General features: G+C 70.0%; 55 protein-coding genes (2 of these 55 cut by a window edge). 48 read left to right on the top strand and 7 right to left on the bottom strand.

The genetic code is table 11. The features are described from left to right. The 21 genes from EFL95_RS14035 to EFL95_RS13935 form a co-directional block, all read left to right on the top strand. On the top strand, positions 1-631 hold the 3' end of the coding sequence (locus EFL95_RS14035) for a homoserine dehydrogenase (protein ID WP_123234537.1). It extends 677 nt beyond the left edge of the window; the window shows 631 of its 1308 coding nt (coding positions 678-1308); its start codon lies off the left edge, out of view; the stop codon is at positions 629-631. Further along, a complete protein-coding gene (gene thrC, locus EFL95_RS14030) occupies positions 628-1692 on the top strand; it encodes a threonine synthase (RefSeq protein WP_123234536.1) in 1065 nt (354 codons plus the stop codon). The genes EFL95_RS14035 and thrC overlap by 4 nt, the downstream gene beginning before the upstream one ends. Next, positions 1692-2609, top strand: a complete 918-nt coding sequence (gene thrB / locus EFL95_RS14025) for a homoserine kinase (RefSeq protein WP_123234535.1) — start codon at positions 1692-1694, stop codon at positions 2607-2609. Before thrC ends, thrB begins: the two co-directional genes overlap by 1 nt. Before the next feature lie 122 nt (positions 2610-2731). Continuing rightward, positions 2732-4456, top strand: a complete 1725-nt coding sequence (gene rho, locus EFL95_RS14020; protein ID WP_123234534.1) for a transcription termination factor Rho — start codon at positions 2732-2734, stop codon at positions 4454-4456. A 103-nt stretch (positions 4457-4559) separates the two neighbouring features. Next, positions 4560-4931 carry a response regulator transcription factor gene (locus EFL95_RS14015; protein ID WP_123234533.1) on the top strand — a complete coding sequence of 124 codons (372 nt, stop codon included), beginning with the start codon at positions 4560-4562 and terminating at the stop codon, positions 4929-4931. Positions 4932-5039: 108 nt separating this feature from the next. After that, entirely contained in the window at positions 5040-5258 is a 219-nt protein-coding gene (rpmE, locus tag EFL95_RS14010) for a 50S ribosomal protein L31 (RefSeq protein ID WP_123234532.1), read from the top strand. Between the two features lie 79 nt (positions 5259-5337). Further along, complete coding sequence (gene prfA / locus EFL95_RS14005) at positions 5338-6411, top strand: peptide chain release factor 1 (protein WP_123234531.1); 1074 nt, start codon at positions 5338-5340, stop codon at positions 6409-6411. A gap of 14 nt (positions 6412-6425) precedes the next feature. Continuing rightward, a complete protein-coding gene (prmC, locus tag EFL95_RS14000) occupies positions 6426-7292 on the top strand; it encodes a peptide chain release factor N(5)-glutamine methyltransferase (protein ID WP_123234530.1) in 867 nt (288 codons plus the stop codon). A gap of 5 nt (positions 7293-7297) precedes the next feature. Continuing rightward, positions 7298-7987: an L-threonylcarbamoyladenylate synthase gene (locus tag EFL95_RS13995; protein ID WP_123234529.1), complete on the top strand. Its 690-nt coding sequence runs from the start codon at positions 7298-7300 to the stop codon at positions 7985-7987. Further along, positions 7980-9149 carry a glycosyltransferase family 4 protein gene (locus EFL95_RS13990; RefSeq protein WP_123234528.1) on the top strand — a complete coding sequence of 390 codons (1170 nt, stop codon included), beginning with the start codon at positions 7980-7982 and terminating at the stop codon, positions 9147-9149. The genes EFL95_RS13995 and EFL95_RS13990 overlap by 8 nt, the downstream gene beginning before the upstream one ends. Positions 9150-9425: 276 nt before the next feature. Further along, positions 9426-9644: a hypothetical protein gene (locus EFL95_RS13985; protein WP_148045054.1), complete on the top strand. Its 219-nt coding sequence runs from the start codon at positions 9426-9428 to the stop codon at positions 9642-9644. Between the two features lie 21 nt (positions 9645-9665). After that, complete coding sequence (locus EFL95_RS13980) at positions 9666-10109, top strand: hypothetical protein (protein WP_123234526.1); 444 nt, start codon at positions 9666-9668, stop codon at positions 10107-10109. Further along, a complete protein-coding gene (atpB, locus tag EFL95_RS13975) occupies positions 10106-10906 on the top strand; it encodes a F0F1 ATP synthase subunit A (RefSeq protein WP_123234525.1) in 801 nt (266 codons plus the stop codon). Before EFL95_RS13980 ends, atpB begins: the two co-directional genes overlap by 4 nt. A gap of 69 nt (positions 10907-10975) precedes the next feature. Further along, positions 10976-11239, top strand: a complete 264-nt coding sequence (locus EFL95_RS13970) for a F0F1 ATP synthase subunit C (RefSeq protein WP_123234524.1) — start codon at positions 10976-10978, stop codon at positions 11237-11239. A gap of 38 nt (positions 11240-11277) precedes the next feature. Further along, positions 11278-11796 carry a F0F1 ATP synthase subunit B gene (locus tag EFL95_RS13965; RefSeq protein WP_123234523.1) on the top strand — a complete coding sequence of 173 codons (519 nt, stop codon included), beginning with the start codon at positions 11278-11280 and terminating at the stop codon, positions 11794-11796. Further along, a complete protein-coding gene (locus EFL95_RS13960) occupies positions 11796-12605 on the top strand; it encodes a F0F1 ATP synthase subunit delta (protein WP_123234522.1) in 810 nt (269 codons plus the stop codon). Before EFL95_RS13965 ends, EFL95_RS13960 begins: the two co-directional genes overlap by 1 nt. A gap of 58 nt (positions 12606-12663) precedes the next feature. Beyond that, positions 12664-14307, top strand: coding sequence for a F0F1 ATP synthase subunit alpha (gene atpA / locus EFL95_RS13955; protein WP_123234521.1), 1644 nt, complete (start codon positions 12664-12666; stop codon positions 14305-14307). Between the two features lie 7 nt (positions 14308-14314). After that, positions 14315-15235: a F0F1 ATP synthase subunit gamma gene (locus EFL95_RS13950; RefSeq protein WP_123234520.1), complete on the top strand. Its 921-nt coding sequence runs from the start codon at positions 14315-14317 to the stop codon at positions 15233-15235. A 7-nt stretch (positions 15236-15242) separates the two neighbouring features. After that, positions 15243-16697, top strand: coding sequence for a F0F1 ATP synthase subunit beta (atpD, locus tag EFL95_RS13945; protein ID WP_123234519.1), 1455 nt, complete (start codon positions 15243-15245; stop codon positions 16695-16697). Position 16698: 1 nt separating this feature from the next. Then, positions 16699-17025 (top strand): F0F1 ATP synthase subunit epsilon, encoded by a 327-nt coding sequence (locus EFL95_RS13940; protein ID WP_123234518.1) that lies wholly within the window; start codon positions 16699-16701, stop codon positions 17023-17025. Between the two features lie 5 nt (positions 17026-17030). Continuing rightward, complete coding sequence (locus EFL95_RS13935; RefSeq protein WP_123234517.1) at positions 17031-17483, top strand: DUF2550 domain-containing protein; 453 nt, start codon at positions 17031-17033, stop codon at positions 17481-17483. A gap of 3 nt (positions 17484-17486) precedes the next feature. On the opposite strand, the gene EFL95_RS13930 is transcribed toward EFL95_RS13935, so the two are convergent. After that, on the bottom strand, positions 17487-18059 hold the full coding sequence (locus EFL95_RS13930; RefSeq protein WP_123234516.1) for a cob(I)yrinic acid a,c-diamide adenosyltransferase: 573 nt from the start codon (positions 18057-18059) through the stop codon (positions 17487-17489). 25 nt (positions 18060-18084) lie between these two features. On the opposite strand from EFL95_RS13930, the gene murA reads away from it, so the two are divergent. The 3 genes from murA to EFL95_RS13915 all read left to right on the top strand — a co-directional run bounded on the left by murA (position 18085) and on the right by EFL95_RS13915 (position 23035). Beyond that, positions 18085-19383 carry a UDP-N-acetylglucosamine 1-carboxyvinyltransferase gene (gene murA / locus EFL95_RS13925; RefSeq protein ID WP_246004951.1) on the top strand — a complete coding sequence of 433 codons (1299 nt, stop codon included), beginning with the start codon at positions 18085-18087 and terminating at the stop codon, positions 19381-19383. Positions 19384-19465: 82 nt separating this feature from the next. Further along, positions 19466-21469: a protein meaA gene (locus EFL95_RS13920; protein WP_123234515.1), complete on the top strand. Its 2004-nt coding sequence runs from the start codon at positions 19466-19468 to the stop codon at positions 21467-21469. Positions 21470-21586: 117 nt separating this feature from the next. Continuing rightward, complete coding sequence (locus tag EFL95_RS13915) at positions 21587-23035, top strand: PAS domain-containing sensor histidine kinase (protein ID WP_123234514.1); 1449 nt, start codon at positions 21587-21589, stop codon at positions 23033-23035. Positions 23036-23063: 28 nt separating this feature from the next. Here EFL95_RS13915 and nucS read toward each other — a convergent pair whose 3' ends face one another. Next, entirely contained in the window at positions 23064-23747 is a 684-nt protein-coding gene (gene nucS / locus EFL95_RS13910; RefSeq protein ID WP_123234513.1) for an endonuclease NucS, read from the bottom strand. An 18-nt stretch (positions 23748-23765) separates the two neighbouring features. After that, complete coding sequence (locus tag EFL95_RS13905) at positions 23766-24293, bottom strand: ester cyclase (protein WP_123234512.1); 528 nt, start codon at positions 24291-24293, stop codon at positions 23766-23768. A gap of 24 nt (positions 24294-24317) precedes the next feature. Between EFL95_RS13905 and EFL95_RS13900 the strand changes: the two genes are divergently transcribed. Further along, positions 24318-25154 (top strand): oxygenase MpaB family protein, encoded by an 837-nt coding sequence (locus EFL95_RS13900; RefSeq protein ID WP_123234511.1) that lies wholly within the window; start codon positions 24318-24320, stop codon positions 25152-25154. A 58-nt stretch (positions 25155-25212) separates the two neighbouring features. Next, positions 25213-26433 (top strand): 3-hydroxyacyl-CoA dehydrogenase family protein, encoded by a 1221-nt coding sequence (locus tag EFL95_RS13895; protein WP_123234510.1) that lies wholly within the window; start codon positions 25213-25215, stop codon positions 26431-26433. Between the two features lie 83 nt (positions 26434-26516). On the opposite strand, the gene EFL95_RS13890 is transcribed toward EFL95_RS13895, so the two are convergent. Further along, the gene (locus tag EFL95_RS13890) at positions 26517-27950 is read right to left on the bottom strand and encodes an MFS transporter (protein ID WP_123234509.1); all 1434 of its coding nucleotides are present in this window, start codon (positions 27948-27950) and stop codon (positions 26517-26519) included. Positions 27951-28053: 103 nt separating this feature from the next. Between EFL95_RS13890 and EFL95_RS13885 the strand changes: the two genes are divergently transcribed. Then, positions 28054-28863: an endo alpha-1,4 polygalactosaminidase gene (locus EFL95_RS13885; protein ID WP_221176389.1), complete on the top strand. Its 810-nt coding sequence runs from the start codon at positions 28054-28056 to the stop codon at positions 28861-28863. Then, the gene (locus tag EFL95_RS13880) at positions 28854-29648 is read left to right on the top strand and encodes an alpha/beta fold hydrolase (protein WP_123234507.1); all 795 of its coding nucleotides are present in this window, start codon (positions 28854-28856) and stop codon (positions 29646-29648) included. Before EFL95_RS13885 ends, EFL95_RS13880 begins: the two co-directional genes overlap by 10 nt. A gap of 3 nt (positions 29649-29651) precedes the next feature. Here the strand turns inward: EFL95_RS13880 and EFL95_RS13875 are convergent, their stop codons facing one another. The 3 genes from EFL95_RS13875 to mce form a co-directional block, all read right to left on the bottom strand. Then, positions 29652-30974 (bottom strand): coiled-coil domain-containing protein, encoded by a 1323-nt coding sequence (locus EFL95_RS13875; RefSeq protein ID WP_123234506.1) that lies wholly within the window; start codon positions 30972-30974, stop codon positions 29652-29654. A 163-nt stretch (positions 30975-31137) separates the two neighbouring features. Further along, positions 31138-32475, bottom strand: a complete 1338-nt coding sequence (gene ccrA, locus EFL95_RS13870) for a crotonyl-CoA carboxylase/reductase (protein ID WP_123234505.1) — start codon at positions 32473-32475, stop codon at positions 31138-31140. 196 nt (positions 32476-32671) lie between these two features. Continuing rightward, positions 32672-33133, bottom strand: a complete 462-nt coding sequence (gene mce / locus EFL95_RS13865) for a methylmalonyl-CoA epimerase (protein ID WP_123234504.1) — start codon at positions 33131-33133, stop codon at positions 32672-32674. Between the two features lie 146 nt (positions 33134-33279). On the opposite strand from mce, the gene EFL95_RS13860 reads away from it, so the two are divergent. The 20 genes from EFL95_RS13860 to EFL95_RS13770 all read left to right on the top strand — a co-directional run. Next, the gene (locus tag EFL95_RS13860; protein WP_123234503.1) at positions 33280-34464 is read left to right on the top strand and encodes an acetyl-CoA C-acetyltransferase; all 1185 of its coding nucleotides are present in this window, start codon (positions 33280-33282) and stop codon (positions 34462-34464) included. Next, positions 34465-35427: a methylmalonyl Co-A mutase-associated GTPase MeaB gene (gene meaB, locus EFL95_RS13855; protein WP_123234502.1), complete on the top strand. Its 963-nt coding sequence runs from the start codon at positions 34465-34467 to the stop codon at positions 35425-35427. It abuts the gene before it with no gap. Between the two features lie 10 nt (positions 35428-35437). Next, positions 35438-36244, top strand: a complete 807-nt coding sequence (locus tag EFL95_RS13850; RefSeq protein WP_123234501.1) for an SDR family NAD(P)-dependent oxidoreductase — start codon at positions 35438-35440, stop codon at positions 36242-36244. Next, on the top strand, positions 36241-36726 hold the full coding sequence (locus EFL95_RS13845; RefSeq protein ID WP_221176388.1) for a VOC family protein: 486 nt from the start codon (positions 36241-36243) through the stop codon (positions 36724-36726). Before EFL95_RS13850 ends, EFL95_RS13845 begins: the two co-directional genes overlap by 4 nt. Before the next feature lie 48 nt (positions 36727-36774). Next, complete coding sequence (locus EFL95_RS19260; protein WP_148045053.1) at positions 36775-36954, top strand: hypothetical protein; 180 nt, start codon at positions 36775-36777, stop codon at positions 36952-36954. Between the two features lie 13 nt (positions 36955-36967). Beyond that, complete coding sequence (locus tag EFL95_RS13840; protein ID WP_123234499.1) at positions 36968-37492, top strand: PH domain-containing protein; 525 nt, start codon at positions 36968-36970, stop codon at positions 37490-37492. After that, positions 37492-37977 (top strand): MarR family winged helix-turn-helix transcriptional regulator, encoded by a 486-nt coding sequence (locus EFL95_RS13835; protein WP_123234498.1) that lies wholly within the window; start codon positions 37492-37494, stop codon positions 37975-37977. Before EFL95_RS13840 ends, EFL95_RS13835 begins: the two co-directional genes overlap by 1 nt. Positions 37978-38032: 55 nt before the next feature. Continuing rightward, positions 38033-39733 carry a coenzyme B12-dependent isobutyryl-CoA mutase large subunit gene (gene icmA, locus EFL95_RS13830; RefSeq protein WP_123234985.1) on the top strand — a complete coding sequence of 567 codons (1701 nt, stop codon included), beginning with the start codon at positions 38033-38035 and terminating at the stop codon, positions 39731-39733. Positions 39734-39752: 19 nt separating this feature from the next. Then, a complete protein-coding gene (locus EFL95_RS13825; protein ID WP_123234497.1) occupies positions 39753-40670 on the top strand; it encodes a tetratricopeptide repeat protein in 918 nt (305 codons plus the stop codon). A gap of 204 nt (positions 40671-40874) precedes the next feature. Beyond that, positions 40875-42434, top strand: coding sequence for an MFS transporter (locus EFL95_RS13820; RefSeq protein WP_123234496.1), 1560 nt, complete (start codon positions 40875-40877; stop codon positions 42432-42434). Then, the gene (locus tag EFL95_RS13815; RefSeq protein WP_281272216.1) at positions 42435-44597 is read left to right on the top strand and encodes a molybdopterin oxidoreductase family protein; all 2163 of its coding nucleotides are present in this window, start codon (positions 42435-42437) and stop codon (positions 44595-44597) included. It abuts the gene before it with no gap. Beyond that, a complete protein-coding gene (locus tag EFL95_RS13810; RefSeq protein WP_148045052.1) occupies positions 44594-46141 on the top strand; it encodes an FAD-dependent oxidoreductase in 1548 nt (515 codons plus the stop codon). The genes EFL95_RS13815 and EFL95_RS13810 overlap by 4 nt, the downstream gene beginning before the upstream one ends. A gap of 10 nt (positions 46142-46151) precedes the next feature. Then, positions 46152-48734 carry a nitrite reductase large subunit NirB gene (nirB, locus tag EFL95_RS13805; protein ID WP_123234494.1) on the top strand — a complete coding sequence of 861 codons (2583 nt, stop codon included), beginning with the start codon at positions 46152-46154 and terminating at the stop codon, positions 48732-48734. Continuing rightward, on the top strand, positions 48731-49114 hold the full coding sequence (gene nirD, locus EFL95_RS13800; protein ID WP_123234493.1) for a nitrite reductase small subunit NirD: 384 nt from the start codon (positions 48731-48733) through the stop codon (positions 49112-49114). Before nirB ends, nirD begins: the two co-directional genes overlap by 4 nt. A 10-nt stretch (positions 49115-49124) precedes the next feature. Further along, the gene (locus EFL95_RS13795) at positions 49125-50246 is read left to right on the top strand and encodes a uroporphyrinogen-III synthase (protein WP_123234492.1); all 1122 of its coding nucleotides are present in this window, start codon (positions 49125-49127) and stop codon (positions 50244-50246) included. 280 nt (positions 50247-50526) lie between these two features. Next, on the top strand, positions 50527-51750 hold the full coding sequence (locus EFL95_RS13790; RefSeq protein WP_221176387.1) for a substrate-binding domain-containing protein: 1224 nt from the start codon (positions 50527-50529) through the stop codon (positions 51748-51750). Between the two features lie 184 nt (positions 51751-51934). After that, positions 51935-53881 carry an Ig-like domain-containing protein gene (locus EFL95_RS13785; RefSeq protein WP_123234490.1) on the top strand — a complete coding sequence of 649 codons (1947 nt, stop codon included), beginning with the start codon at positions 51935-51937 and terminating at the stop codon, positions 53879-53881. A gap of 137 nt (positions 53882-54018) precedes the next feature. Further along, a complete protein-coding gene (locus tag EFL95_RS13780; protein WP_123234489.1) occupies positions 54019-55155 on the top strand; it encodes a hypothetical protein in 1137 nt (378 codons plus the stop codon). Between the two features lie 23 nt (positions 55156-55178). Next, positions 55179-56243, top strand: a complete 1065-nt coding sequence (locus EFL95_RS13775) for a hypothetical protein (protein WP_123234488.1) — start codon at positions 55179-55181, stop codon at positions 56241-56243. 145 nt (positions 56244-56388) lie between these two features. Next, a protein-coding gene (locus tag EFL95_RS13770) for an Ig-like domain repeat protein (protein WP_148045051.1) crosses the window boundary here: on the top strand, positions 56389-57212 show its start. Its footprint extends 850 nt past the window's final position; the window shows 824 of its 1674 coding nt (coding positions 1-824); its start codon is at positions 56389-56391; its stop codon lies beyond the right edge, outside the window.

Below are 57212 nucleotides of genomic sequence, written 5' to 3'. Positions count from 1 at the left end.
GTACCGCGAGGGAATCGCCGAGGTCACCGCAAGCGACGTCGCGTCGGCCCGCGAGATGGGCAGCGTCGTGAAGCTGCTGGCGATCTGCTCGCTGGTGGAGGGCCCGGACGGTCCCGCGGTCTCGGCCCGGGTGCACCCCGCGATGATCCCGCTCAGCCACCCGCTCGCCAGCGTCCGCGGCGCCTACAACGCGGTCTTCGTCGAGAGCGAGGCCGCCGGACAGCTGATGTTCTACGGCCCGGGCGCCGGTGGCGCCCCGACCGCGAGCGCGGTGCTCGGGGATCTGGTGACGGTCAGCCGGAACCGGCTCGGCGATGTCCGTGGTGCGGGGGAGTCTGCCTATGCGGACCTGCCGATCTTGCAGATGGGCAGCACCGAGACCCGCTACCACGTGCAGATCGACGTCGACGACAAGGCCGGCGTGCTGGCCGCGGTCGCCCAGGCGTTCGCCGAGCACGACGTGTCGATCCAGACCGTCCGCCAGGAGGGTCGGGGCGACGACGCCCAGCTCGTGGTCGTCTCGCACGCCGCGAGCGACGCCGACCTGTCCGCCACCGTGGAGTCGATCCGCCGGATGGCGTTCGTCCGTGACGTGTCCAGCGTCATGCGCGTAGAAGGAGCCAGCGAGTGACCCACCAGTGGCGTGGCGTGATCGAGGAGTACCGCGACCGTCTCGACATCCCGGCGAACACCCCGACCATCACCCTGGGTGAGGGCGGGACGCCGATGGTGCACTCGGACTGGCTCTCGGGCCTGACCGGAGCCGAGGTCTGGCTCAAGGTCGAGGGCAACAACCCGACCGGATCCTTCAAGGACCGCGGCATGACCGTCGCGCTGTCCGTCGCCGTCGGCGAGGGCGCCAAGGCTGTCGTGTGCGCCTCCACCGGCAACACCTCGGCCTCGATGGCCGCGTACGCCGCCAAGGCCGGCATCAAGCCGCTGGTACTGGTGCCGCAGGGCAAGATCGCGGCCGGCAAGCTCGCCCAGGCGATCCTGCACGGTGCCCAGGTGATCATGGTCCGCGGCAACTTCGACGACTGCCTGCGCATCTCCCGGGCGCTGGCCGAGGACTTCCCGGTCGCGCTGGTGAACTCGGTCAACCCGATGCGCCTGGAGGGCCAGAAGACCGCCTCCTTCGAGATCGTCGACTTCCTCGGCGCCGCCCCGGACGTGCACGTGCTGCCGACCGGCAACGCCGGCAACATCTCGGCGTACTGGAAGGGCTACAAGGAGTACGTGGAGTCGGGGGACGCCGCGAGCACCCCGGTCATGCGTGGGTGGCAGGCGTCCGGTGCCGCCCCGCTCGTGCTGGGCGCTCCCGTTCCGGATCCGGAGACGGTCGCCTCGGCGATCCGGATCGGCAACCCGGCCTCGTGGGACCTCGCGATGGCCGCAGCCGAGGAGTCCGGCGGCATGTTCCGCAAGGCGACCGACGAGCAGATCCTCGCCGCCCAGCGCGAGCTCGCCGCCCGTGACGGCGTCTTCGTCGAGCCGGCCTCGGCCGCCGGGGTCGCCGGCATCCTGATCGAGCACGACGAGGGCGCAGACCTGCATGGCAAGACCGTGGTCGTCACGGTCACCGGGCACGGCCTCAAGGACATCGACACCGCGCTGTCCGGCTTCACCGACCTGGTCGACACCGTGGTGGACGCGGACGTCAGCGCGGCGGCGAGGGCCGCAGGGCTCGACTGATGGCCGAGTTCCTCGACGTGCCGGTGACCATCCAGGTCCCGGCCACCAGCGCCAACCTCGGCCCCGGCTTCGACTGCCTCGGCCTGGCGCTCGACCTCCACGACCTGCTGACCGGCGAGGTGACCGACGGCGGCCTCGAGGTCGAGGTGGTCGGAGAAGGCGAGACCTCCCTGCCGCGGGACGACCGGCACCTGGTCGTGCGCGCGATGAAGGCCGCCTTCCAGGTCCTCGGCGTCGAGGCCCCGGGCCTGCGACTGCGCTTCGAGAACCGGATCCCGCAGAGCCGTGGTCTGGGCTCCAGCTCGGCGGCGATCGTCGGCGGGCTGGCGCTGGCCCGCGCGCTGGTGGTCGGCGGCGAGCGCTTCGACGACGACTCCCTGCTCTTCCTCGCCAACCAGATCGAGGGCCACCCCGACAACGTCGCCCCAGCCGTCGTCGGCGGGTTCGTGGTCGCGGGTCAGGAGGTCGCTGACGGGCAGCCCGCTGAGGTCTGGGCGATCTCGGCTCCGATCGCCCGGTCGATCAGCGCGGTGGCCTTCGTGCCGCCGACCGGCGTGTCCACCGAGGCGGCCCGCGGTCTGCTGCCCGAGCAGGTGCCGCACGCCGTCGCCGCCGCCAACACCGGCAGGGCCGCGATGCTGGTCGCGGCGCTTGCCGGAGCCCCGGACCAGCTGCTGCGCGGCACTGAGGACTTCCTGCACCAGAGCTACCGCAGCAGCGCCATGCCGGAGTCGTTCGCGCTGGTCAACGAACTGCGCGCCGACGGGCTGGCCGCCTTCATCTCGGGCGCGGGGCCGACGGTCCTCGTGCTGGTCGCTGACGGCGCGGACCTCTCCGGCCGGTGCCCGGACGGGTGGACCTGCCACGCCCTGGCGGTCGACCACGCGGGTGTCCGGGTTGTCGCACCTGCGGGCTGACGCGGTGCTACTGTGACAGCGCGTCCAGTGAGAACACCCTGACGCAACTCTCCTGATCTGCGGACCTCTCGCGTCTGCATGCATGCAGCTCTCAACCGCAACTCTGCGAAGGAACTCTCCTGATGACGGAAACCACCGAGACCGCCGGCAAGTCCAAGGGCGGGCTCAACAGCATGCTGCTTCCTGAGCTCAAGCAGGTGGCGGGCGGGCTGGGCATCAAGGCCACCGGCATGAAGAAGGCCGACCTGGTCGCGGCGATCAAGGCCGCCCAAGGTGGTGGCCAAGGTGGTGGCCAGGGTGGAGGCGCGCCCAAGCGCGAGAAGGCCGACAAGGCCGAGAGGTCCGAGCCGAAGACCCAGCCGAAGACCGAGCAGGCAGAGAAGTCCGAGCCCCAGGGCGAGGCCGAGCCGAAGGCTGACGCGGACTCGCGCAACCAGAACCAGGGCGGTCGCAACAACCAGGGCGGCCAGAACCAGGGCGGACAGAACCAGCAGGGTCAGCAGAACCAGCAGGGTCAGCAGAACCAGAACGCCGACGGCGAGGAGGGCGGCAGCCGTCGCAACCGGCGCCGTCGTGGTCGGGACCGTGCGACCCAGCAGCAGGGCGGCGGCGGGCAGGGCAACCAGCAGAACCAGGGCGGCGGCCGCAGCCACCGCAACGAGCCGGACCTGCAGATCCTCGAGGACGACGTGCTGGCGCCGTGCGCGGGCATCCTGGACGTGCTCGACAACTACGCCTTCGTCCGCACCAGCGGCTACCTGCCCGGCCCGGACGACGTCTACGTCTCGCTCTCGACCGTGCGCAAGTACGGCCTGCGTCGCGGTGATGCGGTCACCGGCCAGGTGCGCCAGCCGCGCGAGGGCGACCGCAAGGAGAAGTTCAACCCGCTGGTGAAGCTGGACTCCGTCAACGGCGGAGACCCGGAGGCGGCCCGCACCCGGATCGAGTTCAGCAAGCTCACCCCGCTCTACCCGTCCGAGCGCCTGCGGATGGAGACCACCTCGACCAACATGATCGGCCGCGTGATCGACATCGCCGCGCCGATCGGCAAGGGTCAGCGCGGCCTGATCGTGTCCCCGGCGAAGGCCGGCAAGACGATGATCATGCAGTCCATCGCGAACTCGATCACCACGAACAACCCCGAGTGCCACCTGATGGTCGTGCTCGTCGACGAGCGCCCCGAGGAGGTCACCGACTTCGAGCGCTCGGTCAACGGTGAGGTGATCAGCTCGACCTTCGACCGGCCGGCCGCCGACCACACCATCGTCGCGGAGCTGGCCATCGAGCGGGCCAAGCGCCTGGTCGAGCTCGGCCACGACGTGGTGGTGCTCCTCGACGGCATCACCCGCCTGGGTCGCGCCTACAACCTGGCCGCGCCCGCCAGCGGCCGGATCCTGTCCGGCGGGGTCGACTCCGCCGCGCTCTACCCGCCGAAGAAGTTCTTCGGAGCCGCCCGCAACATCGAGGACGGCGGCTCGCTGACCATCCTCGCCACCGCGCTCATCGAGAGCGGCTCGAAGATGGACGAGGTGATCTTCGAGGAGTTCAAGGGCACCGGGAACATGGAGCTGCGGCTGCGCCGGGACTTCGCGGACAAGCGGATCTTCCCGGCCATCGACGCCGTCCAGTCCGGCACCCGCCGCGAGGAGCAGCTGATGAGCGAGGAGGAGCTCGCGATCGTCTGGAAGCTGCGCCGGGTGCTCTCCGGCCTCGACGGCCAGCAGGCCCTGGAGCTGCTCCTGGAGCGGCTGAAGAAGTCGCAGAACAACCTGGAGTTCCTGATGCAGGTCCAGAAGACCACGCCGACCCCGAACGGGAACGGCAACGGCAACGGCGAGAATTCCTAGAAGTTCCGGACGCGTGCTCTGATCTCGTTATGCTGAACGCCAGTCGTCGCTGGATGCTGATCGGCTGGGGGAAGGGTTCGGGCATGAATTCGAGGGGGTCTCAATGGCGCGCATCGTGATCGCCGACGACGACGCAGACATCAGGGAGCTGGTGGTCTTCAAGCTGCGTCACGCCGGGCACGAAGTGCTCCCGGTCGCCGACGGGGCGGCCGCGGTCGAGGCGTGCCTCGCCGACAAGCCGGACCTGGTCATCCTCGACGTGATGATGCCGGGGATGAGCGGCCTGGAGGCGGCGCGCTCGCTGCGGGCGGAACCGGCCATGACCGGCGTCCCGATCATCATGCTGACCGCGCGCGCCCAGGAGTCCGACATCGAGCAGGGCTTCGAGGCCGGCGCCGACGACTACGTGGTGAAGCCGTTCAGCCCGCGTGAGCTGGCGCTGCGCGTCGCCGCTGTGTTGGGTGAAGAGGCATAGGAATAGCCGATTCGCCTGGGGCGTTCTCAGGTGGCAGAATCTATCGCTGGCTCTGGTTCACGTTCGCGCCGCGAACGACCCAGCGGCCGTTAAACCGAAAGAGGAACCATGAAGAAGGACATCCACCCGGCGTACGTGGTCACCGAGGTGACCTGTACCTGCGGCAACCGCTTCACGACCCGCAGCACCGCCGAGAGCGGCTCGCTGCACGCGGACGTGTGCTCGAACTGCCACCCGTTCTACACCGGCAAGCAGAAGATCCTCGACACCGGCGGCCGCGTGGCCCGCTTCGAGGCCCGCTACGCCAAGAAGGCCGACAAGAAGTAGCTTTCCGGAACGCCGGTTTCGCACCAGAGGTGCGAAACCGGCGTTTCTCGTATCTCCGGGCCGGAAGAAGGAATCGCACGTGTTCGAAGCAGTCGAATCGCTGATCGCGGAGCACGCGGAGCTCGAGCAGCAGCTCGCAGACCCCGCGGTGCACTCCGACCAGTCGCGCGCCCGGAAGCTGAACCAGCGGTACGCCGAGCTCTCGGCCATCGTCCGGACCTACCGGGAGTGGCAGCAGCTCGGGGACGACGCCGAGGCTGCCCGCGAGCTCGCGGGTGAGGACGAGGCGTTCCTCGAGGAGGCCTCGCAGATGGACGCCCGCCGGGTGGTCGTCACCGAGCGCCTGCGTCAGCTGCTGGTCCCGCGCGACCCGAGCGACAGCAAGGACGCGCTGCTCGAGGTGAAGTCCGGCGAGGGCGGTGAGGAGTCGGCCCTGTTCGCCGGCGACCTGCTGCGGATGTACACCCGGTACGCCGAGCAGCGCGGCTGGAGCACCGAGGTCCTGGATGCGAACGAGTCCGACCTGGGCGGCTACAAGTCGGTCACGGTCGCGGTGAAGGCCAAGGGCACGCCGGCGCCGGGCGAGGCGCCGTACGCGCTGCTGAAGTTCGAGGGCGGCGTCCACCGCGTCCAGCGCGTGCCGGTGACGGAGTCGCAGGGGCGGGTGCACACCTCGGCCGCGGGCGTCCTGGTGATGCCGGAGGCCGAGCAGGTCGACGTGACCATCAACGAGAACGACCTGCGCATCGACGTCTTCCGGTCCTCGGGGCCCGGCGGGCAGAGCGTCAACACCACGGACTCGGCCGTGCGGATCACGCACCTGCCGACCGGGATCGTGGTCAGCTGCCAGAACGAGAAGTCGCAACTGCAGAACAAGGAGTCGGCGATGCGCATCCTGCGCGCGCGCCTGCTCGCCGCGGCGGAGGAGGCCGCGGATGCTGAAGCATCCAGCGCCCGCCGCTCGCAGGTCCGCACGGTGGACCGCTCCGAGCGGATCCGCACCTACAACTACCCGGAGAACCGGATCTCCGACCACCGGACCGGCTACAAGGCCTACAACCTGGACCAGGTGCTCGACGGAGCGCTGGAGCCGGTGATCGAGTCCTGCGTCCAGGCCGACATGGCCGAGCGGCTCGCCGCCATCGGCGACTGACGAGAGCTGGTTCGTTGAGCTTGTCGAAACCTGGTGACCTGATCGCGGACGCGACGACGCGCCTGACGGCCGCCGGCGTCCCCAGCCCGCTCAACGACGCCGAGCTGCTGCTGGCGCACGTGCTCGGCATCGGGCGGGGCGGTCTGCCTCTGGTCGGGGACGTCGCCGCGGATGCCTCGGCCGCGTACGCCGCACTCGTCGAGCGTCGCGCCGGCCGGGAGCCGCTGCAGCACATCCTCGGCTCGGCCGGGTTCCGGTACGCCGACATCGTGGTCGGCCCGGGGGTCTTCACGCCGCGCCCGGAGACCGAGCTGCTCGCCGGCTGGGCGGTCGAGCAGGCGCAGGCCCTGACCGACCGGACGCCCGTGGTCGTGGACCTGTGCACCGGCTCCGGCGCGATCGCGCTCAGCGTGGCGACCGAGGTCCCGGGCGCCCGGGTGCATGCGGTCGAGCTCGATCCGGGTGCCGTCGCGTGGGCCGAGCGCAACCTCGCCGGCACCGGGGTGGAGCTTCGCGAGGGCGACATGGCCGACGCCTTCACCGACCTCGACGGCACCGTCGACGTGGTGGTCTGCAACCCGCCGTACATCCCGCTCACCGAGTTCGAGGGGGTCGACGAGGAGGCCCGGACCCACGACCCGGCGCTCGCGCTGTTCTCGGGTGAGGACGGGCTGGAGGCGATGCGGGTGCTCGAGCGGGTCGCGGCCCGGTTGCTGCGTCCCGGAGGGGTGGTGGGCGCCGAGCACGCCGACCTCCAGGGCGAGACGGCCCCAGCAGTTTTCTCGGCGAGCGGCCGCTGGGCCGACGTACGAGATCACCGGGACCTGGCAGGTCGTCCGCGCTACCTGACCGCGCGGCTGGCGCGGACTCTGTCAGGATGACGCACGTGTCCACCCGCTACCACGTCTCCGACGAGGCCATGCTCGAGGCCGGTCTGACGGCCGCGACCACCGCGATCCGCGCGGGTGAGCTGGTCGTGCTGCCGACCGACACCGTGTACGGCCTGGGTGCCGACGCCTTCGACCCGGCCGCCGTGAGCCGGCTGCTCGACGCCAAGGGCCGCGGCCGGGAGATGCCGCCGCCGGTGCTGGTCGGTTCGCCGGCCACCCTGGACGCGCTCGCCCGGGACCTGCCGAGCTGGGCCCGGGTGCTGGTCGACAAGTACTGGCCGGGGCCGCTCACGGTCGTGGTGCGCCAGCAGACCTCGCTGCAGTGGGACCTGGGGGAGACGCGGGGAACGGTCGCGGTCCGGATGCCGGCCGACAAGACGGCGCTGGAGCTGCTCGCCCGCACCGGCCCGCTGGCGGTGTCCTCGGCGAACCTGACCGGGCGACCGGCGGCCACCGATGCCGACCAGGCCGCCGAGATGCTCGCCGACGCCGTCACCGTGATCCTCGACGGCGGGCCGACCGCCGACGACCGGCCCTCGACGATCGTGGACTGCACCGGCGCCCAGCCGCGGATCCTGCGGATCGGCGCGATCGGCGTCGATGAGCTGCGGGACGCGCTCGCGGAGGCCGAGGTCGCCGTCGCCGGCCCTGACGAGCCGGAGGACGCAGGGAGCTCAGGTGCGTGAGTACCTCCTCGTCTTCCTGACGGCGGCGGTGGTCAGCTACCTGCTCTGCGTGTTCGCCCGCGAGCTCGCGATGCGGGTCAACGCGGTCGCCCAGGTCCGGGACCGGGACGTGCACGCGGTGCCGATCCCGTACTTCGGCGGGGTGGCGATGCTCGGCGGGCTCTGGGCCGGCCTGCTGGTGGCCCACCACCTGCCGTTCCTCTCGCTGTCGCAGCCGCAGGTGTTCACCGATGCCCGGGTGGTGCTGATCGGCGGCACCATCATCTGCGCGGTCGGGGTGGTCGACGACATCCTCGAGCTGGACGCGCTGACCAAGCTCGGCGGTCAGGTCGTCGCGGCCGGCTACCTGGTGCTCAACGGGGTGCAGCTTTACTCGATCCGGGTGCCCGGCCAGACCGGCCAGCTCACCCTGGACCCGACCCAGGCGATGCTCATCTCGATCGTGCTGATCGTCGGGACCGTCAACGCCATCAACTTCGTCGACGGACTGGACGGGCTGGCCGGCGGGATGGTCTGCATCGGCGCCATCGCGTTCTTCGTCTTCTCCTACCGGCTCGCCGACGTGAACAACCTGACGCTCGCGATCACCGGCGCCCTCCTCTGCGCGTGTGTGGCCGGGGCGTGCGTCGGCTTCCTGCCGCACAACTTCTACCCGGCCCGGATCTTCATGGGGGACTCCGGCTCGATGCTGCTCGGCCTGCTGCTCTCCGGTTCCGCGCTCACGCTGACCGGGCAGTTCGCCGGGGTCCAGCTGACCGGGGGGATCACCACGACCCTGGCGATCCTGCTGCCGATCCTGCTGCCGGTCTCGATCCTGGTGGTGCCGTTCGTGGACCTGCTGCTCGCCGTGGTCCGCCGCACCCGGCGCGGCCAGATGTTCTACCAGCCCGACAAGGAGCACCTGCACCACCGGCTGCTCGAGTTCGGGCACAGCCAGCGCCGGGCCGTCCTGATCATGTGGATGTGGTCGGGCCTGATCGGTGTCGGGGCAGTGGTGATCAGCCTCTACACCGGTCCGGTCAGCGTGATCGCGGTCGGCCTCGCCGGTGCGCTGACGTTGCTGCTGACCTTCGTCGTCCCGCAGCTGTCCGGCCCCGTCGAGCGGGCCGGGGAGAAGGCCGGGGAGAAGGCCGGGGAGAAGGCTCCCGAGCGCCTCGTCTGACCCAACGGGGACCCCAATTTCCTGTCGGGTAACCGCTCGTGCTAGTTTTCACAAGCACTCACCAACCGCCGCCACGACGACCAAGAAGGCCGCCATGACGACCACCTCGCGAATCCCCGTTCCCGGGTCGAATTTCGCGCCCGTGGGGCCTTCCGGCGGCTGTGATAGTTTCCGAGAGTTGCCGCCTGCTGAGGCCTGGCTCCCCGCCGGTTGCGCGCCGGTTGGCGCCCCCTCCACGAACATGTGGCCGAAGACCCCTGGAACGGACCGGACTGGATGCCCGATGACGCGAGTGCGAACGGCCTGCGCGGCCGCGACCTCATCGGTCTCGGGGGTGTTCTCCTCGGTGCCGTCGTCGCGGGCCTGGTCCTCGGCCTGCTCGCGGACGACGCGTTCGACTCCGCGCCCGTCGGTGTCCTGGTCGGGATCGCACTCGGCATCGTCCTCGGCTGCACGGCTTTCGCGCTGCGCGTGCGCAGCGCCCTCCGCGGCTGAGCGCACCGGAGGAGGCGAGTGATGATGACCGACGAGCTGTCGACCACCCCCGCAACCCCGGCCGCCGACGTCCCTGAGCGCGCGACGCTCGGTCGCGTGCTGCGCGACCAGCGCAAGACCCTGTGGGTCGCCGGAGCCCTCGCGCTCTTCGGACTCTGGTTCGGCCAGTACGGCAACTGGACCCTCGCGGGCTGCATCGCCGGCGGCGTCCTCCTCGGCCTGGTCAACCTCATCCACACCGAGTACTGGCTGCTCCGGATCATCACCTCCGGAGCCGAGCCGACCCGCGGACAGATGACCCGGGCGACGATCGTCCGCCTGACGGTCCTCGCGATCGTGGCGATCGGCATCGCAGTAGCCTTCTGGCCGGCTGGTATCGGGCTGTTGCTCGGACTCGCGATCTTCCGGCTGATCTCCCTGGTGATGACCGCGATCCCGCTTCTGAAGGAGCTGAAGAACCAGTGACCGCACTCGTGCCCCTCGAGATCCACATCACGCCGGGTGAGCACCCGACGCGGAACTGGTTCGGGCTCACCGTCAACCTCGACACGGTGACCAGCACGCTCATCGCCGGCGCGATCGTGCTGCTGCTCGGCTTCCTGGTGCGACGGGCGCTGACGCGCAAGACGGAGGACCACGTCCCCACCAAGCTGCAGCTCATCTGGGAGAGCGTCGTCGGCGAGGTCAACAAGCAGGTCGAGGACAACCTCGGCAAGGTGCACCCGTACGTCGCGCCGCTGGCCATCTCGCTGTTCTTCTTCATCCTGGTCGCGAACTGGCTCGAGCTGATCCCGAGCGAGCTCAACGAGCACGCGCACCTGCTGCCCGCCCCGACCGCGGACACCAACCTGACCTACGCGATGGGCATCTTCGCCGTCGGCAGCGTCTGGGTCTACGGGATCCGCACCAAGGGCGTGAAGGGCTACTTCAGCCACTTCGTGCAGCCGTACCCGGTGCTGCTGCCCCTGAACATCCTCGAAGAGCTGGTCAAGCCGGTCACCCTGGCGCTCCGACTCTTCGGCAACATCTTCGCCGGCGGCATCATGCTGGCGCTGATCGCTGCCATCCCGTGGTACGCCGGAATGCCGATCGCGAACATCGCCTGGAAGATGTTCGACCTGGTCATCGGCGGTCTGCAGGCGTTCATCTTCGCCCTGCTGACGGTTCTCTACTTCGCGATGGCCGGTGCGGGCCACGGCGACGACCACGACGAGCACGACGCGCACGAGCACGACAGCAAGACCCCCGAACTCGCGGTCTGAGCACCCGCTCAGCCGTACCAGCTGTACAACAAAGACGTCGAGCGATCGACGTGTAACTCAAGGAGAGACATGGCAGTCAAGACCACTGAGCAGGCCATCACCCTCGCGGGCGCCTTCGTCGGCGGCGGCCTCGCCCTCGCCGGCGGTGCCATCGGTGCCGGTATCGGTGACGGCCTCGCCGGTTCGTCCTACATCGAGGGCGTCGCCCGTCAGCCGGAGGCCCAGGGCCGCCTGCAGACCATCTTCTTCCTGACCGTCGGTCTGGTCGAGGCGATGTTCTTCATCAACCTGGCCTTCATGGCGCTGTTCGTCTTCGTGCTCGGCGGCAAGTGACCTTCTGTACCGTCCGCAGAGCGACAGGATGTGAGTAGATGACACCGCTCGAGAGCAACTTCCTGGTACCCAACGGGACCTTCATCGTCGAGCTGATCGCGTTCGTGGTCATGTTCGCGATCATCGCCCGGTACATCATCCCGCCGATCAACAAGGCGATGACGGCCCGGCAGGACGCGATCCGCCAGCAGTTCGCGGACCTCGACGAGGCCAAGGCCAAGGCCCACTCGGCCGAGGACGAGTTCAAGGCGCAGATCGCCGACGCCCGGCAGGAGGCCGCCCGCATCCGCGAGGAGGCCCGCGAGCAGGGTGCTGCGATCGTGTCGGAGATGCGCGAGCAGGCCCAGGCCGAGGCTGCGCGCATCGTCGAGCACGCCCACACGCAGATCGAGGCCGACCGCCAGGCGGCCGTCACCTCGCTGCGCAACGAGGTCGGCTCGATGGCGACCGAGCTCGCCAGCCGCATCGTCGGTGAGTCGCTGGAGGACCAGGCTCGCCAGAGCCGCGTCGTCGAGCGCTTCCTCGACGAGCTCGACGCGGGCGCCGGGGTCAGCTGATGCTGGGTTCCTCCGGAGCATCCGTCGCTCGGATGAACGACGAGCTGAGCGCCGTCATCGGCGGTGGTGCCGACGGCGCCGCCCTCGGCGACGGCCTGCTCGCCGCGGCTGCGGTGCTGCGCGACCAGGTCGCCCTGCGCCGCGCGGTGACGGATCCCTCGACCGAGTCCGAGGCCAAGTCCGGCCTGGCCCGGTCGGTCTTCGGCTCGCACCTGGACGGCAAGGTCCTCGACCTGGTCGCCGGTGCCGCCGGGTCCCGCTGGGGATCCAGCCGGGACCTGCCCGAGGCGCTGGAGAAGCTCGGCGTGACGGCCATCGTCAAGGGCGCGGACAGCGCCGGCGAGGGTGACCGCCTCGAGGACGAGCTGTTCGCGTTCGGTCGCGCGGTGGTCGAGAACCCGGACCTGCGGTCCGCGCTCTCGGACCCGGCACGCTCGGTGGCCGACAAGCAGGGCCTGGTCGCAGCGCTCCTGGACGGCAAGGCCGCCAGTGCCACCGTCCGGCTCGCCCGGGAGGCCGTCACCGGCACCCACGGCACGGTCACCAAGGCGCTCGAGGAGTACAGCCGCACCGCGGCCGGTGCCCGTCAGCGCCTGGTCGCCACGGTCCGGGTCGCGTCCGCGCTGACCGCGGAGCAGAGCACCCGGCTCGCCGCTGCGCTGGGCAAGGAGAACGCACGCCCGGTGCACCTGAACACCGTCGTCGACCCCTCGGTGGTCGGCGGCATCCACGTGGAGATCGGCGACTTCGTGGTCGACGGCAGCATCTCCGCGCGGGTTGACGACGCACGCAGGCAGGTCGCCGGCTAGCGCCGGCGCCCGTCGCCCACGGATTTCACAGACAGCAGCAAGAGAGAAGGAAACTCAAATGACGGACCTTTCGATTCGTCCCGAAGAGATTCGCGACGCCCTGGCGAAGTACGTCGCCGACTACAAGCCGGAGGCGGCGAGCAAGGAAGAGGTCGGCACGGTCGCCGAGGCCGCTGACGGCATCGCCCGCGTCACCGGTCTCCCGTCGGCGATGGCCAACGAGCTGCTGGAGTTCGAGGACGGCACCCTCGGTATCGCGCTGAACCTCGACACCCGCGAGATCGGTGTCGTCATCCTCGGTGACTTCGACAAGATCGAGGAGGGCCAGCCGGTCCGCCGTACCGGGGAGATCCTCTCCGTGCCGGTGGGCGACAACTTCCTCGGCCGCGTCGTCGACCCGCTGGGCAGCCCGATCGACGGCCTGGGCGAGATCGCCTCGGACGCGCGTCGTGCGCTCGAGCTCCAGGCGCCCACCGTGACCCAGCGCAAGTCGGTGCACGAGCCGCTCGCGACCGGCATCAAGGCCATCGACGCGATGACCCCGATCGGCCGCGGCCAGCGCCAGCTGATCATCGGTGACCGCGCCACCGGCAAGACCACCATCGCGATCGACACGATCATCAACCAGAAGCAGAACTGGGAGTCGGGCGACCCGACCAAGCAGGTCCGCTGCATCTACGTCGCCATCGGTCAGAAGGGTTCGACCATCGCCTCCGTGCGTGGCGCCCTCGAGGCCGCCGGCGCGCTGGAGTACACCACGATCGTCGCGGCCCCGGCCTCCGACAGCGCGGGCTTCAAGTACCTGGCGCCGTACACCGGCTCGGCCATCGGTCAGCAGTGGATGTACGACGGCAAGCACGTCCTGATCATCTTCGACGACCTGACCAAGCAGGCCGAGGCCTACCGCGCCGTGTCGCTGCTGCTGCGCCGCCCGCCGGGTCGCGAGGCGTACCCGGGCGACGTCTTCTACCTGCACAGCCGTCTCCTCGAGCGCTGCGCGAAGCTGTCCGACGACCTGGGCGCGGGCTCGATGACCGGTCTGCCGATCATCGAGACCAAGGCCAACGACGTCTCGGCGTTCATCCCGACCAACGTCATCTCGATCACCGACGGCCAGATCTTCCTGCAGTCCGACCTCTTCGCGGCCAACCAGCGCCCGGCGATCGACGTGGGTATCTCCGTCTCCCGCGTGGGTGGTGCGGCGATGACCAAGGCCATGAAGAAGGTCACCGGTTCGCTCAAGGTCGACCTGGCGCAGTTCCGCGCCATGGAGGCGTTCGCGATGTTCGCCTCCGACCTCGACGCCGCGTCGCGCCAGCAGCTGGACCGCGGTGGCCGCCTGATGGCCCTGCTCAAGCAGCCGCAGTACTCGCCGTACCCGGTCGACGAGATGACCGTGTCGCTGTGGACCGGTACGACCGGCCGCCTCGACAAGGTTCCGGTCGAGGACGTGCTCCGCTTCGAGCGCGAGTTCATCGACTACGTGCGTCGCTCGCACGCCGGCATCCTGAACGGCATCCGTGAGTCGCTGGACTTCAGCGACGACACCGAGGCCGCGCTGACCAAGGCGTACGACGAGTTCCTGGGCCAGTTCGAGACCTCCGAGGGCGGCGGCATCCACGCCGGCACCGAGGCTGCGGTCGAGGCGACCACCGACGAGGAGCTCGAGCAGGAGCAGATCGTCAAGCAGAAGCGGGGCTGATCACAACATGGCCGTATCGCTGCGTGAGTACCGCGCGCGGATCAAGTCGACGGAGTCGATGAAGAAGATCACGCGTGCCATGGAGCTCATTGCTGCGTCCCGCATCATCAAGGCGCAGCAGCGGGCCAAGCAGGCGGCACCGTACGCGCGAGAGCTCTCGCGTGCGGTCTCCGCCGTGGCGACGTACTCGAACGTCGACCACCCGTTGACCACCGAGCCCGAGAACGCGAAGCGGGCCGCGGTGCTGGTCGTGACCAGCGACCGAGGACTCGCCGGTGCCTACTCCTCGAGCGTGCTCAAGGAGGCGGAGCGGCTCAACGAGCGGCTGCGCGCTGAGGGCAAGACCGTCACGACCTACATCTCCGGTCGCAAGGGCGAGGCGTACTTCAAGTTCCGCCAGCGTCCCGTCGCCGCGGCCTGGACCGGGTTCTCCGACCAGCCGCAGTACGAGAACGCCCGCGAGATCGGCGAGACGCTGATCGAGGCGTTCGTGGCGGGGCTCGACGAGAACGCCGAGGGCGGTGTGGACGAGGTGCACCTGGTCTACACCCAGTTCCGCTCGATGCTGGTGCAGGAGCCGCACACCGTGCGCCTGCTCCCGCTGGAGGTCGTCGAGGGCGAGGAGAAGCCCGCCGCCGACGAGGTGCTGCCGCTCTACGAGTTCGAGCCGAGCCCGGAGGCGGTGCTGGACGCGCTGCTGCCGAAGTACGTCGACAGCCGGGTCTTCCTGGCGCTGCTGCAGGCCTCGGCCTCCGAGCTCGCCGCCCGTCAGAAGGCGATGAAGTCCGCGACGGACAACGCCGAAGAACTGATCAAGAAGTTCACCCGAATCGCCAACCAGGCCCGCCAGGCCGGTATTACCCAGGAAATCAGCGAGATCGTCGGAGGCGTGAACGCGCTCGCCGATGCCACCGCCGGGAGTGAGTGAGAGAGACATGACTGCCACTGTTACCGAAACCACCGCGTCGACCGCCGGCAACGTCGGCCGCATCGCCCGGGTCATCGGCCCGGTCGTCGACATCGAGTTCGCCTCGGACTCGATGCCGGGCATCTACAACAAGCTGGAGAGCGAGATCACGCTCGGCGGTGAGACCAAGGTCCTCTCCCTCGAGGTCGCCCAGCACATCGGCGACGGCATGGTCCGCGCGATCTCGCTGCAGCCGACCGACGGCCTGGTACGCGGCGCCGCGGTGTCCGACACCGGCGGCCCGATCTCGGTGCCCGTCGGCGACGCCACCCTCGGCCGGGTGTTCAACACCCTCGGCGACAACCTGATCCTCGAGGGCCAGGAGCCGCTGAAGGTCGACGAGCGCTGGGGCATCCACCGCAAGGCGCCGGCCTTCGACCAGCTCGAGTCGAAGACCACCATGTTCGAGACGGGCATCAAGGTCATCGACCTGCTGACCCCGTACGTGCAGGGCGGCAAGATCGGTCTGTTCGGTGGTGCCGGTGTCGGCAAGACCGTGCTGATCCAGGAGATGATCGCCCGCGTGGCGAAGGACCACGACGGTGTGTCCGTGTTCGCCGGCGTCGGCGAGCGCACCCGTGAGGGCAACGACCTCATCGTCGAGATGCAGGAAGCCGGGGTGTTCGACAAGGTCGCCCTGGTCTTCGGCCAGATGGACGAGCCGCCGGGCACGCGTCTGCGGGTCGCGCTCTCCGCGCTGACCATGGCGGAGTACTTCCGCGACGTGCAGAAGCAGGACGTGCTGCTGTTCATCGACAACATCTTCCGGTTCACCCAGGCCGGTTCCGAGGTGTCCACCCTGCTCGGCCGCATGCCGAGCGCCGTGGGTTACCAGCCGAACCTCGCCGACGAGATGGGTGTGCTCCAAGAGCGGATCACCTCGACGCGTGGTCACTCGATCACCTCGCTGCAGGCGATCTACGTGCCCGCCGACGACTACACCGACCCGGCGCCGGCCACGACGTTCGCGCACCTCGACGCGACGACCGAGCTCTCCCGCGAGATCGCATCGCTGGGTATCTACCCGGCCGTGGACCCGCTGACCTCGACCTCGCGGATCCTCGACCCGCAGTACATCGGTCAGGCCCACTACGACTGCGCGATCCGCATCAAGCAGATCCTGCAGCGCAACAAGGAGCTCCAGGACATCATCGCGATCCTCGGTGTCGACGAGCTCTCCGAAGAGGACAAGATCATCGTGTCCCGCGCGCGTCGTATCCAGCGGTTCCTCTCGCAGAACACCTACGTGGCCAAGCAGTTCACCGGCATCGAGGGTTCGACGGTTCCGGTCGTCGAGACCATCGAGGCGTTCAACAAGATCGCCGACGGTGAGTACGACCACGTGGCGGAGCAGGCCTTCTTCATGTGCGGCGGTCTGGACGACGTCGAGCGCAAGTGGGCCGAGATCCAGAAGAGCCTCTGACATGGCGAACACGATGAAGGTCTCCCTCGTCGCGGCCGACCGTGAGGTCTGGTCCGGCGAGGCGACCGTCGTGAACGCCAGCACGGTGGACGGCGAGATCGGCGTGATGGCCAACCACACGCCGGTCCTCTCCGTGCTCGCCGCCGGTCAGATCGACGTGCGCACCGAGAACGACGGCCACTGGGTCGCGGCGACCGACGGAGGCTTCATCTCGGTCGCCAACAACGAGGTGCGCCTGCTCTGCGAGCGTGTCGAGATCTCCTACGAGAGCAACTTCGACGAGGCCAAGCGCCTGCTCGACGCGAAGATCGCCGAAGAAGGTAACTGACGTACATGGCGGTATGGCAGTGGCTGCTCGACTCAGCCGGTGTCCTGCTGCTCGTCGTCGTGGGCTACGGCCTGCTTCTCGTCGTACGTCGTCGGGTCCTCGCCCGCAACGGAGGAACGTTCGAGCTCTCAGTCCGCGTCCGGTCACAAGTGGCCGGGCGCGGTTGGGTTCTCGGGCTCGGTCGCTACCACGGTGACCAGCTGCAGTGGTTCCGGATCTTCTCGCCGTGGCCGCGTCCGCGGCGCTGCTGGGCGCGCGTCGACCTGGAGATCACCGGGTCGCGGGAGCCGACCGAGCCGGAGTCCTTCGCGCTCTACAGCGGCCACCGGATCGTCGAGTGCCGCACCGGCTCCGGTCCGGTCCAGCTGGCGATGAGCGTCTCGGCTCTCACCGGGTTCTCCGCCTGGCTGGAGGCCGCTCCGCCGGGCACCGACTGGGACCAGCCGCCCGCACGGTAGGAACTACCTCTCGCCGCCGGGCACCCAGAGCACGTCGCCCTGCTCCCGGTTCGCGTACCGCGCCAGGATGAAGACGAGGTCGGAGAGCCGGTTCAGGTAGGTCAGGGCCAGCTTGTTCATCACCGGCTCGTACTCGCTCCACGCGGCCCAGGCCTCCCGCTCCGCGCGGCGGATCACCGTGCGCGCCACGTGCAGGTGCGCCGCGGCCGGGGTCCCGCCGTTGAGGATGAAGGAGCGCAGCGCCGGCAGGTGCTCGTTGTAGGAGTCGCACCAGCCCTCGAGTCGGTCGATGTAGTCCTGCTCGATGCGCAGCGGCGGGTACTCGGGGTTCTCGACGACCGGGGTGCACAGGTCAGCCCCGACGTCGAAGAGGTCGTTCTGCACGTGGGTGAGCACCGCGACGACGTCGGTGGGCAGCTCGCCGGTGGACAGGGCCACGCCGATGAACGCGTTGGCCTCGTCGACCGCGGCGTACGCCTGGAGCCGGGGGTCGGTCTTGGTGGTCACGCTCATGTCGCCCAGGCGGGTCTCCCCGGCGTCGCCGGTGCGCGTGTAGATGCGGGTGAGGTTGACCATGGGATGAGCGTAATAGGCTCGGCTCGTGGAGAGCTTCCAGGTCACCTCGGCAGGACCGCACGTGAACCCTCTCGACGGCACCGTCCACGTGGGCGGCGCGAAGAACTCCGCGCTGAAGCTGATGGCCGCGGCGCTGCTCGCGCCCGGGACCAGCACCATCCACAACGTCCCGGACATCCTGGACGTCACCGTGATGGGCCAGCTGCTGCGCCGGCTGGGCTGCGAGGTCGAGATCGTGCACCCCGTGGGGGCGCTCTCCAGCGGGACCATCGTGATCACGGTTCCGGAGGTTCTCGCCTGGGAGGCGCCGTACGAGCTGGTCCGCCGGCTGCGTGCCTCGATCGCCGTGCTCGGGCCGCTGGTGGCGCGCTGCCACCGCGCCAGCGTCGCGCTGCCCGGCGGTGACGCGATCGGCTCGCGCGGCCTGGACATGCACATGGCGGGTCTGCGCGAGCTCGGCGCCCTGGTGCGCGTCGAGCACGGTCAGGTCGTGGCCGAGGTTCCCGACGGGCTGACCGGCTCGCAGCTGTGGCTGGACTTCCCGTCGGTCGGCGCCACCGAGAACCTGCTGATGGCCGCCGTGCTGGCCAAGGGCACCAGCGTGCTGGACAACTCCGCACGGGAGCCCGAGATCGTCGACCTGTGCCAGATGCTGGTGCAGATGGGCGCCCGGATCGACGGGATCGGCTCCTCCACGCTCACCATCGAGGGCGTCGACCGGCTCGAGCCGGTCGAGCACACCACCGTCGCCGACCGCATCGTGGCGGGCACCTGGGCCTTCGCCCCGGCGATCGCCGGCGGGCGGGTGACCGTGCACGGGGGAGTGGCCAGCCACCTCGACCTGGTCCTGGACAAGCTGATCGACTCCGGTGCCGAGGTCAGCACCGACGCGGACGGCTTCACCGTCGAGGTCGGCAAGCGGCTCCGCTCCTTCGACGTGGTCACGCTGCCGTTCCCGGGCTTCCCGACCGATCTGCAGCCGTTCGCGATGGCGCTGGCCTCGGTGAGCGAGGGCACCGCGATGATCACCGAGAACGTGTTCGAGTCCCGGTTCATGTTCGCCCAGGAGCTGGCGCGCCTCGGGGCCGACCTGCACACCGACGGCCACCACGCCGTCGTACGGGGCATCCCGCTGCTCTCCGGCGCCCCGGTGGTGGCGCACGACATCCGCGCCGGCGCCGCGCTGGTGCTGGCCGGTCTGGCCGCCCAGGGGGTCACGACCGTGGCGGAGTCGCACCACATCGACCGCGGCTACCCGCACTTCGCCGAGGTGCTCGCCAGCGTGGGCGCGGACGTGGTCCGCGTGCCGGATCCGGCTGCCTGAGCGGTGCTGCCCGCGGCACGTGACAGATGCCTCACCGTTCGGCGTACCCATCAGTAGCAAACGGCACCTAGAGTCGTCTGTTATGAGTGTTGAGAAGGACCGCCCCTGGGTGATGCGGACGTACGCCGGGCACAGCTCGGCGACCGAGTCCAACAAGCTGTACCGGGGCAACCTCGCCAAGGGCCAGACCGGTCTCTCGGTGGCGTTCGACCTGCCCACCCAGACCGGGTACGACCCGGACTCGCCGCTCGCGCGCGGTGAGGTCGGCAAGGTCGGTGTCCCGATCCAGCACCTCGGCGAGATGCGGAAGCTGTTCGCGGACATCCCGCTGACCGAGATGAACACCTCGATGACCATCAACGCCACCGCGATGTGGCTGCTGGCGATGTACCAGGTGACCGCCGAGGAGCAGAACCCGGACCTGTCGCCCGCGGACGTCGCCGCCCAGCTGGCCGGCACCACCCAGAACGACATCATCAAGGAGTACCTGAGCCGCGGGACCTACGTCTTCCCGCCGCAGCACTCCCTGCGCCTGATCAGCGACATGATCGCCTACACGGTCCACCAGATCCCCAAGTGGAACCCGATCAACATCTGCAGCTACCACCTGCAGGAGGCCGGTGCCACGCCGACGCAGGAGCTCGCCTACGCGCTGTGCACCGCGATCGCCGTCCTGGACGCCGTGAAGGACTCCGGCCAGGTCAGCGAGGACGACTTCGAGAAGGTCGTCGGGCGGATCAGCTTCTTCGTGAACGCGGGCGTGCGGTTCATCGAGGAGACCTGCAAGATGCGGGCCTTCGTGCAGCTGTGGGACGAGATCACCTCCGAGCGCTACGGCGTCAAGGACGAGAAGATGCGCCGGTTCCGCTACGGCGTCCAAGTGAACTCCCTCGGCCTGACCGAGGCGCAGCCCGAGAACAACGTCCAGCGCATCGTGCTGGAGATGCTCGGCGTGACGCTGTCCAAGAACGCCCGCGCCCGGGCCGTGCAGCTGCCGGCCTGGAACGAGGCTCTCGGCCTGCCGCGCCCGTGGGACCAGCAGTGGTCGCTGCGCCTCCAGCAGGTGCTCGCCTTCGAGTCCGACCTGCTCGAGTACGACGACATCTTCGACGGCAGCCACGTCATCGAGGCCAAGGTCGCCCAGCTGGTGGCCGACGCCCGCGCCGAGATGGACCGGGTCCAGGCGATGGGCGGCGCGGTCGCCGCGGTCGAGTCCGGCTACATGAAGCAGGAGCTGGTCTCCAGCCACGCCATCCGCCGGGCCCGGATCGAGAACGGCGAGGACATCGTCGTCGGCGTGAACAAGTTCGAGACCACCGCCGAGTCGCCGCTGACCGCGGACCTCGACTCCGCGATCCAGACCGCCGACCCCGAGGCCGAGCGGACCGCGATCGACTCGCTGAACGCCTGGAAGGGCGAGCGCGACGAGTCCGCGGTCGCCGAGGCTCTGGCGCAGCTCGCTGCTGACGCCAAGACCGAGACCAACCTGATGGGCGCGACCCTGAACGCCGCCCGCGCCGGTGCGACCACCGGTGAGTGGGCCGGCGTCCTGCGCGAGGTCTTCGGCGAGTTCCGGGCGCCGACGGGCGTCTCCGGTGCCGTCGGCGTGGCCGAGGCCGGCGCCGAGCTCACCGCGGTCCGCGAGCAGGTCAAGGAGACCGGCGACGCCCTGGGCGGCCGCCTGCGGCTGCTGGTCGGCAAGCCTGGTCTGGACGGCCACTCCAACGGCGCCGAGCAGGTCGCCGTGCGCGCCCGCGACGCCGGCTTCGAGGTCATCTACCAGGGCATCCGGCTGACCCCGGAGCAGATCGTGTCCGCGGCCATCGCCGAGGACGTGCACTGCGTGGGTCTCTCGATCCTGTCCGGCTCGCACATGGAGCTGGTTCCCGACGTGCTCGACCTGATGAAGGCCAAGGGCGTGGGGGACATCCCGGTGATCGTCGGCGGCATCATCCCGGACTCGGACGGCAAGAAGCTGATCGAGCTCGGCGTCGCCGCGGTCTTCACCCCGAAGGACTTCAGCCTGACCCAGTCGATGGCCGGGATCGTGTCCGCGATCCGCCGTGCGAATGGTCTGGACAACTAGGACATTCGGTACAACGGTTCCCCGGCGGACCCGGCACGCTGACCACTAGAGTGTCCGGGTCGGGCCAGTCCCGGCAGGGTGCTTTGGGAGAAGTGCCCGGAGGCTTGAGGGAGTCTGATGAGCACGGACGCGGGGAGCAGAGGTCCGTCCGACCTCGGCGGGCTGCTGGATGCTGCCCCGGACGCGATCGTGGTCATCGACCGCTCCGGCACCATCGTGCTGGTCAACACCCAGACCGAGACCGTCTTCGGCTACGAGCGCTCCGAGCTGCTCGGCCAGAAGGTGGAGATGCTGGTTCCGGGGAACCTGCACGAGCTGCACCGCAAGCACCGATCCGAGTACGTCGAGGAGCCGCACGTGCGCTCCATGGGCTCGGGCCTCGACCTGCGGGCGCGTCGCAAGGACGGCTCGGAGTTCCCGGTCGAGATCTCGCTGGCACCGCTGGAGACCGAGGACGGGCTGCTGATCTCGGCCGCGGTCCGCGACGTCACCAACAAGCGGCGGGAGGAGCGGCTGTTCCGAGGCCTGCTCGAGGCCGCCCCGGACGCGATGGTCATCGTCGACAAGACCGGCACGATCATCCTGGTCAACGCCCAGGTCGAGAACCGCTTCGGCTACGAGCGCGGTGAGCTGATCGGGCAGTCGGTGGAGATGCTCGTGCCCGAGCGGTTCGCCGGCATGCACGTGGCCTTCCGGTCCGGGTACGTCGCCGGCCCCCGCACGCGGCCGATGGGCCTGGCCGGTGACCTCTACGCCCGCCGCAAGGACGGCTCGGAGTTCCCGGTCGAGATCTCGCTGGCGCCGCTGGAGACCGAGGAGGGCCTGCTGGTCTCGGCCGCGGTTCGCGACATCTCCGAGCGCCGCCGGATGCAGGAGGAGGCGGACCGGGTGAAGGACGAGTTCTTCGCCACCGTCTCCCACGAGCTGCGCACCCCGCTGACCTCGATGCTCGGCTACTCCGAGCTGATGGCCGACCTGGAGCAGCTCAGCCCGCAGGGACGCCGGTTCCTCTCGGTCATCAGCCGCAGCGCCGAGCGTGAGCTGCGCCTGGTGGACGACCTGCTCACGCTGGTGGCGATCGAGGAGAGCGGCCTGTCCATCCGGACCGCGCCGATCGACCTCGAGCCGGTGGTGCGCGACGCCGTCGAGGCCGCCCGCCCGCGGGCCGAGGAGGTCGACATCGACCTGACCCTGGAGATCCCCGGTTTCGTGGTCCAGGTGGACGCGGACCGGGACCGCGTCGGTCAGGCGATCGACAACCTGCTCTCGAACGCCCTGAAGTTCACCCCGTCCGGCGGCACCGTGCGGGTGCGGCTGCACGTCAACGAGCGCGCCGCCGAGATCGAGGTCGCCGACTCCGGCATGGGCATCGGGGACATCGACCCGAGCCGGATCTTCGAGCGGCTCTACCGCTCCGGTGCCGCGGTCGCCCAGCAGGTCCCGGGAGCCGGGCTCGGCCTGACCATCGCGCTGGCCATCGTCGAGGCCCACAACGGCACCATCGGCGTGGTGAAGTCCGACAACTCGGGGACGACCTTCCGGATGAGCTTCCCGCTGATCGGCTGAGTCGGGCTCGGAGCCCGGAGCCGACGACCTAGAAGAGGCGCTCCGTGGGGTCGTCCAGTCCGCGCAAGGCGTCGTAGTCCACCAACGCGCAGGCGATGCCCCGGTCCTCCGCGAGCACCCGCGCCTGGGGCTTGATCTCCTGGGCGGCGAAGATGCCGCGCACCGGTCCCTTGGTCGTCAGCAGCGGTTCGCGGTTGAGCAGCTCGAGGTAGCGGGTCAGCTGCTCGACGCCGTCGATCTCCCCGCGCCGCTTGATCTCGACCGCGACCGAGAAGCCGTCGGCGTCGCGGCACATCAGGTCCACCGGGCCGATCGCGGTCGGGTACTCCCGGCGTACCAGGGTCAGGCCGTCGGCGATGGTCGCCGGGTGGTCGGCGAGCAGCTCCTGGAGGTGCTTCTCGACGCCGTCCTTCTGCAGGCCCGGGTCGACGCCGAGGTCGTGGCTGGTGTCGTGCAGGATCTCCTCGATCAGGATCCGCAGGGTGTCGTCCGTCTTGCTGGTGACGACCCACTCCGCGCGGCCGTCGTCTGCGGTGCCCTCCTTGACCGTGCAGGGCGGGCTCATCCAGTTCAGCGGCTTGTAGGAGCCGCCGTCGGAGTGCACGAGCACCGAACCGTCGGCCTTGAGCATCAGCACCCGGGTCGCCATCGGCAGGTGGGCGGACAGGCGGCCGGCGTAGTCGACCTGGCAGCGGGCAACGACGAGTCTCACGCGAGGAACCTAACCGACTCAGGGACGGACGCGGCGCAGGAGGTCCTTGGCCACGGCGGTGCCGATCGTCACCGGGTGGTTCGCCAGGGTCGCCAGCCGCCCGCGCAGGGTCAGCGGGTCGTGGGCGATGCCGAGCTGGCGCAGGATCGTGGCCGAGTCGAAGTACGGCCGCTCGCAGACGATGCCGTCGCCCTCGTCGAACTCGAACACCGCCACGCAGCGGACCTCGAAGGCCCGCCCGGTGGCCGGCAGCCCGCGGAACGGACCGAGGTGGGTGCCGCGCAGCCAGAACTCGACCACCACCGAGGAGTCGCCGTGGTGCATCGCGATCAGCTCGTTGCGCTGGTCGGGGAAGGCGGTCCGGGACTCGCGGAAGTACTCCAGCACGCGCTCGGTGCCGTCGAAGACGTCCCCGGTCGGGACGATCTCGTAACGCGGGTGCGCGAACGTCCCCATCGTGACGTCGTACTCGTGGGTGTTCTCGGACTCCATGTGCTCGATCACCACGGCCTCGCGGCGGGCACGCAGTTCGGCGTCGGTACTCATGCGCGTCACGCTAGCCTCACCGGCATGCCCGTGGGAGAGTTCGACGACCTGGACACGACCCTGCTCGGCCAGGGCGCCTCCATCTTCACCGCGCTCTCGGGCACCGCGAACGTGGTGATGCAGCTGAGCCGCCCCGAGATCGGGTACGGCGTGAAGGACTCCCAGGTCACCGAGGGCAGCCTGTTCGGGAACCCGCGCCGGCGTCGACGGACCACGGTCGGGCTGCTGGCGGTCGCGGTTCTCGGCTCGCCGGCCGAGCGGGCGGCGTACCGGAACGCCGTGAACGCCTCGCACGCCAAGGTGCGCTCGGCGCCGGGGGAGCAGCCGGCGTACAGCGCCTTCGACCCCGAGCTGCAGCGCTGGGTCGGTGCCTGTATCTACAAGGGCTTCGAGGAGTCCCGGGAGTACACGTTCGGGCCGCTGCGCGGGGCCGAGCGCGAGGAGTTCTACCGCCAGGGCGTCATCTTCGGCGGGATGCTGCAGATGCCGGCTTCGCTCTGGCCGGCCGACCGGGACGCCTTCGAGACCTACTGGCGGGCCGGGCTCGCCCAGGCCCGCATCGACGACTCGGTACGCGAGTACCTGTTCCGGGTGATCCGGCTGGAGTACCTCGGGAGGCCGGTTCCCGCGCAGCTTCTGAAACTTCGCAGCTGGTTGGTGACCGGCTACCTGCCGGCCGAGCTGCGGACCCAGATGGGCCTGGAGTGGAGTCCCGCGCAGCAGCGCCGGTTCGTCCGTTTCAACCGGAATCTGGGGCGTGTGGTGCGCCGCCTGCCCGCCGAGCGCCGGCAGTGGCCGTTCACCCGCTCGATCAACGACATCCGGGCCCGGATGAGCGAGGGACGCGACCTGTTCGACTGAGGCGTTCGGTTGGTGAGACGCCCTACTCGCCAGTAGGTCCCGTGGCACGATTCTCCGCATGACTGACACCTCAGCCACCGCCATCCGCGACACCCTGGTTCTCCCGTACCTCAACCACGCCGTACGGATGTACGAGCAGAAGTACGCCTCCCGGGGCGACATCGACGCCGCCATGCGGTTCGGTTGCGGCTACCCGCGGGGTCCGCTGACCACGCTGGACGACCTCGGCCTGGACACCGTCCGCGACGCGCTCGCCGCGCGCTACGCCGAGACCGGTGACAACCTGCACAAGCCCGCCGACCTGCTCGAGGCGCTCGTCGCCGAGGGTCGCACCGGCAAGGCCGCCGGCCGCGGCTTCTACACCTACGCAGAGGGCGAGGTCGTCTCCGACGACGAGACCCCCTCGGCCGACGACCAGCCGAGCCTGCGCCACACGATCGGCAAGGTCGGCGTGGTCGGCACCGGCACCATGGCCGCCGGCATCGTCCAGGTCTTCGCCCAGAGCGGGTACGACGTCGTCTTCGTCGGCCGCACCGACGAGAAGGCCGCTGCCGTCATCGGCGGGATCACCAAGGCCCTGGACAAGTCGATCGAGCGCGGCAAGCTCGACGAGGAGGGCAAGACCAACATCCTCGACCGGGTGACCGCCTCCACCGAGCGCGAGGCCCTCGGTGACGTCGACATCGTCGTCGAGGCCATCGCCGAGGAGCTCGACATCAAGCTCGAGCTGTTCCGCGACCTCGACCGGATCTGCAAGCCGGGCGCGATCCTGGCGACCACCACCTCCTCGCTGCCGATCACCCAGCTCGCGAACGCGACCGGTCGCCCCGAGTCGGTCATCGGCATGCACTTCTTCAACCCGGCTCCGGTGATGAAGCTGGTCGAGGTCGTCACCACCGAGCTGACCGGCAAGGACGTCGACGAGACCACCAAGGCCCTGTGCGCGAGCGTCAGCAAGGTCGCGGTCTCCTGCAGCGACCGGGCCGGCTTCATCGTGAACGCGCTGCTGTTCCCGTACCTGAACGACGCCTGCACGCTGGCCGAGTCCGGCGTCGAGCTGACCGTGATCGACGACGCCATCAAGGCCGAGGCCGGCTTCCCGATGGGTCCGTTCCAGCTGCTCGACGTGGTCGGCAACGACGTCTCGCTGGCGATCCAGAAGGAGCTCTTCGCGGAGTTCAAGGAGCCGGGCTTCGCGCCGGCCGCCTCGCTGGAGAAGGTTGTCGCGGACGGCCACCTGGGTCGGAAGACCAAGAAGGGCTTCCACGACTACAGCTGATCACAGGAGCTCCGGCCCTCCCGCCGGATGCGCTCACCACGGAGCCGTCGCCCTCCCGGGCGGCGGCTCCGTCGCTGTTGCGGCTAGGCCGGCTCGGCGACCGCGGTGGCGTCGCCTGCGGGCTCCCGGTCACGCCGGAGCAGCAGCAGGCCGGTTCCGATCGCGCAGACGAGGGCGAAGATCGCCGCCGCGTCGAAGGCGTTGTGCATGCCGTCGACGAACGGGTTCTTGTCCGGGGCGAACGCGCTCCCGGCCGGGATGTAGGTACCGAGCCAGGCGATCCCCACGGCCACGCCGGTCTGCCGGAACGTGTCGCTGGCGCCCGAGGCCAGCCCGCTCTGCTCGGGCGGGAGCGCCTCCAGCGCCAGGGCGCTGCCCGAGGGGTTGACCAGGCCGCAGCCGACGCTGGCGATCAGCAGGCCGGGCAGGATGGCCGACCAACCGGAGTCGACCTCGGTGTTCAGGCCCATCACCCAGACGCCGGCGGCGATGAAGACCAGGCCGATGGTCGCCAGGATCGCCGGCTTGACCCGCGTCAGCAGGCCGGCGGAGGCGCCGGAGACCACGAAGACCAGGAACGTGCCCGGGAGGTAGGCCAGACCGGTGCGGATCGGCGACAGGCCGACGACCTGCTGGAGGTAGAGCGTGGCGTAGAGGAAGCCGGCGAAGAAGGTCGCCGAGATCCCGACGACGACCACCTGGGGTCCGGTGAACCTCGCCTGCCGGAACAGGGTGAGCGGCAGCATTGGCTCCTGGGAGAGGTGCTCGATCACGCCGAAGCCGACCAGGAACACGCCGGCGCCGACCAGCGAGGCGATGACCTTGGTGCTGTCCCAGCCGTCCTCGTTGCCGCGGAGGAGTGCGAAGACCAGCAGGAACATGCCGCCGATCAGCGCGATCTGGCCGGGGATGTCGACCTTGCGGGCGTTCGGGTCGCTGCTCTCGTGCACCCTGCGCGAGAGCAGCAGGCACACGATGCCGATCGGGACGTTGATCCAGAAGATCGCCCGCCAGCTGACCCACTCCGTCAGGGTGCCGCCGATGAACGGGCCGACCGCGAAGGAGGCGCCGATCGCGGCCCCGAAGATGCCGAGCGCCTTGGCGCGGGACTCCGGCGTCGGGGTGACCTCCGAGATCAGCGCGAGAGCGGTGGCGAACAGCACGGCGGCGCCGAGGCCCTGCACCGCGCGGGCGGTGACCAGGGTCGAGATCCCCGGGGCAGCCGCGCAGAGCGCCGAGGCCGCCGTGAAGACCACCATGCCCTGGAGGAACAGCTTCTTGCGCCCGAACCGGTCGGCGATCGACCCTGCGGTGAGCACGACCGCCGCCAGCGGCAGGGTGTAGGCGTCGATCACCCACTGGAGGCCGGACAGACCGGTGTCCAGGCCGTGCGAGATGTCGTTGAGCGCGGTGTTCACCACGCTGATGTCGAGCATGAGCATCACGGTCGCGATGCAGGCCACCGCGATGCTGGTGCCGGCGCCCTGGGTGCGCTCGGTCTCGGGAGTGCTGGTCATGGACTCATGCTGGTGGAGGGCACCGACAACCGGCAATGGCCTCTCCGGGGCGGGCCAGACCGCTCACGCGTAGGGTCGAGGTGCCGATGGGAGGGCCGTGAGCGTGCGCAGGGACCGAGACCTGATCCGGGCGAGGATGACCAGGGCGCTGCTGGTGCTGGGCGCTGCCCTCACCGTGCTGCTGGTGGCGCTGAACGCTCCGCCCTCGTCGGGTGCTGCGATCACGCCTCTTCCGACCGGCACCCAGGCGGACTACCAGCTCGGCGGCGCCCGCTCGGTCCCGACCTCGGTCGGCATCGTCGTCCGGGACCGTCGCGACCGTCCGGCACCGCGGCGCTACAACGTCTGCTACCTCAACGGTTTCCAGACCCAGCCCGACGAGAGCGCGTTCTGGAAGAAGCACTGGGGTCTGGTCCTGAAGAAGGACGGCAGGCCGGTGCTCGACGAGGCCTGGGGTGAGTGGCTGCTGGACACCAGCACGCAGGCGAAGCGGGCCGCGATCGCCGAGATCGTCGGGCAGTGGATCTCCGGCTGCGCGCGGTGGGGCTTCGACGGGGTCGAGTTCGACAACCTGGACTCCTTCAGCCGCAGCCACCACCTGCTCACCGGCGCGGACAACAAGGCGATGGCTCGTGCCCTGGTGGTCCGGGCCCATCGCGCAGGCCTGGCCGCGGGGCAGAAGAACTGGTCGGAGTGGGACGGACGCTCGGTCGGCTACGACTTCGCGATCGCGGAGGAGTGCGGGCGCTGGCACGAGTGCGGCTCCTACGTCGCCCACTACGGCAGCCGCGTCATCGACGTCGAGTACCGCGACGCCGACCTGCGTACCGCCTGTGCCGGTTGGGCTGGCAAGATCGCGATCGTGCGTCGCGACCTAGACCTCAGCCCGACCGGGGTGCGCCGGTGGTGCTGACCGACCTGCACACCACGGCGTACGGCGAGTCCGGCAGCCGGGTGCTGTTCCTGCACGGGCTCTTCGGCCAGGGGCGCAACTGGACCCAGATCGCCAAGGCGCTGGCCGACCGTCCCGGGAAGGAGCACCGCGTCACCCTCGTCGATCTGCCCGACCACGGCCGCTCCGCGTGGCTGGAGGAGTTCGACCTGCTGGCCGTCGCCGACCGGGTCGCGGGCCTGGTCACCGCCGAGGACCCGGTCGCGCTGGTCGGCCACTCCCTGGGCGGCAAGGTCGCGATGGCGCTCGCGCTGCGCCACCCCGACCTGGTCGAGAGGCTCTGCGTGGTCGACATCTCCCCGGTCGACTACGCCCACCTCAGCGAGTTCTCCGGCTACATCGAGGCGATGCGAGGGCTCGACCTGGACTCCCTGACGCAACGCGCCGACGCAGAAGCAGCACTGGCCGAGGAGGTGCCGAACCCGGTCGTGCGCTCGTTCCTGCTGCAGAACCTGCGCCGCGAGGGCAACGACGACTGGCGCTGGCAGCCGAACCTGGAGGGCCTCCGCCGCTCACTGCCGAAGATCAAGTCCTGGCCGGCCGAAGCCCTGGGCGAGGCCCGGTACGACGGTCCGGTGCTCTGGATCGGCGGGGAGACCTCGAGCTACATCACCGACGAGTACGCGCCCGCGATGGACGCTCTCTTCCCGCATAACCGCCGGGTCACCATCAAGGGTGCCGGGCACTGGGTGCACTCGGAGAAGCCCGAGGTGTTCCTCGAGGTGCTGCGGCGGTTCGTCGGCTGAGGACTACTCGGACGCGGGTGCGTCCTCGTCCTCGTCGCCGAAGCCCTTCACCACGTCGCGCAGCGCGCCGAGCTGGGCCACGATCGCGTCGCGCCGCTTGGAGACCCGGTCGACCTCGGCCTTGATCGCGGCGAGCTCACGCTCGGCGTCCGCGTGCCCGGTGGTACGCAGGCTCTCGGCCTCCTTCTTGGCCGAGTGCACCAGCTGCTCGGACTCGCGGCGCGCCTTGGACAGCAGCGCCTCGGAGTCGGCGTGGGTCTGCTCGCGGTGCTGGTTCGCGGCGTTGATCGCCTCGCGCGAGCGGTCCTCGGCGGCGTTCGCCCGGGCCTCGGCCTCGGACACCATCCGGGAGGTCTCCGCGGTGGCGGACGCGTGGTGCTCGGCAGCCTCGCGGACCAACCGCTCGCGCTCGACGGCGAGCACCCGGCGGGCCTCGGTGACCTCACGGTCGACCGCGGCGCGCTGCTGCTCGACGTCGCGGGCGGTGCTGGTGCGCAGCGAGGTGGTCTCCTGGTCGGCGGCCAGCTTGAGCTGGTCGGCCTCGCGCTTCGCAGCGGCCAGGTGGTCGTCGGCGTCGGCCTTCAAGCGGCGGCGCTCGGCGTCGATCTCGGCCATCGTGCGGGTGCGCAGGTCGTCGAGCTCGCCGAGCTGGACCACACGCATGTCGTCGGCGTCGCTCTCGGCGGCGGCGCGGATCGCGGCGGCGTCGCGCTCGGCCTGGGCCAGCACCTGGTCAGCCTGCGCGCCGGCTTCGGCCAGCACGTCCTCGGCCTGCTCCTCGGCGAGCCGCAGCAGCTCGGAGGCACGACCGCCGAGACCGGCGTACGAGGGGGCTTCGACCTCGTCGACCTTCTCGCGCAGCTTGGCGTTCTCCGCCTGGAGCGCGCGCAGCTTGTCCTGGGACTCGTTCAGGCTGGCGATCAGACCGGCCTTCTCGGCCGAGGTGGTGCGCAGGTGCCGGTCGACTGCGTCCTTGTCGTACCCGCCGCGGCGCACCAGCGGCAGGGCCGCGGCGCTCGTCGAGGCGGCCTTCGGGGGGACCAGCGGTGCGTTCGCGCTGCGCGGGACGGCAGTGGCGATCGGGGGCTGGTCGGGCGTGACGACCTTCGCCGCGACCGGCTCAGCGTGCTTGGGGGCCGCCGGAGCTGCGGGCGCGGCCGGGGCGGCCTGAGCGGCCTTCGGCTCGTCCTGCTGCGGGGTCTGCTGGGCCGGCACCGCGGCCGCGGCCGGCTTCTCGTCGTCGGCCTCGACCCGGGGGATCACCTGGGTGGGCTCGTCGTCCTCGGCGGTCTCCTCGAAGATCGACAGGCCTCGGTCGTCAGTCATGGTTTCCCTCACGGTCGGCGGTGTGCATCGTCTCGTCCCCTGCGAGTCAGTCTCCACGAAGGGGCCGGGATTCCCAAGCGGAGCAGGGTCCCGATATGCCGAACGGGCCTGATCCCCCTGTATTACTGGGAAATCAGGCCCGTTCTGGGCGTTCAGCGGGAGATCAGACCCCGCGGAACAGGTTGATCTTGTCGAGGTGCTTCTCGCGGAGCTCGGCGTTCTTCACGCCCAGTCCCTCCTCGGGGGCCAGGCAGAGGACGCCGACCTTGCCCTGGTGCTTGTTGTGGTGCACGTCGAGCGCGGCCTGGCCGGTCTCCTCGAGCGTGTAGGTGCGCGACAGGGTCGGGTGGATCTTGCCCTGGGCGATGAGGCGGTTGGCCTCCCACGACTCGCGGTAGTTGGCGAAGTGGCTGGAAATGATCCGCTTGAGGTTCATCCACAGGTAGCGGTTGTCGTACTCGTGCATGTAGCCCGAGGTCGACGCACAGGTGGTGATGGTGCCGCCCTTGCGGGTGACGTACACGCTCGCGCCGAAGGTCTCGCGGCCCGGGTGCTCGAAGACGATGTCGATGTCCTCGCCGCCGGTGAGCTCGCGGATGGCCTTGCCGAAGCGCTGCCACTCCTTCGGGTTCTGCTGGGTGCCCTCGTCGTTCCAGAACTTCGGGGCCAGCTCGGAGCGATTGATCACGTGCTCGGCGCCCATGTTGCGCACGATCTGGGCCTTCTCCTCGTTGGAGACCACGCAGATCGGGTTCGCGCCGCCGTTGAGGGCGTACTGGGTGGCGAAGCCGCCGAGGCCGCCGGAGGCGCCCCAGATCAGCACGTTGTCACCCTGCTTCATGTTGCCGCCGTTGGAGGAGACCAGCTGGCGGTAGGCGGTGCAGTTCACCAGACCCGGCGACGCAGCCTCTTCCCAGGTGAGGTGCTCGGGCTTCGGCATCAGCTGGTTGGCCTTGACCATCGCCACGTCGGCCAGGCCGCCGAAGTTGGTCTCGAAGCCCCAGATGCGCTGGGACGGGTCCATCATCGTGTCGTTGTGACCGTCGGGGGCCTCGAGCTCGACCGAGAGGCAGTGCGCGACGACGCGGTCGCCGGCCTTCCACTTGGTCACCCCCGGACCGACGGCCAGCACGACGCCGGCCAGGTCGGAGCCGACGATGTGGTACGGCAGGTTGTGCCGGGCGCCGAAGGACGACTCGCGGCCGTAGCGCTCCAGGAAGCCGAAGGTCGAGACCGGCTCGAAGATCGAGGTCCACACGGTGTTGTAGTTGATGGCAGAGGCCATCACGGCGACGAACGCCTCGCCCGGGCCGAGCTCGGGCATCGGGACCTCGTCGAGGTGCAGGGACTTGCGGGGGTCCTTGTCCCGCGAGGCCTGGCCCTCGAACATGTCGACCTCGTCCTTGTGGACCGTCATGGCCCGGTAGGACTCGGGGAGGGCGAGAGCGGCGAAATCCTCGGACGAGGCTTCCGCGGTGATCGCGTCGAGAATGTGCTGCACGTCAGGGGCTCCTGATCTTCAAAGGGGTCGAGCTGACCGCCCGATGTTACCCGTGAGTTACCGGCCTTGGTGGCCGGTGAGACTGACGTCTCACGGCGTGCGGTTTCACGTCTTGCCTAGAGAAACCGGCAGAACGACCCAAAGCATCGGGTCGTTCTGCCGGTTTCACGTCCTGCCTAGGGAATCCGCGAGCCTGTCAGTGGGCGTCAGCGGCCGGCTCGACGAGCTCGACCAGCACGCCGCCGGCGTCCTTGGGGTGCACGAAGTTGATCCGGCTGTTCGCCGTACCGCGCTTCGGGGCGTCGTAGAGCAGCCGCAGACCGCGGTCGCGCAGGACCTGGGAGACGGCCTCCACGTCGGTGACCCGGAAGGCGAGCTGCTGCAGGCCCGGGCCGTTGCGGTCGATGAACTTGGCGATCGTGGACTCGTCGTTGAGCGGGGCGAGCAGCTGGATGCGCTGGGTGGTGGAGTCACCGCCCTCGGCGTTGATCTGCATCATCGCCTCCTCGACCTTCTGCTCCTCGTTGACCTCCCGGTGGGCCACGGTCATGCCGTAGGCGCTGGTGTACAGCGCGATCGCCGCGTCCAGGTCCGGTACGGCGACGCCGACGTGGTCGATGCAGACGAAGAGGTGCTCGGGAATCTCCACAGAGGTCATGGGGTGAATGATCGCTCACCGGGGTGTGACAACGGCGACACGGTTCGGGGAGCGAGACCCCTCCCGGGAACGCATACCGGTGGGTAGTGTCGGGTTGACCCCTTTTACGACCGGGGTTCCACTTTCACGTCTGCAGGAGGACCTCCATGTCCGTCAATGTCATCGTCGCCGGCGCCCGTACGCCGATCGGCCGCCTCCAGGGCGGGCTGGCCTCGCTCTCCGCTGCGGAGCTGGGCGCGATCGCCATCAAGGGCGCGCTGGAGAAGTCCGGCGTGACCGGTGACCAGGTCGACTACGTGATCATGGGCCAGGTCATCCTGGCCGGCGCGGGTCAGAACCCGGCGCGGATGGCGAGCGTGGGTGCCGGGATCCCGATGAGCGTCCCCACCATCACCATCAACAAGGTCTGCCTCTCGGGTCTGAACTCGATCGCGCAGGCGTCGATGATGATCACCGCCGGCGAGGCCGAGATCGTGGTCGCCGGTGGCATGGAGTCGATGACCCAGGCGCCGCACCTGCTCCCGAACTCGCGCGCCGGCTTCAAGTTCGGCGACGTGACCCTGGTCGACTCGATGGCCTACGACGCCCTCTACGACCAGTTCACCAAGCAGGCGATGATCAACCTCACCGACTCCTGCAACGCGGCGAAGGACAACTTCACCCGCGAGGAGCAGGACGCGTTCGCGGCCCAGTCGCACCAGCGCGCGGCTGCCGCCCAGAAGAACGGCGTCTTCGACGACGAGATCGTCCCGGTCACCATCTCCTCGCGTCGCGGCGACGTCGTCGTCAGCGAGGACGAGGGCGTTCGTGGCGACACCACCGCCGAGTCCCTCGCGGGTCTGCGGCCGGTGAGCAAGGACGGCACGATCACCGCCGGCTCGGCGTCGCAGATCTCCGACGGCGCCGCCGCTGTCGTCGTGATGAGCAAGGCCAAGGCCGAGGAGCTCGGTCTGGAGTGGCTCGCCGAGATCGGTGCCCACGGCCAGACCGCCGGTCCGGACTCGAGCCTGCAGCTGCAGCCGGCCGCCTCGACTGCCAAGGCGCTCGCCAAGGAGGGCATCACCGCTGCCGACCTCGACCTGGTCGAGTTCAACGAGGCCTTCGCCGCGGTCGGCATCGCCTCGGCCCGCGAGCTCGGGCTGTCCGAGGACATCGTCAACGTCAACGGCGGCGCGATCGCCCTGGGTCACCCCGTCGGCATGTCCGGCACCCGCGTGGTCCTGCACCTCGCGATGGAGCTCAAGCGTCGTGGTGGTGGCGTCGGTGCCGCCGCCCTGTGCGGTGGCGGCGGCCAGGGCGACGCCCTGATCGTGCGCGTGCCGAAGGCGTAAGTGAGTCGTAGAACCACACAGGACGTCCCCGGACTGGTCGAGAAGGCCAGGTCCGGGGACGCTCGTTCTGTCGCCCGGTTGATCTCGCTGGTCGAGGACGCCTCCCCGGCGCTGCGCGAGGTGATGGCGCTGCTGGCCCCGCTGGCCGGGGGCGCGCACGTCGTCGGCATCACCGGGGCACCGGGCGTCGGCAAGTCGACCTCGACCAACGCGCTCGTGACCGCGCTGCGCAAGCGCGGCAAGCGGGTCGGCGTGCTGGCCGTGGACCCGTCCTCACCCTTCTCCGGGGGAGCCCTGCTCGGCGACCGGATCCGGATGCAGGACCACGCCCTGGACCCCGAGGTCTACATCCGCTCGATGGCCTCCCGCGGTCACCTCGGCGGCCTGTCCTGGGCGGCGCCGCAGGCCCTGCGCGTGCTGGACGCGGCCGGCTGCGACGTGATCCTGGTCGAGACCGTCGGCGTGGGGCAGAGCGAGGTCGAGATCGCCGCGATGGCCGACAGCACCCTGGTGCTCCTCGCGCCCGGGATGGGCGACGGCATCCAGGCCGCCAAGGCGGGGATCCTGGAGATCGGCGACCTGTACGTCATCAACAAGGCCGACCGCGACGGCGCCGACCAGGTGCGTCGCGAGCTGCGCTCGATGCTGGGTCTTGCCGAGCGTCCCGAGGGCGCCTGGAACCCGCAGATCATCAAGACGGTCGCGATGACCGGCGAGGGCGTCGACGAGGTCGTCGCCGCACTCGACGCCCACCTCGAGCACCTGACCGGCTCCGGCGAGCTGGAGCGCCGCCGGGTGCGCCGGGCGCGGGAGGAGATCGAGGCGATCGCGGTCACCTCGCTGCGCGAGCGCTGGGGGGACGTGCACGCGCGCACCGAGCTCGACGTGCTCGCCGAGAAGGTGGTGGCCGGTACGGCGGATCCGTACACCGCGGCCGACGAGCTGTTGGAGAGCTACTCATGAGGCGGTGCCGATGAGAATTGTCGTGACGGGCACCGGACCCGGGTCGATCGGGCTGGCCACCGCCGAGGCGCTGACCGCTGCCGGGCACGAAGTGGGGACCAGCACGCGCGTGAACATGGACCTGACCGACCGCGCGTCGGTCGAGGCGTTCGCCGCTCGGGTTCTCGACACCGGCCCGATCGACGTCCTGATCAACAACGCGGGCGTGCACCTCGACCTCCGCAACACCTGGAAGCAGCCGCAGGTCGTGGACGGTCACGAGGTGCACTGGCGGACCAACTACCTCGGCACGGTGCAGCTCACCCGCGCGCTGTTGCCCGCGCTGCTCGAGCGGGCAGCGGAAACCGGCGAGGCCCGGGTCGTCCACGTGGTCTCGAAGCTGCACGCCCGCGGCCGCAACGACGCGTTCTTCTCCGACTTCGGGGACACGTACAGCTCCTGGGACGCCTACGGCACCTCGAAGCTCGGCCTGGTGCACGACGCCGCGTCGCTGGCCGAGCGGTACGGCGACGTCGGCCTGCGTGCCTACTCGCTGCACCCCGGCGCGGTCGCTACCGGCATCTCCGCGAGGGGGATGGAGAGCAGCCCGGTGCTCAAGCGGCTGCACGCGCTGGCTGCACCGCTGGAGAAGGTGTTCCTGAAGTCCCCGGAGACCGGTGCCCGCACCAGCGTGCACTGCGCCACTGCCCCGGATGCGGTCTCCGGCTACTACGACCAGGAGCGGCTGAAGGAACCGGCGCGCCAGGCTGGTGACCTCGAGGCCCGTGCGGCACTCTGGGCGCGCACCGAGGAATGGCTGAACGGAGAGGCACCATGACCATCGCGAAGGGTCCGGTCACCCAGATCTGCTGGGTCACCGAGGACGTCGCCGCCACCGAGGAGTACCTGTCGGCGCACTTCGAGGTCGGCCCGTGGACCCGGCTGCCGGACATCCACTTCGACCCCGAGAACTGCCTGCTGCGCGAGCAGCCGGCCGACTTCGTCGTGCACGTCTCGCTGGCCTACGCCGGCGACCTGCAGCTGGAGATCATCCAGCCGGTCAGCGGCGACTCGATCTACGCCGACTTCCTGAAGACCAACCAGCCCGGCTTGCACCACCTGTGCTTCGAGGTCGACGACATGGACGTCGCCCTGGCCACGGCGGCCGCGGACGGGGTCGAGGTGGCCCAGCGGGGCTCGATGATGGGCGGCGAGATGCGGTTCGCCTATCTCGACGGCGCGCACGTGGGCGTCCCGTACATCGAGCTCGCCTGGCTCGGCGACGGCATGAAAGCGTTCTACGAATCACTTCCCCGCTAGGGGCGCGCCTACCGCACCTCGGCGCGACCTGTTGGTACAAACAGGGTCATGACAGGCGCGTTGAAGAAGGGCATGGTCCTTCTGGTGGTGGTCTTCGTGGGCTACTACATGTTCAGCGATCCCAACGGCCTGGCGCAGACCACCAAGGACGGCGGCGCGGCCCTCTGGAAGGCGCTCACCTCGCTGTTCGGCGCGCTGATCGACTTCATCAACGCCATCAAGTCCTAGGCGGTCGGCTTCGATGGCCGTCCTGCCGCGCTTCCTCACCGATCCGCAGATCGGCCGGCACCTGCTGCGCGACGAGGGCGAGGTCATCGTCGACGAGGTCGGCAAGCACTGGGTCGTCTACGTCGTGCCGGTCCTGATCGCGGCGGCCGGCCTGGTGTTCCTGATCGGCTCGGCCGTGTGGTCGATCACCTGGGCCTGGTTCCCGATGCTGCTCGGCCTCGGCCTGCTCACCTGGGCCGGCTGGAAGGCGCTGAGCGCGAACCTGGATCGGTTCGTGATCACGAACATGCGGGTCTTCCGGGTGCACGGCGTGCTCGCCCGGTCGCTGGCCACGATGCCGCTCGGCCGGATCCTCGACATCACCGTGGTCAAGCCGATGACCGGTCGCATCCTTGGCTACGGGCACTTCACCTTCGAGTCCGCGGCCCAGGACCAGGGTCTGCGCGACATCCGCTTCGTCGGCCGCCCGGACGAGCGCGACCTCTCGATCCAGCGGGTCGTGCAGCGCTCGGGTCTGCGTGGCCCGAAGGTCAACTGATGCTCGACTTCGACCCGATCGACGAGGCCGCCCGGCAGTGGGGTCTGCGCTGGGAGGGGGTGCCGCAGATGCACGCGGTCACCTCGCTGATGCGGGTGCACCAGCTGGTGCTGGCGCGGCTCGACGCGATCCTCAAGCCGCACGGGCTGACCTTCCCGCGCTACGAGGCTCTGGTGCTGCTCACCTTCTCCTCGGCCGGCTCGCTGCCGCTGGGCAAGATGGGGGAGCGGCTCCAGGTGCACCCGACCTCGATCACCTCGATCATCGACCGCTTGGAGCGGGCCGGGCTCGTCGAGCGCCGGCGGCACCCGGTCGACGGCCGGGCGGTGCTCGCCGCCATCACGGAACAGGGCCGGGCACTCGTCGAGGTAGCGACCGCGGACCTGGTGTCGGCGGAGTTCGGCCTGGGGATGTTCGACGAGGAACGGCTGCAGCAACTCTCCGAATTGCTGCGCCCCGTGCGCCAGGCTGCAGGAGACTTCTGACGCCTGGTTTGGGCTAGATAGTTGGATGTCCTACTATTTCTCCATGGAGTCGTCGATGTCGCAGCAGGACAACAGCAACGCCCGCGAGCGCTGGCAGCAGCGCTACGACGCCTCGCGGCTGCGCGACGCCGACTTCACCACCCTCTCGGGCATGGAGGTCGACCCGGCGTACGGCACCGACGAGTCGGAGTGGCCGGGCGAGTTCCCGTTCACCCGTGGCCTGTACGCCGCCGGGCAGCGCGGCCGCACCTGGACGATTCGGCAGTTCGCCGGCTTCGGCAACGCCAAGCAGACCAACGAGCGCTACAAGATGATCCTGGGTCGCGGCGGCGGCGGCCTCTCGGTCGCCTTCGACATGCCGACCCTGATGGGGCGTGACTCCGACGACGCCCGCGCTCTCGGCGAGGTCGGGCACTGCGGCGTCGCGATCGACTCCGCCGCCGACATGGACGTGCTCTTCGACGGGATCCCGCTGGGGGAGACCACCACCTCGATGACGATCAGCGGGCCCGCCGTACCGGTGTTCTGCATGTACCTGGTCGCGGCCGAGCGCCAGGGTGTCGACATCGGCACCCTCAACGGCACCCTGCAGACCGACATCTTCAAGGAGTACATCGCCCAGAAGGAGTGGATCTTCGGGCCCGAGCCGCACCTGCGGCTGATCGGCGACCTGATGGAGTACTGCGCCGAGAACATCCCGGCGTACAAGCCGCTCTCGGTCTCCGGCTACCACATCCGGGAGGCCGGTTCGACGGCCGCGCAGGAGCTCGCCTTCACGCTCGCCGACGGCTTCGGGTACGTCGAGCTCGGGCTCTCCCGCGGTCTGGACGTCGACGTGTTCGGTCCCGGCCTGAGCTTCTTCTTCGACAGCCACCTGGACTTCTTCGAGGAGATCGCCAAGTTCCGCGCCGCCCGTCGCATCTGGGCGCGCTGGATGCGCGACGTCTACGGCGCCAAGACCGAGAAGGCGCAGTGGATGCGGTTCCACACCCAGACCGCGGGTGTCTCGCTGACCGCCCAGCAGCCGTACAACAACGTGGTGCGCACGGCCATCGAGGCGCTCGCCGGCGTCCTCGGCGGGACGAACTCGCTGCACACCAATGCGCTCGACGAGACGCTCGCCCTGCCGAGCGAGCAGGCCGCGGAGATCGCGCTGCGCACCCAGCAGGTGATCATGGAGGAGACCGGCGTCATCAACGTCGCCGACCCGCTCGGCGGCTCCTGGTACGTCGAGGCGCTGACGGACAAGATCGAGGCCGAGGCCAACAAGATCTTCGAGAAGATCCTCTCCCTCGGCGGCTCGAACCTCGCCGCCACCGACTACGAGGGCCTGGCCGAGGCGACCGCCGCCGGGGAGAACCCGGTGACCAAGGGGCTGCTGCGGGGCATCGAGGACGGCTGGTTCACCTCCGAGATCGCCGAGGCGGCGTTCGTCTACCAGAAGGCACTGGAGAAGGGCGACAAGAAGGTCGTCGGGGTGAACACCCACCTGGACTCGGTCAGCACCGATCTGGAGATCCTGCGGGTCTCCCACGAGGTCGAGGTCGAGCAGGTCCGCGAGCTGCGGACGCGCAAGGACGGCCGCGACGCTGCGGCCGTCGAGGCGGCGATCGCCCGGATGGTCGAGATCTCCCGCACCGAGGGCAACATGATCCCGGCGATGCTGGACGCGGTACGCGCCGAGGCGTCGCTGAGCGAGATCTGCGACGCGCTGCGCGCGGAGTGGGGGGAGTACCGGGAGCCCGCGCGCTTCTGACGTTCGGCACAATGGGCCCATGACGCAGCAGCCCTTCTCCCGTCCTGGTGCCGTCGACCTCTCCGGCTTGCAGGGCGTGCCCGCGGCCGGTGCCGGTGGTGCCGGGGTCAGCGGTGCCTACACGGTCGGCGTGACCGAGCAGAACTTCCAGTCCGTGCTGGAGAGCTCGATGAGCGCCGCGGTGCTGCTGGTCTTCTACTCCTCGACGCGCTCGCCGGAGAGCGTCCAGCTCGCCGACGACCTGCAGCTGCTCTCCAACGAGTTCGAGGGCCGGTTCCTGCTGGGCCGGGTCGACATCGAGACGGCGCCGCAGATCGCCCAGGCGATGCAGATCCCGTCGGTCCCGCTGGTGGTGCTGGTCGCCCAGGGCCGACCGGCCCCGCTGCTGCAGGACGCGGTGCCGCTGTCGGAGCTGCGCGCCGCGATCACCCAGGTGCTCCAGCAGCTGACGACCTCAGGGTTCGCAGGCCGGCACCAGCCGCGCGCCGGCAGCGAGGTCGACGAGGAGACCGGCGAGGAGATCGTCGACCCGCGCTACGTCCCGGCCCAGGACGCCCTCGAGCGCGGCGACATCGACGCGGCCGTCGCCGAGTACCAGAAGCTGGTCGACGCGAACCCGGCCGACGTCGAGGCCTCCGCCGGTCTGGCGATGGCCCAGCTCCTCAAGCGCACCGAGGGCGTGGACCTGAACCAGGCGCGCGAGGCGGCCGGGTCCAACCCGGACGACGTCGCCGCGCAGACGATGGTGGCCGACCTGGACCTGCTCGGCGGCCACGTCGAGGACGCGTTCCTCCGGCTGATCAACCTGGTCGGGCGCACCGAGGGTGACGACCGCGACGCGGCCCGTACCCACCTGATCGGCCTCTTCGGCGCCGTCGGCAACGAGGACCCCCGGGTCCAGCGCGCCCGCCGGGACCTCGCCTCCGCGCTGTTCTGATCCCCTCCTGGCCGTGGGTCCCGTTTCGGGCGCCTCACGGTCGGCGGCCGCCCACGTGAGGTGACTCACGGTCCTCACAGTCCCTCCTGCACGCGTGCGAGGAACTGGTTACGTCAGCGTCAACGCAGGCGTGATCGTCGCGAAACATCCCGGTGACACCTTCGGGTCACGATCCACCCGGATCTCCTACCCGAAGGAGCCGCGATGTCCGCGACCGAGACCCCGACAGCCGCCGTAGCGGCAGCTGCCCCGATCGCCCCTGCTCCGCGCAGCGGCTGGATCGACCACTGGGAGCCCGAGGACCCCGCGTTCTGGGAAGCGACCGGGCGCACGACCGCGCGCCGCAACCTGATCTTCTCGATCCTCGCCGAGCACCTCGGCTTCTCGGTCTGGCTGCTGTGGAGCGTGAGCGCAGCGCTGCTCGCCAAGGCCGGCTTCGGGTTCACGCCGCAGCAGCTGTTCTGGCTGGTCGCCGTCCCGAACCTGGTCGGCTCGCTGCTCCGGCTGCCGTACACCTTCGCGGTGCCGAAGTTCGGCGGCCGCAACTGGACGGTCGTCTCGGCGTTGCTGCTGCTGATCCCGACCGGGCTGTTCTCCTACTTCGTGCAGCGCCCGGACACGCCGTACTGGGTGTTCGTGGTGATCGCGGCGACCGCCGGTGTCGGTGGCGGCAACTTCGCCTCCTCGATGGCGAGCATCAACTTCTTCTTCCCGGCCGACAAGAAGGGCGCGGCCCTCGGGCTGAACGCCGCGGGCGGCAACGCCGGCGTCGCGGTGATCCAGTTCTTCCTGCCGATCATCGTCGGCGGCGCCGGCGCCTTCGGCCTGGTCAAGGCCAGCGAGAGCGGCCTGGTGCTCCAGCGGGCCGGCTACCTGTACGCCGCTCTGGCGGTGCTGGCCGCGGTGTGCGCCTTCGCGTTCATGAACAACCTGCGGGCGGCGTACTCGCGGCCGCGTGAGCAGCTCGCCGTGGTGCGCTACCAGCACACCTGGATCATGGCGTTCCTCTACATCGGCACGTTCGGCTCGTTCATCGGCTTCTCGGCGGCGATGCCGCTGCTGATCAAGATCAACTTCTTCCGCTCGCCGATCCCGACCGCCTCGATCGGCATCAACTTCGCCTACTACGCCTTCCTGGGTGCGCTGGTCGGCTCGGTCGCCCGTCCGTTCGGCGGCTGGCTGGCCGACAAGTACGGCGGTGCGCGGGTCACGTTCGGTGCGTTCGCAGCGATGATCCTCGGCACCCTGGGCGTGCTGTTCTCGCTGACCCGCCTGGACACCGTGCCCACGCCGGACCCGGCCAAGCTGGCGGCCTGGGCGAAGGACCCGTCCTCGTTCCCGGGCTTCGCGCCCGCCGTGGTGCACGCGGTCAACCACAACAGCGACATCTTCCCGTGGTTCCTGGCCTGCTTCCTCTTCGTCTTCGCGGCGACCGGCATCGGCAACGGGTCGGCGTACCGGATGATCCCGGCGATCTGGAAGTCCTACGCGGCCTCGGCCGGACCGGTCGGCTCGACCCAGCGCCAGGACGCCGAGGCCAAGGCCACGAAGGAGGCTTCCGCGGTGCTCGGCATCGTCGGCGCGGTCGGAGCGCTGGGCGGCTTCCTGATCCCGATCACGTTCTCGTCCCCGTGGGTCTCCGACCCGGTCGCGGCCACGCACAGCGCGTTCATCATCTTCACCGCGTTCTACCTGGTCTGCCTCGTCGTCACCTGGGCCGTCTACCTGCGCAAGGGCGCGCCGATGGCGAAGGCCGGTGTCTGAGTGACCCCAGAAAAGGCAACACAGTCGCACTGCCCGTACTGCGCCCTGCAGTGCGCGATGACGCTGACTCCCTCCCCGGCACCCGACGCCGGGGAGGGGGTCAGCGTCGCCCCGCGCGCGTTCCCGACCAGCAAGGGCGGGCTGTGCCACAAGGGCTGGACCAGCGGGTCGGTGCTCCGGGCCCCCGACCGGATCACCGAGCCGCTGGTCCGCAACGCCGCCGGCGACCTGGAGCCGACCACCTGGGAGCACGCGCTCTCGATGATCGCCGGCACCGTCCGGTCGATCCAGGCCGAGCACGGGCGCGACGCGATCGGCGTGTTCGGCGGCGGCGGGCTGACCAACGAGAAGGCCTACCAGCTCGGCAAGTTCACCCGGACCGTGCTGCGCACCAAGCACATCGACTACAACGGCCGGTTCTGCATGTCCTCGGCCGCGGCGGCGAGCAACCGCGCGTTCGGCATCGACCGTGGCATGCCGTTCCGGCTCGACGACCTCGCCGGCACCGGCGCCGTGCTGCTGCTGGGCAGCAACGTCGCGGACACGATGCCACCGTTCGTGCAGCACCTCGCCGGGGTCCGCGAGCGGGGCGGCCTGATCGTGGTCGACCCGCGTCGGTCCGCGACCGCCGCACTCACCGACCCGGTCGCGGCCGGGGAGGGTGGCCTGCACCTGCAGCCGTTGCCCGGGACCGACCAGACCCTGCTGCTGGGGCTGCTGCACCTCGTCGTCGCCGACGGCCTGACCGACGAGGAGTACCTCGCCGCGCGGACCACCGGCTGGGACGAGGTGCGGCGCTCGGTCTCCCTGTGGTGGCCGTCCCGGGTCGCCGCGACCACCGGAGTGCCGGAGGAGCAGCTGCGGCGGACCGCGGCACTGCTCGCCGCCGCCTCGCCGTCGCGTGGCGGCCGCGGCGCGATGATCCTGTCCGGCCGCGGGTCCGAGCAGCACACCGACGGCACCGACACCGTCACCGCTGCGATCAACCTGGCCCTGGCGCTCGGCCTGCCCGGACGCCCGGCCAGCGGGTACGGGTGCCTGACAGGTCAGGGCAATGGCCAGGGTGGCCGCGAGCACGGCCAGAAGGCCGACCAGCTGCCGGGTTACCGGATGATCGACGACCCGGCCGCGCGGGCCCACGTCGCCGGTGTCTGGGGTGTTGACCCCGACAGCCTGCCCGGCAAGGGCGTGCCCGCGGTCCAGCTGCTCGGCAAGCTCGGCGGCGAGGTGAAGGCGCTGTTCGTGCACGGGGCCAACGTGCTGGTCAGCGCCCCCGACGCGACCGCGGTGCGCAGGCGGCTGGAGCAGCTGGACCTGCTCGTCGTCTGCGACTTCGTGCCCAGCGAGACCGCGCTGCTCGCCGACGTCGTCCTCCCGGTCACCCAGTGGGCCGAGGAGGAGGGCACCATGACGAACCTCGAGGGCCGGGTGCTGCGGCGGCGCAAGGCGATCGACCCTCCGGGGCAGGCGCGCAGCGAGCTGGAGATCCTCGCCGACCTCGCGCGCGCACTCGGGTCCCAGGTGCACTTCGACACCGAGCCGTCGCTGGTCTTCGACGAGCTCGCCCGGGCCAGCGCCGGCGGCAAGGCCGACTACTCCGGTCTCTCGCACGCGGTGCTCGACGCCGAGGATTCGACGCGCGGTCACTACTGGCCGGCGCCGGCCGGGTCGGGAGGCACCCCGCGGCTCTTCGCCCGCCGGTTCGCGCACCCCGACGGCCGCGCCCGGATGGTCGCGGTCTCGCCGGGAGCCCCCGAGGACGACCTGCGCCGTGACGCCCCGGTCTACCTGGTCACCGGTCGCGTGCTCGCCCAGTACCAGTCCGGGGCGCAGACCCGCCGCGTCGAGGCGCTCAACGCAGTCGCCCCGGCGGCGTTCGTCGAGCTGCACCCGCACCTGGCGCGGCTGCACCAGATCGACGACGGCGATGACGTGGCGGTGACCTCGGTGCGGGGGACCGCGATCGCTCGCGCCCGGATCACCGGCACGATCCGGCCGGACACCGTCTTCATGCCGTTCCACTGGCCCGGCGACGGGATGGCGAACGCCGTCACCAACGACGCCACCGACCCGGTCTCCGGGATGCCCGAGTTCAAGGTCTGCGCGGTCTCCATCGCCCGCGCCGATCTGTTCGTCCCTGCTCAAGTGGAGGTGCTCGTGTGACCGGGTTTCGACAAGCTCAACCAACACGGACCGAGAAGGTGGTCGTCGTCGGTGCCGGCATGGTCGGACACCGCTTCGTCGACGAGCTGGTCCGCGGTGACGTCGCCGGACGGTTCGAGATCGAGCTGGTGGGGGCCGAGGAGTACGAGCCCTACAACCGGATCCTGCTCTCCGAGGTCCTCGCCGGGCGGGCCGACCTGCGGGCGCTCGGACTGCCGCTGCCTCCGCAGGAGCGCGTCACCTTCTGGCGGGGCGTGGCCGCCGACTCGATCGACCCCGCGTCGCGCCAGGTGCTGCTCTCCGACGGCAGCAGGCGCGACTACGACCACCTGGTCCTCGCCACCGGAGCCCGCGCCTTCGTACCGCCGCTGCCCGGCCTCGAGAGCGCGCCGAAGCACGTGCACGTGCTCCGCACCCTCGACGACACCCGCAACATCGCCGCCCGGGCGATGAACGCCAAGCACGCCGTGGTGCTCGGCGGTGGACTCCTCGGCCTGGAGGCCGCCTGCGGACTGCGCCGTCGCGGTGTCCCGGTCACGGTCGTCGACCTGGACACCCACCTGATGGCCACCCAGCTCGACCAGGCGCCCGCGCGGATGCTCGCCGCCCAGCTGCGCAGCCTCGGGGTCGACGTGGTCACCGGCACCAGCGTCGTCGAGGTGATCAGCGCGTACGACGAGATCGTGGCCGTCCGGCTGACCGACGAGCGGCTGCTCGCCGCCGACCTGATGCTGGTCTCCTGCGGCATCCGTGCCGAGAGCGCGCTGGCCGCGGATGCCGGGATCACCGTCGAGCGCGGGATCGTCGTCGACGAGGACCTGCGTACCTCGCAGGACCGCGTCTACGCGATCGGCGACTGCGCGCAGCCTCCGTCCGGGACGACCGGGCTGCTGGCGCCCGGGTGGCGCCAGGCCGAGCAGCTGGTCGCCTCGTTCCTCGGGCGCGACGAGCTCGATCCGTCGGGCGTCGGCGACGAGCGGCCGGAGCCGGTGAAGCTCAAGGCGGCCGGCGTCGACCTGGTCACCATGGGCGTGCGCGCCTCGCAGGCCTGCGACCACGACCGGGTGCTCTCGGTCAGCGACGGGGGAGCCCGCCGCCACGTCGACCTCGTCGTCCGTGACGGTGAGCTCGTCGGGGTCACCGTCCTCGGCTTCCCCGAGGTCTCGGCGGCCCTGACGCTGGCCTACGACCGCCGTACGCCGCTGCCCGCCGACCCGCTGGCGCTGCTGGTGCCGGGCGGTTCCTCGGGTGCGGTCGAGGAGACCCCGTCACCCATGCGGATGCCCGGCTCGACCACGGTCTGCCGGTGCACCGGGGTCACCAAGAAGCAGATCGTGACGGCCTGGGAGCAGGGCGCAGCGACCGTCGACGCCGTTGCCGGAGCGACCCGCGCCACCACCGGGTGCGGCGGCTGCAAGGAGGTCGTCTGCGGGCTCGTCGACTGGCTCAACGCCAGCGATCCCGGGACCGCTGCCGAGTCTGACTCCGGGCCAGTTAGCACGGCTGTAACAGAGCGAAACATCCCCGTACGAACTACTACCTAAGGTGCCTGACATGACCAGTACTCACCAGAAGCTGGCCGTGGTCGGTGGCGGCATGGTCGCCCACCGGCTGATCGAAGCGCTGCGCGACCGCGACGTCGACCGGACGTGGAGCGTCGACCTGTACTGCGAGGAGCCGCACGCGCCCTACGACCGGGTCGCCCTGACGTCGTACTTCGCCGGCAAGTCCCCGGCGGACCTGCTGCTCGGCGAGAGCGGGCTGGACGAGGACGCTCTCGTCACCGTCCACCTGAACGCCGCGGTCACCGCGATCAACACCGAGACGCGCAGCGTCGAGGTCGCCGGCTCTGCGGTGCCGTACGACGCGCTGGTGCTCGCCACCGGTTCGTCGGCGTTCGTGCCGCCGGTCGCCGGAGCCGACCTCCCCGGTGCGTTCGTCTACCGGACGATCGAGGACGTGCAGACCCTCGAGGCCTGGGTCCAGAAGCTCGCCGGCGAACGGGGGAGCGGCGTGCGCGGTGTCGTCGTCGGCGGAGGCCTGCTCGGGCTCGAGGCCGCCGGCGCCCTGCACGGGTTGGGCGTCGCCACCACCGTCGTCGAGTTCGCGAACCGGCTGATGCCGCTCCAGGTCGACGAGGGCGGCGGTGCTGCCCTGCGGCGCATCGTCGAGGGGATGGGCGTGGAGGTGCGTACGTCGACCGCGAGTGCTGCGCTGCACGCCGGCGGTGACGGGTGCGTCGCAGCGATGGAGTTCGCCGACGGCACCAAGGTCGAGGCCGAGGTCGTGGTGTTCGCGACCGGGGTCCGGCCGCGCGACGAGCTGGCCCGTGCTGCCGGTCTGCCGGTCGGGGAGCGCGGCGGCGTCCTGGTGGACGATGCCTGCAGGGTTTCGACAGGCTCAACCACCGAATTCGCCGACGTCTACGCGGTGGGTGAGGTCGCCTGCATCCAGGGGCGGACCTGGGGTCTGGTCGGCCCGGGCAACACCATGGCCGAGGTGGTCGTCGACCGGCTGCTCGGCGGCGAGGCCACCTTCCCCGGCGCCGACACCAGCACCAAGCTCAAGCTGCTCGGGGTCGACGTCGCCTCGTTCGGGGACGCGTTCGCCGAGTCGCCGGGCAGTCTCGAGGTCGTGTACGCCGACCCGGTCGCCGGCGTCTACAAGAAGCTGGTGCTCTCCGACGACGCGAAGACGCTCCTGGGAGGCGTCCTCGTCGGCGACGCGAGTGCCTACGCCTCGCTGCGCCCGATGGTCGGAGCCGAGCTCGGGTCCGACCCGAACGCGTGGCTGCTGCCGGAGGGGACCGGCGCTCCGGTGACCGGCGACCTGCCGGACGCAGCGAACGTGTGCTCGTGCAACAACGTCACCGCCGGCACGATCCGTGAGTCGGTCTGCGGCGGAGGCTGCACCGACCTGGCCGGCGTGAAGGCGTGCACCAAGGCCGGCACGAGCTGCGGCTCCTGCCTGCCGCTGGTCAAGAAGCTGATGACGAGCGAGCTCGAGAAGGCGGGCGTCACCGTCAGCAACGCGCTCTGCGAACACTTCGAGTTCAGCCGGGCCCAGCTCTTCGACATCATCTCGGTCACCGGGCTGCGCACGTTCTCCGAGATCATCGCCGCGCACGGCACCGGCCGCGGCTGCGACATCTGCCGGCCGGTGGTCGCCTCGATCCTGTCCTCGCTCGGCACCGGGCACGTGATGGACAAGGACCTGGCACGGTTGCAGGACACCAACGACCACGTGATGGCGAACCTGCAGAAGGACGGCACCTACTCGGTGGTGCCGCGGGTCCCGGCCGGCGAGATCACTCCCGAGGGCCTGATCGCGATCGGCGAGGTCGCCCAGGACTTCGGGCTCTACACGAAGATCACCGGCGGTCAGCGGATCGACCTCTTCGGCGCGCGGCTCGAGCAGCTGCCCTCGATCTGGAAGCGGCTGGTCGACGCCGGCTTCGAGTCCGGGCACGCCTACGGCAAGGCGCTGCGCACGGTGAAGTCCTGCGTCGGCTCGACCTGGTGCCGGTACGGCGTCCAGGACTCCGTCGGGATGGCGGTCGAGCTCGAGCTGCGCTACCGCGGACTGCGCTCGCCGCACAAGCTCAAGCTCGGCGTCAGCGGCTGCGCCCGCGAGTGCGCCGAGGCCCGGGGCAAGGACGTCGGTGTCATCGCCACCGACAACGGCTGGAACCTGTACGTCGGCGGCAACGGCGGCTTCACCCCGCGGCACGCCGAGCTCTTCGCCGAGGACCTCGACACCGAGACCCTGATCCGGACCATCGACCGGTTCCTCATGTACTACGTGCGCACCGCCGACCGGTTGCAGCGCACCGCTCCCTGGGTCGAGGCGCACGAGGGCGGCATCGAGGCCATCCGCGAGGTGATCATGGAGGACTCGCTGGGCATCTGCGCCGACCTCGACGCCGCCATGGAGGCGCACGTCGACAGCTACCGCGACGAGTGGGCCGCGACGTTGGCCGACCCGGACAAGCTGGCGCAGTTCGTCTCGTTCGTGAACGACCCGGAGGCGAGCGACCCCGACCTCGCCTACGTCACCGAGCGCGGGCAGCGTCGCCCGGCGACGGCAGCGGAACGCGCGACCTTCATCTCGGGACCGACGATCGGAGTACGGGCATGAGCGCAGGCGAGTGGGTGGGTGTCTGCACCAAGGGACAGCTGATCCCCGAGCGCGGAGTGGCGGTCCTGGTGCGCGACCAGCAGGTCGCCCTGTTCCGGGTCACCGGTCCGGACGGCAGCGAGTTCGTCTACGCCGTCGGGCACCGCGACCCGTTCGCGGACGCCAACGTCATCGCGCGCGGCATCGTCGGCTCGTTGAACCGGGACGGCGAGCATCGCGACACGGTGGCCTCGCCGATGTACAAGCACGTCTTCGACCTGGCGACCGGCGAGTGCTACACCGACTCCTCGGAACGGCTGCCGGTCTACCGGACCTGGATCGCCGGCGGCGTCGTCTACGTGCACCCGGTCCCGAACCTCGTCGACGCGATGGCAACCTAGAAGGCGACCCATGACCGAGCTCACCCCGGTCCTCGCCGGCACCCGGATCCTCGTCACCGCCCAGCGGCGGGCCGACGAGCTCGCCAGCGCGCTGTCCCGGCGCGGGGCCGAGGTGACGATCGCGCCTGCCCTCGGCGTCGTCCCGCACGTGGACGAGGACGAGCTGCTCCGGCGCACCCGGGAGATCCTGGCCGAACCGGTCGACACCTTGGTGGTGACCACCGGGATCGGCTTCCGCGGCTGGATGGACGCCTGTGAAGCGGCCGGCCTGGCCGATGACCTGATCACGGTGCTCGACGACGTGCGCCTCGTGGCGCGCGGGCCCAAGGCGCGCGGGGCCCTGCAGGCCGTCGGGCTGCGCGCCGACTGGGTGGCGGAGTCGGAGACGTCGGCCGAGATCGTGGAGTTCCTGCTGGCCGAGGGCGTGGACGGAACGCGGATCGCGGTCCAGCACCACGGTGCCGGCGACCCGCACCTCGAGCAGCAGCTCGTCGACGGGGGAGCGGCGGTGATCCCGCTCGAGGTCTACCGCTGGGGGCCGCCGACAGACCCGGGCGCGGTCAGCGAGACCGTGCTCGACGTCGCCGCCGGCGGCTACGACGCGGTGATGTTCACCTCGGCGCCGGCCGCGATCGCCTGGCTCACCGAGCTCGAGAAGCAGGGCGTCACCGACGTGGTCCGCGACCTGGCCGCGTCCGGGCGACTGCTGATCGCGGCCGTCGGACCGGTCACCGCCGACCCGTTGATCAACGCGGGGATGGCCACCGTGTTCCCGGACCGGTCCCGGATGGGTGCGCTGGTGCGCCTGGTGATCCTCACCCTGGGCGACGAGGCGCACAGCGTGCTCACGCCGTCCGGCGTCCTGCACGTCCGAGCCGCTGCGGCGACGCTCGACCACGACGTGCTGCCGCTCTCACCGAACGGGCTCGCGATCCTGCGCCGGCTCGCGAGGAACCCCGGCGAGGTGGTCAGCCGCGACCGGCTCCTGGAGGTGCTTCCCGGTGCCTCGGCCGACCCGCACACCGCCGAGGTCGCGGTGGCCCGGTTGCGGGAGTCCCTGCGTGACCTGCCCGGCGGGCACACCCTCGTGCGCACGGTCATCAAGCGCGGTTACGTGCTCCAGATCGCCTAGCCCGCAGGCGATCCGCGGGTCGTCCGGCGCGGAAGTGGCGGACGAAAGTACCTATGCTTGCCCCGGAATACCCGGTTCGTGTCCGGCCCGGTCGCGCTGTTCACCGAGTGTTCTCCCGGCGTACCTGAATCGCACCTTCTTCGCCACCCCTGGCCTTGTTGTACTCGTCGCGGCTCGGGGGAGCCCTGCCCACTGCGCAGCTCGGTACGCAGCGAAAAGGGGGTTCTCGAGCCATGCGCGTGTGCCGCAATCCCGCGGACGCGCCATCCCCGAGAAGAGAGTGGCAGCTCTGACTATGAAGCTGAACAAGGCAGTGATCGGAGGTCTGGTCGCGTTGACCGCGACCGCCGGCCTCATCGGAACCTCCATCAGCCCGGCCGCCGCGGACCCGACCCGTCCGTACGCCGCAGCGGGCTCCGACACCATTCAGGACGTCTGGAACGGCCTGACCAACGACTTCGGCGCCGTGGTGCCGTCCGTCGCCTCGTGGAACGCCTTCCCGAACCCGCCCGCTGCTGACACCACCGTCAGCAACGCCTACATCCAGACCAAGACCGGCGGCAACTGGTTCATCCGCCCGTCCGGTTCCGGTGAGGGCGTCAAGGCCCTCAGCGCCGTCTGGGACAACACCGGCCACCCGAGCCACCAGTACCCGTTCTCCGGCACCACCGCTGCGGTGCTGAACCACGAGGACGTGGACTTCGCTCGCTCCTCCGGTGGTCCGACCGCCGGCACCGGCCTGAAGTACCTGCCGTTCGCCCGTGACGCCGTCGCGGTCGCGTACAACACCGAGACGGGCCTGGGCGTCGGCCTCAACCTGACCACCGCCCAGATCACCGAGCTGTACTCGGGCGTGGACGCCACCGGCGACCCGGTCGTCCAGTTCTCCGAGCAGCCGGCCACCGCCTCGACCGTCGTGACGGTCAACGGTGCGGTCGTGCACCCGAAGATCCCGCAGAACGGATCGGGCACCCGGAAGTTCTTCCTGGGCGCGATCAACGTGACCACCGCTCAGCTCGCGCCGTACATCCCGGTGCCGAACAACACGGTGGCCGCCGGCGGTCTCCCGGAGAACGACGGTACCCAGATCCCGAACGACGGTGACCTGATCCCGTTCTCCGCCGCGCAGTGGATCTCGCAGCAGAACGGCAAGGCGTTCGACACCACGTCCGGTCTGGCGCTCTCCTCGATCAACGGTTCGGCTCCGACCTCCGGTTCGGCTCCGAGCATGGTCGCGGGCGCGCTGTTCGGTCACAAGACCCTCGGTGGCGACTACGACGTCGTCCCGACCGGCACCGTCGGCACCTTCAACCGCGACACCTTCAACATCGTGCCGTCGACGTTCCTCCTCGGATCCGCCACCGCGAAGCAGTCCGCACTGGTCAACATCCTCGGCGGAACCCTCGGTGGCGCGGGTGCGAAGAGCGTGATCCGGGCCTTCGGCTTCGGCTCGCTGTCGTACCTCGGCAACTCGGCGAACTTCCTCGACGGGGCGTTCAGCTGATCCACCGCAGGTAGAGCTTCCACTTCTCGGTGGTGGTCGGTCCGGGCGCGAGCCCGGGCCGGCCCCCACGAGGGAAGCGCCTGTTCGCACCACCTCGTTCACGAACCCCTAGGTGAGGGCTCCTCCCAGGTGACGGCCTGGCTGCAGCACACGCAATCTCAACTCCCATAGAGAAAGAAGTGTCATGCGCACACGTCTCACTACCCGCGGCTCCTTCCGCCGCGTCGTAGCTGCTGTCGCTGTGGCTGCGTTGCCGCTCGGCATCGTGGCCGCCACCGGCGGCATGGCCTCGGCTCACGAGGCTCCGGGTTCGCCCGTCGAGGTCTTCACCGACACCACCTCCAGCGCCTCCGTCCTGGACTCCATCGCCCACGGCTGGTGGGGCCACGAGGGCACCGTTGCCAGCGGCGTCGGCACCCCGGACAACGGCACCGGCAACAAGACCACGTTCCTCGACCTCAACGGTTCGGACCCGGACTTCTCCCAGTTCTCCGACCCGTCCAACATCCGCGTCGCGTTCGTCACCACCTCGGCTGACGGCTCGGCCGAGGACCCGACCGCGAGCGCCGGCCAGACCGTCGACCAGGTCTTCCCCTGGTTCATGGACGCCGGCCTGCAGGCGGGCCTGAACGGCAACGGCAACGCCAACGACTCCGTCGCCGTGGTCTCCACCGGCAGCGAGTTCGACGCCTGGTTCGGCGCCGGACAGCCGCTGCAGGGCTTCAACAACAGCCTGCAGATGATCGACATCGGCCCGAACACCGTGTCGGCCACCCCGCAGGGCAAGTCGATCCTCAACCGCTGGCCCGCCGGGTCGCACATCTCGCTGGTCTTCTACGAGTCCACCGGTGCGACCTCCAACGGCAAGCCGGTCGTCAAGGTCGTCGGTGGCCACGCCGTCACCGCATACATGCCGTTCACCACCGTGGCCAAGCCGGGCGACGCCGTCCGCACCTCGGCCGGGTACGTCAACGAGTCCTTCGGCGCCGTGGCGGTGAACACCCACACCGCGCTGGCCACCTCGGTCGCCTCGCCGCAGAACTCGGGCACCTCGATCGACCTGACCGCCACCGTCACCGCCGACACCGGCACCGACACCCCGGTCGGCTCGGTGGAGTTCTTCGACGGCGCCAGCTCGCTGGGCACCGCCACCGTGAACGGCTCGGGCGTCGCCACCAAGAGCGGCGTGGTCCTGCCGGTCGGCAGCCACACCCTCAAGGCGGTCTTCACCCCGACCAACACCGTCGCGCTGGCGTTCAACACCTCGACGTCGCCCGACAAGCCCTTCGTGATCAACGGCATCGCGACGAACACCGCAGCGTCGGCAACCCCGAACGGTGACGTCACCCACGCCGTCGACCTGACCGCCACCGTGACCCCGCTGGGCGTCACCGGCAACGTCGTCTTCAAGGACGGCGCCACCACGATCGGTAACGACAACATCACCGCCGGTGACAACGTCGCCAACCTGTCGCACACCTTCACCACCCCGGGTAGCCACACCGTGACCGCGTTCTTCACCCCCGACGCGGGCTCGTCCAACTACTCGGCGTCGCAGGGCTCGATCACGTTCTCGCTCGACCCGCCGTCCGGCGTCTCGACCGACGACCAGACGATCACCGCGACGATCCCGCCCGGCACGATCACGGTCACCACGCCGTACACGCCGGCCAACCCGCTCGACCTGGGCACGGTCAACCTGAACACGGCTCTGACCGGTTACCTGGGGAGCGCCCCGTTCCAGCACATCAACGTCCTCGACACCCGCTCGGGTGCGCAGCCCTGGACGCTGACCGCGATCGCGGGCGACATGAGCGACGGTGCGGGTCACTTCATCAACGGCCAGAACCTCGGTCTGACCGCGCTCCTGCCGGAGACCGCCAACGTCCTGCCGAACCGGAACAACAACCCGGGCCTCGGCACGATCACGGCGACCAACAACCCCGTTCCGGCCACGCCGGTGCAGTCCGGTGTTGCTGGTACGGCAGGTCTGGGTGGTGCTCAGCACGTCGTGCTGTCCTCCACCCAGGGTCCGGCCGACGCCTGGTACTCGGGAACCCTGACCCTGTTCGCGCCCACCACCACGACCACTGGTGTGTACACGGGCACGATCACGTTCACGGCTTCCTGATCCCAAGAACCGCCTAGGGGGCGGAGGAGACGGACGCGTTCTCCTGCACAGGTGGGGCGGGTGCTCCCGAGCACCCGTCCCACCACCCCTGGGTCGTTCACCACGAGGAACAACGAACACAGAAGGTCCGCCCCCTGATGCACAAAGCTCTGACTCGCTTCGCCGCGCTCCTGGCCCTGCTCGTCCTGCTGGCCGGCTCCCTCGCGGGCCTCGCGGCCGCTGACGACACCGGTCCCGGCCAGGGCACCGGCACCGTGAAGAACGGCGACGGTTCGCTCAAGTTCGGCATCGGTCCGGCCAAGCACGTCCCGCCCAAGCAGGTCGTGGACGGCCGGGCCTACCTGGTCTACTTCGCCAACCCCGGCGCCACCCTCTTCGACCGCGTCGCGCTGTTCAACTACGGCGCCAAGCCGCTCCGCGTCCAGGTCTACGCGACCGACGCCGAGCCCAGCGAGGACGGCGCGTTCGGCCTCAAGCCCGGTGGCGAGGCGGCGACCGATGCCGGGAAGTGGATCAAGCTCCAGGTCCCGAAGAGCGGCTACGTGACGATCCCGGCGCGCACCGGGAGCCACCCGTTCGGGGTCCTGCGGATCCCCTTCACGGTCTCGATCCCGCTCAAGGCCTCCCCGGGCGACCACGCCGGTGGCGTCATCGTCTCGGTGAAGTCGACCAGCAAGAACAAGAAGGGCGCGAAGATCACCCTGGACCAGCGGGTCGGTCTGCGCACCTACTTCACGCTCACCGGCAAGCTCAAGCCGGGCGTGGCGATCGAGGACCTGAAGGCGTCGTACAAGAACCAGTGGGACCCGCTGGGTCGCGGTCTCTACACGGTCAGCTACACCCTGCACAACACGGGCAACCTCCGGGTGAAGGTCCGCCAGGACGTCACCGTCAAGCGCTGCATCCTGCCGCTGATCTGCCCGTCGTCGTCCTTGGTCGCGCACCCGGCGACCCAGCCGGACCTCCTCCCCGGGACGAGGGTGAAGATCACCGAGACCTTCAAGAACAGGTTCGGCCTGGGTCGGCCCTCGGCCAAGGTCACCCTGCACGTGACGGCGGTCGACCCGTCGTACACGAAGAAGATCCCGGACGTCACCGCCTCGACGGGCTTCTGGGCCCTGCCGTGGCTGCTGATCCTCATCATCGTCGCGGTGCTGCTGGTCGTCGGGCTCGGAACCTGGCGCTACCTGCGGCACCGACGCCTGGTCGCGCGCGAGCGCGCGATCGCCAAGTCGGCCCCGCCGCCCCGGCACGCCGGCCCCTCGAACAACTGATCTCGGACGCGAGGACGATTCCCATGCACCGCACCACCCTGAAGATCCTGCTCGCCGCGCTGGCCCTGATGGTCCCCACGGCGTTCCTCACCGCCGCGAGCGCGGAGACCCCGCACGGCTCGCGTGCCGAGGTCATCCTGGAGAAGAAGCCGTCCACCGGGCAGCCGTACTACGCCTCCCTCGACGGCTGGTGGGGCCACGAGGGCAAGAGCCAGGACACGGGCATCGGCTCGACGTACCTGTCGCTCGATGCTTCCGACGGCCACGGCGTGGTCAGCGAGGCCACCATCGCCCGGCTGCACCGCGAGCTGGGGGACGGCGGCAACTTCGACGCTCTCCGGGTGGCGTTCGTGCCGTTCAGCGCCGACGGGTCGAACGAGCGCCCGGTGGTCCACAAGGGCGAGAACGCCGGCGAGGCGTTCCGCTGGTTCGCCGACCTGGGCTTCAGCAGTGCCCTGAACGGCAACAAGAACAAGAACGACTCGGTGGCCGTCGTCTCGACGCTGGCGGAGTACACCCAGTGGTGGCGAGCCGGCCGGCCGGTCCAGGCCTTCACCGACAAGCTCGGCGTTCTCGACGTCGCCAGCGACGGCCACGCGACGGCGAGCGCGACCCCCCAGGGCAGGTCTCTCCTCGACCGGTGGCCGGCCGGCACGAAGATCAGCCTGGTCTTCTACGTCTCCGACGGCGTGGACAAGGACATGCCGCAGGTCCCGACGGTCAAGGTCGGCAAGGACGGCCGTGCCATGACCGCCTGGATGACCTTCGAGACGGTCGCCAGCCCGACGAACCCCGTGCGGACCTCGGGCGGGTACCAGGTGCTCACCGGTGCCGGAACCGGCCCGAAGGCCGCGGCGAAGCCGAGGTCTACCGCCACCGGCCAGGACCAGGGCGGACAGGCCGGGACGAAGCCTGACAAGACCGGCGCGACCACGCAGCCCGGTGACCCCGGCGCGGGCAGCGGCTCGGACGACGGCGGGCTCACCGGCTCGCTCCCGGGCGGACGGCCGACCTTCTACGCGTTGCTCGTCGTGCTCCTCGCAGGAGCCGTGTCGCTGGTCACCCTCCGGCTCCGGAGGGCCGGATGAGCGCAAGTTTCGGTCCCGATTCACACGCCGTTCACCTTTCATTACCCGCCCTGGGATTGGTTAGCGCCAGGACGTGCGTGCACGTGGCGCTCCGGCTCCAGCTCACTGATCCGCCCTTGTCTCAAAGCCCCCTGGAAGGACCGTCATGTCTTTGACCACGTTCGCCCGCTCCCGCTCGCGACTGGCCCTCGGCGTCGTCGGCGCTCTCGTGCTCGCCGGCGCGCTGCTCAACCCGGCCGACGCCGCCAAGCCCGACGGGTCCCGGATCCCGATCCAGGTGGAGACCGGCAGCTCGGCCACCGGTGACCCGACCCACGCCCTCACCTCCGGGTGGTGGGGCCACGAGGGAGGCGGCAACAACGGCACCGGGACGGGTTCGACCTTCCTGTCGCTGGATGCGTCGAACGGGACGAACACCGTCGACGACACCACCCTCGCGGCGACCCTCCTCGCCCTGGGCGCCCCGGACCTCGACCACATCGGCTACGCGATCGTGCCGACCACCTCGAACGGCAGCAACGAGGACCCGGCGGTCGTCGCCGGCCAGAACGCGGCCGAGGTGTTCAACGCCGGTGGCGCCGGCCGCGTCCTGTACCTGGGCTTCGGTGGCGCCATGAACGGCTCGACCCTCGCCAACGACTCGGTCACGGTCGTGTCCTCGAAGTCGGAGGTGGAGGCCTGGGTCGCGGCCGGTCGCCCGCTGCAGACCTTCAACAACAACCTGCAGATGGTCGACGTGAGCTCGGGCAACGTCTCGCTCACCCCGCAGGGCAAGTCGATCCTGAACGCCTGGCCGGCCGGCACCAACCTGAGCCTGGTCGCGTTCGTCACCAACGGGATGGACCCGGACCTCGACAACCAGGTCCCGCTGGTCGCGGACGACGGCAGCGGCAAGGCCAAGACCGCCTGGATGCCGTTCACCACCGTCGGGAAGCCGGGCAACGCGCTGCGCACCTCGGCCGGTTACCA

The organism is Nocardioides marmorisolisilvae (genome assembly GCF_003725775.1).
Taxonomy (GTDB): domain Bacteria; phylum Actinomycetota; class Actinomycetes; order Propionibacteriales; family Nocardioidaceae; genus Marmoricola; species Marmoricola marmorisolisilvae.
Note: the sequence above shows the minus strand (reverse complement) of the source record. Positions and strands in the feature narration are given on the sequence as shown.

Bases quoted from the DNA above. Each gene is read 5' to 3' on its own strand.
- mce (WP_123234504.1), bottom strand. From the start codon at position 33,133: ATGACCTCTGTGGAGATTCCCGAGCACCTCTTCGTCTGCATCGACCAC.
- EFL95_RS13775 (WP_123234488.1), top strand. From the start codon at position 55,179: ATGCACCGCACCACCCTGAAGATCCTGCTCGCCGCGCTGGCCCTGATG.
- EFL95_RS13905 (WP_123234512.1), bottom strand. From the start codon at position 24,293: ATGAGTACCGACGCCGAACTGCGTGCCCGCCGCGAGGCCGTGGTGATC.
- EFL95_RS13795 (WP_123234492.1), top strand. From the start codon at position 49,125: ATGACCGAGCTCACCCCGGTCCTCGCCGGCACCCGGATCCTCGTCACC.
- EFL95_RS13915 (WP_123234514.1), top strand. From the start codon at position 21,587: ATGAGCACGGACGCGGGGAGCAGAGGTCCGTCCGACCTCGGCGGGCTG.
- EFL95_RS19260 (WP_148045053.1), top strand. From the start codon at position 36,775: ATGACAGGCGCGTTGAAGAAGGGCATGGTCCTTCTGGTGGTGGTCTTC.
- EFL95_RS13785 (WP_123234490.1), top strand. From the start codon at position 51,935: ATGCGCACACGTCTCACTACCCGCGGCTCCTTCCGCCGCGTCGTAGCT.
- EFL95_RS13895 (WP_123234510.1), top strand. From the start codon at position 25,213: ATGACTGACACCTCAGCCACCGCCATCCGCGACACCCTGGTTCTCCCG.
- EFL95_RS13875 (WP_123234506.1), bottom strand. From the start codon at position 30,974: ATGACTGACGACCGAGGCCTGTCGATCTTCGAGGAGACCGCCGAGGAC.
- EFL95_RS13780 (WP_123234489.1), top strand. From the start codon at position 54,019: ATGCACAAAGCTCTGACTCGCTTCGCCGCGCTCCTGGCCCTGCTCGTC.
- EFL95_RS13985 (WP_148045054.1), top strand. From the start codon at position 9,426: ATGCCCGATGACGCGAGTGCGAACGGCCTGCGCGGCCGCGACCTCATC.
- thrB (WP_123234535.1), top strand. From the start codon at position 1,692: ATGGCCGAGTTCCTCGACGTGCCGGTGACCATCCAGGTCCCGGCCACC.
- EFL95_RS13930 (WP_123234516.1), bottom strand. From the start codon at position 18,059: ATGGTCAACCTCACCCGCATCTACACGCGCACCGGCGACGCCGGGGAG.
- EFL95_RS14015 (WP_123234533.1), top strand. From the start codon at position 4,560: ATGGCGCGCATCGTGATCGCCGACGACGACGCAGACATCAGGGAGCTG.
- EFL95_RS13900 (WP_123234511.1), top strand. From the start codon at position 24,318: ATGCCCGTGGGAGAGTTCGACGACCTGGACACGACCCTGCTCGGCCAG.
- EFL95_RS13840 (WP_123234499.1), top strand. From the start codon at position 36,968: ATGGCCGTCCTGCCGCGCTTCCTCACCGATCCGCAGATCGGCCGGCAC.
- rpmE (WP_123234532.1), top strand. From the start codon at position 5,040: ATGAAGAAGGACATCCACCCGGCGTACGTGGTCACCGAGGTGACCTGT.
- nirB (WP_123234494.1), top strand. From the start codon at position 46,152: ATGACCAGTACTCACCAGAAGCTGGCCGTGGTCGGTGGCGGCATGGTC.
- rho (WP_123234534.1), top strand. From the start codon at position 2,732: ATGACGGAAACCACCGAGACCGCCGGCAAGTCCAAGGGCGGGCTCAAC.
- EFL95_RS13960 (WP_123234522.1), top strand. From the start codon at position 11,796: ATGCTGGGTTCCTCCGGAGCATCCGTCGCTCGGATGAACGACGAGCTG.
- EFL95_RS13970 (WP_123234524.1), top strand. From the start codon at position 10,976: ATGGCAGTCAAGACCACTGAGCAGGCCATCACCCTCGCGGGCGCCTTC.
- icmA (WP_123234985.1), top strand. From the start codon at position 38,033: ATGTCGCAGCAGGACAACAGCAACGCCCGCGAGCGCTGGCAGCAGCGC.
- EFL95_RS13980 (WP_123234526.1), top strand. From the start codon at position 9,666: ATGATGACCGACGAGCTGTCGACCACCCCCGCAACCCCGGCCGCCGAC.
- atpA (WP_123234521.1), top strand. From the start codon at position 12,664: ATGACGGACCTTTCGATTCGTCCCGAAGAGATTCGCGACGCCCTGGCG.
- EFL95_RS13835 (WP_123234498.1), top strand. From the start codon at position 37,492: ATGCTCGACTTCGACCCGATCGACGAGGCCGCCCGGCAGTGGGGTCTG.
- EFL95_RS13965 (WP_123234523.1), top strand. From the start codon at position 11,278: ATGACACCGCTCGAGAGCAACTTCCTGGTACCCAACGGGACCTTCATC.
- EFL95_RS13935 (WP_123234517.1), top strand. From the start codon at position 17,031: ATGGCGGTATGGCAGTGGCTGCTCGACTCAGCCGGTGTCCTGCTGCTC.
- EFL95_RS13890 (WP_123234509.1), bottom strand. From the start codon at position 27,950: ATGACCAGCACTCCCGAGACCGAGCGCACCCAGGGCGCCGGCACCAGC.
- EFL95_RS13860 (WP_123234503.1), top strand. From the start codon at position 33,280: ATGTCCGTCAATGTCATCGTCGCCGGCGCCCGTACGCCGATCGGCCGC.
- EFL95_RS13850 (WP_123234501.1), top strand. From the start codon at position 35,438: ATGAGAATTGTCGTGACGGGCACCGGACCCGGGTCGATCGGGCTGGCC.
- EFL95_RS13920 (WP_123234515.1), top strand. From the start codon at position 19,466: ATGAGTGTTGAGAAGGACCGCCCCTGGGTGATGCGGACGTACGCCGGG.
- EFL95_RS13825 (WP_123234497.1), top strand. From the start codon at position 39,753: ATGACGCAGCAGCCCTTCTCCCGTCCTGGTGCCGTCGACCTCTCCGGC.
- nirD (WP_123234493.1), top strand. From the start codon at position 48,731: ATGAGCGCAGGCGAGTGGGTGGGTGTCTGCACCAAGGGACAGCTGATC.
- EFL95_RS13820 (WP_123234496.1), top strand. From the start codon at position 40,875: ATGTCCGCGACCGAGACCCCGACAGCCGCCGTAGCGGCAGCTGCCCCG.
- atpD (WP_123234519.1), top strand. From the start codon at position 15,243: ATGACTGCCACTGTTACCGAAACCACCGCGTCGACCGCCGGCAACGTC.
- EFL95_RS13845 (WP_221176388.1), top strand. From the start codon at position 36,241: ATGACCATCGCGAAGGGTCCGGTCACCCAGATCTGCTGGGTCACCGAG.
- EFL95_RS13940 (WP_123234518.1), top strand. From the start codon at position 16,699: ATGGCGAACACGATGAAGGTCTCCCTCGTCGCGGCCGACCGTGAGGTC.
- EFL95_RS13950 (WP_123234520.1), top strand. From the start codon at position 14,315: ATGGCCGTATCGCTGCGTGAGTACCGCGCGCGGATCAAGTCGACGGAG.